Here is a 46430-nt window from a genome sequence, read left to right as displayed (position 1 = left end):
CAACCACCACCGGCCCCACTCAGCGATCGGCAAGGCGACACCCATCACCAGGTTGGACAACCTGGCTGGACATCACACCTAGTCGGCCCGCTCGACCTCGCTGCGCAGCTTGAGCACGACGGTGCCGTCCTCCTGCTCGATGACGTACGCCGGGTCGTCGTCGCTGCCGTGGCGGGTGATCTTCTCGCCCTTGGTGGTGCGCGAGACGTCGTCGTGGTGGACCTCGGTGACCTTGCCGGTCGCCGAGCCGTTGCCCCACGACCAGCGGACCTCGGTGCCCTGGCGGATCGACATCAGCGCACCCCCGCGTCGGCCTCGGCCGCGGCGGCCAGCTTGGGCAGCGTCGCCTCGATCGCGGCCTGGGTGCGCTTGGCGAACAGGGCGCGGAAGACCGCACGCACCGGCGCCGGGTAGCGGGTGATGTCCCAGGTCTCGGTGACCCGGGTGGCGCCCTCGCCGGCCGGCTCGAGCTCGTAGCGCCACCGGTGCAGACCCTTGTGGCGCCAGGCGATCAGCCGGTCCTCGTCGTACTCGACAACGGTGTTCTTGATCTTGTAGGGCGCGCCCTGCTTCATCGACATGCCGAACTCCGAGCCGAGCGTGAGCCGCTCGGGCCCCGAGACGGTGCCCTGCACGGTGCCGGAGCCGTCGATCCGCGGGTGCTGGCGCGGGTCGGCCAGGATCGCGAAGACGGCGGCCGGAGGGGCCTGCACGGTCAGGGAGCTGTGCACCGGTGTGGAGGACATGCCCCGACGGTAGCGGCTGGGCGGGCCCCGCGAGGGTGGGTGATTGGCGAGCCCCACGACACGCCGGGTAGGTTGAGCGCACTCGTGTGGTCCGGGTCACAGACCCCTGGCACGATGGCGCACCACCCCGCGCCGAGCCAGGCCCGGACCACGTGCGGCCAGCGGAGACCCCGTCCGGCCCGTGACTCGAAGGAGTGTGCCCCGTGCCCGATCCCGCCACCGAACGCGGCCAGAACCGCGACGGATTCGGCCCCGACCTCGCCGAGGTGTTCGGCCCCTCGCAGAACGACGGCGGCCCCGAGCTCGTGCAGCTGCTGACGCCCGAGGGCGAGCGGGTGCACCACCCCGAGTTCGACATGGACTTCAGCGCCGACCAGCTGCGCGGCTTCTACCGCGACATGGTGCTCACCCGGCGCATCGACACCGAGGCCACGGCCCTGCAGCGCCACGGCGAGCTCGGCATCTGGGCCCAGCTGCTGGGCCAGGAGGCCGCGCAGATCGGTGCCGGCCGCGCGCTGCGGCCCCAGGACTACGTCTTCCCGACCTACCGCGAGCACGGCGTCGCCTACTGCAAGGGCATCGACCCGCTCAAGCTGCTGGGCCTCTTCCGCGGCGTCGACCACGGCAACTGGGACCCGGCCGAGTTCAACTTCGGCCTCTACACGATCGTCATCGGCGCCCAGACCCTGCACGCCACCGGCTACGCCATGGGCATGCAGCGCGACGGCGTCGTCGGCACCGGCGACCCCGAGCGCGACGCGGCCGTCGTCGCGCACTTCGGTGACGGCGCCTCCAGCCAGGGCGACGTCAACGAGGCCTTCATCTTCGCCGCCTCCTACAACGCCCCGGTCGTGTTCTTCTGCCAGAACAACCAGTGGGCGATCTCCGAGCCGATCGAGCGCCAGACCCGCATCCCGCTCTACCAGCGGGCGCTGGGCTTCGGCTTCCCGGGCGTGCGCGTCGACGGCAACGACGTGATGGCGACGTACGCCGTGACGCAGGCGGCGCTGCAGCGCGCCCGCGACGGCCAGGGCCCCACCTTCGTCGAGGCCTACACCTACCGGATGGGTGCGCACACGACCACCGACGACCCGACCCGCTACCGCCTCAGCGACGACGTCGAGAGCTGGAAGCTCAAGGACCCGATCGCGCGCGTCGAGGCCTACCTGCGCCGCAACGGCCTCATCGACACCGACTTCATCGACGACCTCAAGAAGGAGGCCGACGAGCTCGGCGCCCACCTGCGCGAGGGCTGCAAGTCGATGCCCGACCCGACGGCGATGCAGATGTTCGACCACGTCTACGCCGACATGCCCGAGGAGCTGGTCACCCAGCGCGACGGGTTCGCCGCCTACCTCGAGACGTTCGAGGACGCCACGCACGGAGGAGGACGCTGATGTCCGGGCAGAAGATCACCCTGGCCAAGGGCCTCAACATGGGCCTGCGCAAGGCCATGGAGGACGACCCCAAGGTCCTGGTCATGGGCGAGGACGTCGGCAAGCTCGGCGGCGTCTTCCGCATCACCGACGGCCTGCAGAAGGACTTCGGCGAGGACCGTGTCATCGACTCGCCGCTGGCCGAGTCGGGCATCGTGGGCACCGCGGTCGGCATGGCGCTGCGCGGCTACCGCCCCGTCGTGGAGATCCAGTTCGACGGGTTCGTCTACCCGGCCTACGACCAGATCGTGTGCCAGGTGGCGAAGATGCACTACCGCTCCAAGGGCCGCTCGCCGATGCCGATGGTCATCCGCATCCCCTTCGGCGGCGGGATCGGCGCCGTCGAGCACCATAGCGAGTCGCCCGAGGCGCAGTTCGCGCACACGCCCGGCCTGAAGGTCGTGGCCTGCTCCAACCCGGTCGACGGCTACTGGATGATCCAGCAGGCCATCGCCTCCGACGACCCGGTCATCTTCCTCGAGCCCAAGCGGCAGTACCACGCCGAGAAGGCCGAGCTCGACGAGAGCGCCACCCCCGAGCCGCTCTTCACCTCGCGCGTCGTGCGCCGCGGCGAGGACGTCACCGTGCTGGCCTACGGGCCCACCGTGAAGACGGCCATGTCGGCCGCCGAGGCCGCCGCCACCGAGGGCCGATCGCTCGAGGTCATCGACCTGCGCACCCTCTCCCCGCTGGACATGGGCCCGGTCTACGAGTCGGTGCGCCGCACCGGCCGCGCCGTGATCACCCACGAGGCGCACGTGAACCTCGGCATCGGCGCCGAGGTGGCCGCCCGGGTCACCGAGGAGTGCTTCTACTCCCTGGAGTCGCCGGTGCTGCGCGTCGGCGGCTTCGACACGCCGTACCCCGCGTCGCGCATCGAGGAGGACTTCCTCCCCGACCTCGACCGGGTCCTCGACGCCGTCGACCGCACCCTGGCCTACTGAGAGCCTCGAAGGAGCCTGCTGCATGCCTGAGTACAAGCTGCCCGACGTCGGCGAAGGCCTCACCGAGGCCGAGATCGTGACCTGGAAGGTCAAGGTCGGCGACGTCATCGAGATCAACGACATCGTCGTCGAGATCGAGACCGCCAAGTCGCTGGTCGAGCTGCCCTCGCCGTACGCCGGCGAGGTCACCGCACTGCTCGTCCCCGAGGGCGAGATGATCCCGGTCGGCACCCCGATCATCCGCATCGGCGCCGAGGAGCCCGCGGCTGGCGGTGCCCCCGGGGCCAGCCCGGGCACGCCCGAGCCCGAGATGGAGATCGACCTGTCCAACCCCGCCGCCAGCGGTGGCGGGGAGGGCGAGAGCCTGGTCGGTCGCAACAAGGCCGACCGCGGCCCGGTCCGCCGGGTACGCCGCGCCGCCGGCGCTGTCGCGGCCAACCAGCAGGCGCAGGCCGCCTTCGAGCCGGGCGCCTCCCCGGTGGTGGAGGAGGAGACCGCCGACGAGCCCGTTCCCGCCACGTCGGTGGTCGCGCGCCCGGGGGTCGAGGAGGGCGCGCAGCAACCGTCTCGACACCCCCGCGCCCTCGCCAAGCCCCCCGTGCGCAAGATGGCCAAGGACCTCGGCGTCGACCTGACGACCCTGACCGGGTCGGGCCCCCAGGGCTCCATCACCCGTGACGACGTCCGGGCCGCCACCGCGCAGGCCGGGGAGGGTGCGCAGCAACCGCCTCGAGGCCCCGCCCCCAGCCCCCGCACCCCCGGCGAGCGCGAGACCCGCGAGCCCGTCAAGGGCGTGCGCAAGATGATGGCGCAGGCGATGAGCCAGTCGGCCTTCACCAGCCCGCACGTCACCGAGTGGGTCACCGTCGACGTCACCGCCACGATGCAGCTCGTCGAGCGGCTCAAGTCGCGGCGCGAGCTGCGCGACGTCCGGGTCAGCCCGCTGCTGGTCCTGGCGCGTGCGGTGGTGCTGGCGATGCGTCGTACGCCGGAGATCAACTCCTACTGGGACGAGGCGGCGCAGGAGGTCGTCTACAAGCACTACGTTAACCTCGGGATCGCCGCCGCGACCCCCCGCGGCCTCGTGGTGCCCAACGTGAAGGACGCCGACAGCCTCTCGCTCGTCGAGCTGGCGACCGCCCTGGGCGAGCTCACCGCGACCGCGCGCGAGGGCAAGACGCAGCCCGCCGACATGTCGGGCGGCACCTTCACGATCACCAACGTGGGCGTCTTCGGCGTCGACGCCGGCACCCCGATCATCAACCCGGGGGAGTCCGCGATCCTGTGCTTCGGCGCGATCAACAAGCGGCCCTGGGTCGACGAGGTCACCGGCGAGATCGTCGCGCGCGACGTCACCACGCTGGCGCTGTCCTTCGACCACCGCCACATCGACGGCGAGAAGGGTTCGCGCTTCCTCGCCGACGTCGCCGGCCTGCTCCAGGACCCCGCCTCCGCACTGCTCTTCTGAGCCTGCGCGCAGCACTCGACAAGGGAGGGTCTCCGGCACCAGGTGCCGGAGATCCTCCTTCGTCGTTGGCCCAAGTGCCACGACGGCATGACCCGTTGTGACTACCCGGCCCCGGCCCCTCCCGGCGGACAGCCATGGCCGGAGCGGCGGTGTGATCCGGGTCGCACTCGGTCAGGCTGTGCCGCGGAGGGGGGACGTGTGTCCCCGCTGAGGCTTGGGAGGGCCGATGAGGACATCGCTGAAGGCTGCGCTTGCGGGAGTTGCGGGTGCTGGTCTGCTGCTGGGGGGCGCCGGCTCGCTCGCGTTCTGGGACGACGAGGAGACCGTCGATGGCGGGACGATCGAGGCAGGCACGCTGAACTTACTCGACGCTGAATGCACTGGGTGGACGACTGGGGCTGCTGCTGACACGCCCTTCGACGTCGGCTACCTCATCGTGCCCGGGGATTCGTTCGAGCGAAGCTGTGACTTCACGCTGCGGGTCGAGGGCGACGTCACTGCTTCGCTCAGTGTTAACGACCAGGCGGTGGACGGCGGTGTGCTGGGCAGCGAGCTTGACGTCAAGACTGAGTACGCAGTCTTCGATGGGTTGACGGACTTGGAACAGACCATTACCGAGGCCACCGACTGGCCCTTTACTGAGGCTGATTCGGGTAAGACCCTTCGCGCCACTATCACCGTGGAGCTGCCCTGGGATGGGAACCCGGACGTTGCAAACGACCAGGTGAACAACGCCTCAAACTCTTTGCAGGGCGACCAGAGTGGTGACCCGCTGGCAGACAACAAGGCCCTGACGGCAGTCCTGGATGAGTTGACGGTGACCGTCACGCAGACCTCCTGATAGGAGCTGACATGCGCACTCGGTGGTGCGCGGTGCTCAGCATCTGCTCCTGGCTCCTGCTGGGCCTCGCGGTGGCGGTGGTCGGAGCCGCGGTACTCGTACCGCGGCTGACCGGCTCCACCCCGATGACGGTGCTCACGGGGTCGATGGCGCCCACCTACCCGCCGGGCGCCCTGGTCGTGGTGCGACCCGTGCCGGCCGAGGACATCGGGATCGGCACGCCGATCACCTACCAGCTGCGTTCGGGCGAGCCGACCGTCGTGACCCACCGCGTGATCGGGGTGGGTTACGACGGTGAGGGTGAGCGCGTCTTCACCACCCAGGGTGACGCCAACGAGGCGCCGGACCGCGAGCAGGTGCGAGCGGTGCAGGTGCGGGGCGAGGTCTGGTATGCCGTCCCGTGGATCGGCCGTCTCAACCTGCTCTTCACCCGCGACCAGCACGACCTGATCACGCGTGTGGTCGCCGGCGGGTGCTTCGTCTACGCAGCCGGCCTGATGGTCCGCAGCTGGCGTCGTCGCCCGGAGCCGGCTCCCGCCTCGGCGCACCGAGCAGCCTCATGAGCGGCGCGCACCGGGCGGAGAAGGTGCCGCGGCGGGGTCGACCCCTGTCGGGGCTGCTGGTGGCGGCCGCGGTCCTGCTGGGGGCGACCGGTGGGCTCGGCACCTTCGCCTACTGGAACGACGTCGAGACGGTGAGTGGGGGGACCGTCACCGCCGGCTCCCTCGACCTGACCGTGAATGGTGTGCAAGGGCCCTACGTCTGGAACGTCCTGCAGATGAATGACATGGCACCCGGGGAGAGCGTCGCTGCAAGCCTCGTCATTGAGAACGCGGGCTCGACCCCCTTCACCGTCACAGTGACCGGGGCTGCGGCAACGACAGGAGCAGTCTCGGTGCTGCCATACGTGACAGCGACGGTCCGGGTGGGAGGAACCGCATCCTCGGATGATGATTACCCGCGCACCGAGACCTGCAGTGGTGGCACCCTGGCATTCGAGTCAAAGCTGACCACTGCATCTCAGCCGTTGGCGACGACGACAGTGATCCCGCGGAGCCCTGGCAGCTCGACGTTGTGTGTGAGCCTGTCGCTGGCGGGGGCGGCTCCGATGGACGTCCAACGGTCGACCTTCACGCCTTCGTTCGAGCTCACGGCCACTCAGGTGCGGCCATGAGCCGCTTGACACGAGGTGTGCTGGCATCGATGGCGGGAGCCACGCTGATGCTGGTCCCGTCCACGAGCACCACGCGTGCCGAGTGGGTGGACAAGGCGGCTGTGGTCGGCACAGCCTCGAACGCGACCGCGGTGACGCTCGACCTCGACTGTACCCCGGGCCTTGGCGGGGCTCGGATCTCCTGGCCACGTGTGACCTCTCCGACGCCATTGGTCTACACAGCGACCCGGCACGACGGGACTGGTGTCCTCACGCCGAGCATCGGCTCCGACGGGCTCGGCCAGGTAGTCCTGACGAGTCTCTTCGACGGGGTGAGCGTCTCGAGGACGTACAACGTCGACGTCACTGCTTCGTTGCCCGGGACGAGCTGGAAGGTGACCAAGCGAAAGACAGTCACGGTCGTCGTGATCGGCCTGCTGGTGTCCTGTTGATTCAGACGCCTGAGCGATCCACGTCCCACCCCACCGGCACCTCCGGGTGCAGCATCGCGTCGGTGCCCCCGTCGACGTACAGCACGGACCCGACGACCAGCGAGGCCGCGTCGGAGAGCAGGAACGCGATGGCGGCGGCGACCTCGTCGGGCTGCCCGGGCCGGCCGATGGCGGTCGGGTAGGAGTCGGCGAAGGCGCCGAGCTCGGGGTCGGCCCGGAGCTGGTCGGTCATGGGGGTGGCGATGAGGCCGGGGGCGACGGCGTTGACGCGGATGCCGGCGCCGACCCAGTCGGCGGCGACGCCCTCGCGCCGCGCCCACCACGCGAGCGCGGCCTTGGTCGCGGGGTAGACCTGCACCGCCTCGGTCGCCGCGGCGGCCGCGCACGCGGCCCCCTCGTCGTCGGCCAGGCACAGCTCGGCCACGTCACCGGCCCAGCCGGGCTGGCAGGTGATCGAGTTCGAGGCCAGCAGCACCACCGCCGCCGAGCCCGCCGCGGCCATGGCCGGTCGCAGCCCGCGCACCAGGCCCAGTGCCCCGAAGTAGTTCACCGACACCACCAGCGCCGGGTCGACGCCGGTCAGCCCGGCCACCCCCGCGCACGGCACCACCCCGTGCACCACGTCGGTCAGCGCCATCACCCCGGCTACCGCTTCGGCCCGCCCCGCCGCGGTCGACAGGTCGGCGCTCACCTCGGCGTCCCGCAGGTCGACCCCGACCACCCGGTCACCCCGGTCCCGCAGCAGGGCGGCCGTGGCGGCCCCGATCCCGGAGGCGGACCCGGAGACGACGTACGTGCGCTGCATCGCAGAACTGTAACAAGTTCTAGCCTGGCTTCGAGGGGGGTGGCCGGGCCTACAGTGGTCGTGCTTGGTCATCTACTCGGGAGGTCCTCGTGAGAACTCGTTCGATCCGTCATGCGCGCGCGAGCGCCGTCGGCCTGGTGGTCGCCGCGCTGCTGGTGCCGCTGCACGCCTCGGTGGCGCAGCCCCCGCCTGAGCGGGGCGGTCCGCCGGAGAACCTGCGCATCGCCACCTTCAACGTCTCCATGTTCCGGACCACCGAGGGCGAGCTCGCCGCCGACCTCGCCGATGCCGACGACGAGGCGCAGGACGCCGAGGTCCGCAACGTGGCCGAGATCGTGCAGCGCCAGCGCCCCGAGGTGCTGCTGCTCAACGAGTTCGACCACGACGCCGGCGGTCTCGCGCTGCGGCGCTTCCAGGACAACTTCCTGGCCGTGGGCCAGGGTGGCGCCGACCCGATCGACTACCCCTACGCGATGGTGTTCGCCTCGAACACCGGCGTGGCGAGCGGCTTCGACCTCAACAACAACGGCGAGGTCGGGCAGTCGGGCCGTGCCTACGGCGACGACTCCTTCGGCTACGGCGAGTTCCCGGGCCAGTACGCCTTCGCGCTCCTCTCCCAGCACCCGATCGACACCGACGCGGTGCGGACCTTCCAGGAGTTCCGGTGGGCGGACATGCCGGGTGCGCTGTTGCCCGACGATCCCGAGACCCCCGAGCCGGCCGACTGGTACTCGCCGGAGGAGCTCGAGGTCTTCCGGCTCTCGAGCAAGAACCACGTCGACGTCCCCGTCGAAGTCGGCGGCCGTACGGTCCACGTGCTGGCCAGCCACCCGACGCCCCCCGGCTTCGACGGGCCTGAGGACCGCAACGGCACCCGCAACCACGACGAGATCCGCTTCTGGGCCGACTACGTCTCGCCCGGTCGCTCGGACTACATCTACGACGACGACGGTGAGCGCGGCGGGCTGCACCCCGGCTCGGCGTTCGTCGTGATGGGCGACCTGAACGCCGATCCCGCCGACGGCAGCGGCGTGGCCGGGGCCGCGGCACAGGTCGTGGAGCACCCCCTGGTCCGCGACCCCGCCCCCGCCAGCGACGGCGCCGCCGAGGCGACCGACCTGCAGGGCGGCGCCAACCGGACCCATGCCGGCGACCCCGCCCTGGACACCGCCGACTTCAGCGACGGCCCGGGCTCCGCCGGCAACCTGCGCGTCGACTACGTGCTGCCGTCGCGGCCCCTGCGTGTGCGGGACGCGGGTGTCTGTTGGCCGGTCCAGGAGGATCCGCTCTTCCGGCTGACCGGCGTCTACGACCCGTCGTACACCAACGGCTTCCCGAGCTCGGACCACCGGATGGTGTGGGTCGACCTCGCGGTCCCGCCGGGCGGGCCGCACTCCCGGTGACGCCGGTCCGGGCGCGCGCCCGGGCCGGCGCCAGCCGTCGGCGCTCGCCTCAGCCCTTCGTCCGCCCCTTGCCCTTCCCCTTGCCGTTGCCCTGGGTGGGCGCGGGGTCGACGGTCGTCGTCGCGGCACCGGGCTGCTGCACGGCGGCGGCGGCATCGACGATGCCCCAGCCGTAGACCGGCGAGTACAGCCCGGTGACGTCGGTCAGCGGCTGGCGTGCGGTGTCGAGCAGGGCCGCCTCGATGTTCTCGCGGGTGCGTCCCTGGGCCGCGAGCAGCGCGGCGACCCCCGCGACGTGCGGCGTGGCCATCGAGGTCCCGGCGTAGTAGTCGTAGTCGGACTCGCCGCAGGCCGCGCTGCCGGTGCCCAGGGGCACCGTCGAGACGATGTCGTCCTCGCAGGACGTCAGGCCGGCGCCGCCGGGGGCGGTCACCGCCTTGAGATCGAGCTTGTTGGGCAGCTCGGAGAACCAGCTCTTGACCTCGTTGCGGTCCGTGGAGGCCACGCAGATCGCGCCGGGCTCGAAGGCCGGCGTGTTGCACAGGGGGGTGGCCGTGTTGCCGGCGGCCGCCACGACGGTGACCTCGCGCTCGTTGGCGTAGGCGATGGCGTCGGTGACGTCGGACTCGATGCCGGTCAGGGTGAGCGCCTGCAGCCCGGGCAGGCCGCCGAGGCTCAGGTTGACGACGTCCGCGCCGTTGTCGGCCGACCAGCGGATGCCGGCGGCGATCTCGGCGAAGGAGCCGCTGCCGTCCTCGAGCACCTTGACGGGCAGGATCTTGGCGTCCGGCGCCGTGCCGGCCACGCCGACGCCGTTGCCGGTCACGGCCGCGACGATCCCGGCCACGTGGGTGCCGTGCTCGTCGGCGTTGTTCTCGCCGTCGGGGCCGCGGAAGTCGCCGTTGCCGCAGGGCGCCGCGCCTTCGCAGCCGGTGAAGGTCGCACCCTGGAGCAGGTTGGCCCTCAGATCGGGGTGCGAGAAGTCGACCCCGGTGTCGACGACGGCCACCACCGCGCCGGCACCCGTCGAGGTGGGCCAGGCCGCTTCGGCCCGGACCTGGTCGAGACCCCACTGCTGGCCCCGCAGGGGGTCGTCGGTGGCGGCGTGGGCAGGGGTGGTGGTGCTGGCCACCATCGCCGCGGCGGCGAACAGCGAACCGGCGGTACCGGCCTTCCGAGACAGGCGCATCGTCGTCCTTCCGTCCGTGGCCCAGGCGGTCTGGACCACTCCCGGTCAACGACCCGGCCCGGACGGGGCTACGCCCGCCCGCCGACGACCACCCGGCTCAGCTCAGCACGTCCTTGCGCCGGAACATCCAGAACGCCAGCCCCACGAAGACCAGCGTGTAGAGCACCGACCACAGCGTGCCCTGCACCAGGTCGTCCCAGACCACCTCGGGCCGCAGCAGCGCGAACCACGCCCCGGCGTCGTGCATCGGCAGCGCGTTGCGCAGCGACCCCAGGTTGTCGATCTGGTCGAGGATCGCGGCCACGATCGTCACCATCACCGCCCCGCCGACGGCGGCCAGCGGCGCGTCGGTGCGCACCCCGAGCGCGAAGGCGATCGCACCGACCGGCATCAGCACGACGACCAGGTACGCCGCGATGAGCGCCAGGCGCGGCCCGAACGTCGCCCAGTCGAGCGTGCCGCCGCTGGGGTTGCTGAAGCCGGCCGGGCCGTAGAAGACCAGCCCCACCAGCAGCGACCAGCCGATCAGCGCCAGCACCGCCACCGCGGTGCTGAGCAGCCCGATGACCAGCTTGCTCAGCAGCAGCCGGGAGCGGGGCACCGGCGCCAGCAGCAGGTAGCGCAGCGTCGACCACGACGCCTCCGAGGGCAGCGAGTCGCCGACGAAGAGCGCCGCCAGCACGATCAGCAGGAACGACGAGGACACCGCGGTGGTGAAGACGGTGAAGTTGGCCGCGCCGCCGGTGGCCAGGTCGACGAGGCTGCCCTCGCTGGGGTCGCCGTCGCCGAGCGCGAAGGCCGCCACGATCACCAGCGGCAGCGCGAGCAGCAGCACGAACGACCACGTCGTACGCCGCCGCGACAGCTGGCGGCGCAGCTCGGCGCGCAGCGACAGCGGCCGCCCGGGCAGCGTCTCGAGGGATGCGGTGGAGGAGCTCATCGCGAACGCACCTGCCTGAGGTCGGGGTCGGAGCCGGAGGCCGCGGCGATCACGCCGAGGAAGACCTCCTCGAGGTGCCGCCGGCTGCTGACGCCGACCACGTCGGCGCCGCTCGCGGCGGCCGCGCGCACCACCTCGGCGCGCGGGAGGTGCGCGACGACCACGACGTGGGGCTCGTCGACGTCGTCGACCACGTCGACCTCGCTGACGCCCTCGAGGTCGCGCAGCCGCTCGGCCAGCGACGACGGGTCGCTGCCCGGCGCGAGCGTCACCACCGTGGTGTCGGTGGAGTCGACCAGCTCGGCCACGGTGCCGGTCACCACGACCCGGCCCGCGTGCATCACCACGACGTGCGAGCAGGTCAGCTCGACCTCGGCCAGCAGGTGGCTGGAGACCACCACGGTCCGGCCCGCGGCGGCGTACCGGGCCAGCACCGGGCGCAGGCCCGCGATCTGCGGCGGGTCGAGCCCGTTCGTCGGCTCGTCGAGCACCAGCACCTCGGGCAGCCCGAGCATCGCCTGGGCGATGCCGAGCCGCTGGCGCATGCCGTGGCTGTAGGTGCGCACCGGCCGCTCGATCGCGCCACCGAGCGCCGCGATCTCGAGGACCTCCTCGTAGCCGGCCTCGGCCGGGTCGCGACCGGTGGCGGCCCAGTAGGCCTCGAGGTTCGCGCGCCCGCTGAGGTGCGGCAGGAAGCCCGGCCCCTCGATCAGGGCCCCGACCCGGGCCAGCACCGGCGTGCCCGGCCCGACCTGGCGCCCCAGCACGTGCACCCGCCCGGCGTCGGGCGCGATCAGGCCCATCACCATCCGCAGCGTCGTGGTCTTGCCGGCGCCGTTGGGGCCCAGCAGGCCCACGACCTGGCCGCGCTCGGCGCGCCAGGACACGTCGTCGACCGCGCGGTGGCCGTCGGCGTAGGTCTTGACCAGCCCGTCGACGACCAGCGGCACGTCAGCTAGCTCGGGGTCGACGGGTCCGTGGCTGCGGCGCCGGCCCACCAGCGCCGCGCCCAGCAGCCCAAGCAGCACCACGCCGATGGCCACGAGCAGCCCCACGACCTCGTCGTCGAGGCCCTCGCCGCCCTCGGTGGCCAGCACCGTCGCGCCCTCGACCGAGGGCAGCTGCAGGTCGCTGACCCGCACGACGTCGGCGCGGGCGGCCCGCGGGGCGGCGTACGTCTGGTCGGTCGAGGTCACCAGCACCCGGAGCCGGGAGCCGGCCGGCACCTGCCAGGTGCCGCCGGGCAGGTCGACCTCGACGCTGGTCTCCTCGCCGGGTGTCGTCGCGACCGTGACCGGCGCGACCAGGCGGCGCGTCAGCTCGGGCACCCCGTTGCTGACCTGCCACAGGCTCAGGAAGAGGGTGCTGCTGCGCCCGGTCGAGGTCACATCGAGGCGCACCCGGGGCGTGCCCACGACCGTGCGGGCCTCGTCGAGCTCGGCGGTGTCGAAGGCGGCCGACTGGCCCGGCAGCGCGGCGAGCGGGTAGGTCGACAGCACGTCGCTGAACTCGTCGACCACGTCACCGGTCGACGGCACGGCGGTCAGCGACTGCGGCTCACCGCCCGGCGGGTTGGCCAGCGGCTGCTCCTCGCCGCTCAGCGCGAGCGTCTCGTACGACGTCGCGTCGGTCTCGTCGCTGCTCTGCACCGTGGCGGTGTCCTGGCCGCGGGTGCGCGGCAGCGCCCAGCTGAGCTCGGGCAGCGGCAGGTCGTCGGCTCCCTCGGCTGCCTCGGCCCCGGCGCCGCGCAGGTAGTGGTCGAGCCACGGCTCGATCGTCGCGGTGTCAGCCTCGAGCGACCCGCCGAGGTCGTCGTGGCCGCCGTCGCTCCAGCGCACCGCGACCGGCGTGCCCTGCTTCTCGAGCGCGCGGGCGGTGGCCTCGGCCTGGTCGAGGCCGAAGAGCGTGTCGGCCATGCCCTGCACCAGGTAGGTCGGCGCGTCGAGGTCGTCGAGCAGCGGCGCGGGGCTGTGCGCGGCCAGCAGCTCGAGCAGCTCCTCGCTGGGCTCGCCGCTGTCGGCCGCCTCCAGGAGGGGCGCGCAGACCTCGGCGGCGAACCGGCCGCAGAGCGGGTCGCCGCCCTGCCCCTGTGCGGTGGAGGAGAGGAAGAACCGCGAGGCCCACAGCTGCTTGAAGGGCCCCGGCTCGTCGCTGCCGACCACCGACTGCGGGAAGAACGACTCGGCCAGGTCGTGCCAGGTGATGGCCGCGACCACGGTGTCGACGCGCGGGTCGGTGGCGGCGGTCATCAGCGACACCGCGCCGCCGTACGACGCCCCGACGAGGCCGACGCGGGGGTCGCCGTCGGCGTCGGTGACGACGTCGTCGCGCTCGGCCAGCAGGTCGACCAGCGCGCGGGCGTCGGCGATCTCGTAGTCGGGGTCGGCCAGGTGGATGCGCCCGCCGGAGGCGCCGAAGCCGCGCGCGGTGTAGGTCAGCACCAGGTAGCCGTCGCCGGCGAGGTCCTCGGCCTGGTCGACCAGGTCGGCCTTGCTGCCGCCGAAGCCGTGGGTCAGCAGCACCGCCGGGTGCGGCCCCTCCCCGTCGGGCACGAAGACGGACGTGTCGAGCTCGACCTCGGCGCCCCCGGGCTCGGGCCCCACCGCGACCATCGCCTCGGCGACCTCGCCCCCGGCCCCCGCCGCCGTCGCCGGGGCGAGCAGGGCCGCGGGCGCGACGAGGGCGAGGGCCAGGGCGCCCATGAGGGCGGCGGAGCGGGCGCGCATGCGCCCCAGTCAACAGGGTGCCCCGTCACCCCGTCCGTCGGTCGAGCAGTGACGAGCGCCAGCGAGGACCGCGCCGACCCGGTGTCGTTGGTCGAGCAGTGACGAGCGCCAGCGAGGAGCGTCGCCGAGACCCGGTGAGGGTCGCGCTCGCCGTACGCCGGCCGGTCACCGGGTTTCGAGACGGTTCCTGCGCAACCTCCTCAACCAACGTCCGCGTGGTCACTCGTAGCGGCGCACCCGCTCCGCGGGGCTGCCGGCGCCTCGGGTCAGCAGCCCGGCCAGCTCGTGGGCGAGCACCGCGCCGACCCGGTGGCAGAAGTCCTCGGGCTCCTCGGCGGCGTCGGGGCGCTCGCCCACGACCCGGTCGACGACGCCGGCGGCGTGCAGGTCGAGCGCGCGGACCCGCTGCTGACGGGCCATCTCGGGGGCGTGGTCGAGGTCGCGGTGCACGATCGCGCTGGCGCCCTCGGGCGGCAGCGGCGAGAGCCAGGCGTGCTGGGCGGCCACCACCCGGTCGGCCGGCAGCAGCGCCAGCGCCCCGCCGCCGTTGCCCTCACCCAGCATCAGGCTCAGCGTGGGCGCGTCGAGGGTGACCAGGTCGCCCAGGCAGCGGGCGATCTCGCCGGCCAGCCCGCCGTTCTCGGCGTTCACGCTCAGCGCCGCGCCCTGGGTGTCGATGACGGTGAGCAGCGGCAGCCGCAGCTCGGAGGCCAGCCGCATCCCGCGCCGCGCCTCGCGTAGCGCCTCCGGGCCGAGGGGGTGGGTCTTGGTCTGTCCACGGCGGTCCTGGCCGAGGAACACGCACGGCACGTCGCCGAAGCGCACCAGCGCGATCAGCAGCCCCGGGTCGGCCTCGCCCTGGCCGGTGCCGTTGAGCGGCACCACGTCGGCGGCGGCGTACCTCAGCAGCCGCCGTACGCCGGGCCGCTCGGGGTCGCGGGAGCGGGTGACGGCCTCCCAGGTGTCGACGTCGGGGATCTCGTCGTCGCCCGGGTCGGGCACCTGTGCCATCTGCTCGCGCGGGGGCAGCATGATCCGCAGGGCGCGGTGCAGGATGTCGGCGATGTCCTCGGGCGCCACGACGGCGTCGATGATGCCGCGGGCGTAGAGGTTCTCGGAGGTCTGCACGTCCTCGGGGAAGTCCTCGCCGTAGAGCGCCTGGTAGACCCGCGGCCCCAGGAACCCCACCAGCGCGCCCGGCTCCGCGACCGTCACGTGGCCCAGCGAGCCCCAGCTGGCCATCACGCCGCCGGTCGTGGGGTGGCGCAGGTAGACCAGGTAGGGCAGCCCCGAGGTCTTGTGCGCCATCACCGCCTGGGCGATGCGCACCATCTGCACGAAGGCCGGTGTGCCTTCCTGCATCCGGGTGCCGCCGCTGATCGGGGCCGCCAGCAGCGGCAGCCCCTCCGCGGTGGCGCGGGTGATCGTGGCGACCAGCCGGTCGGCGGTCGCGCGCCCGATCGAGCCGGCCAGGAAGCCGAACTCGCCCAGCACCACCGCCACCCGCCGCCCGCGCAGCAGCCCCTCGCCGGTCACCACCGCCTCGTCGGTGCCGGCCTTCTCGCGCGCCGCCGCGAGCTCGGCGGCGTACTGCTCGCTGATCTCGCCGTACGACGGCGCCTCGTCCCAGCTGCGCCACGACCCCTCGTCCAGCACGAGGTCGATGAGGTCGTGGGAGGTCAGCCTGGCCATGGCCGAAGACTAGGGGTGCGGCCACCCCGGTCCGACCCGAACTCCCGGGCTGGGACGATCCTCGTCGTGAGCGCTCACACCGTCGGGTCGGTACGCCGCCAGGTCCTGCGTCTGCCCGCCAGCCCGCGGTCCCTGCCACCGGTGCCGGTCGCCCGCGCGACCGGCACGCACCTGCTGATCGCGTTGGTCGTCACCCTGGCCGGCTTCGGCGTCGTGGTCTCGGCGACGGACGGCTGGGGCCTGGTGCTGGCGGCGGTGGCGGCGGCGCTCCTGCTCGGGGGGTGGCTGGTGGTCCTGCTGGGCACCGTGCTGCCCGCGACGGCGCGCCGCGGCCGGCTGGTGGTGCGCCGCCACCCCGACCGCCTGGAGCTGCCCGGCTCGCGGCTGCTCACCGGGTTGCTGGTCGCGCTGCTCGTCCTGAGCCTGCTGCTGCCGCTCACGCTGCTCGCCTCCTGGGCCGCCCGCGGGAGCCTGGAGGGCTCGACGGGCGCCACCGTCCTCGCGCTGGTGCTGCTGCCGCTCGGCCTCCCGCTGCTCGTGCAGGTGCTCCGCGGCCGGGTCCGGACCCCGGCGCTGGTGCTCGACGCCGGCGGCGTCACCTCGCGCGGCTGGCGGGGCGCGACGGCCGTGGCGTGGTCCGACCTCGCCGGGGTGCGCCTCGTCGCCGACCCCGGGCGGCGGCTGGTCCTGGGCGAGGAGGTGTCGGTGCCGGTCGCCTTCATGGGCTCCGACGCGACCCTGGTCGCCGACCTGCTCGAGGCCTGCCGCACCGACCCGACCCGATGGGCCGACGTCACGACAGGGCCCTGAGCACCTCCTGCTCCTCGGCCCGGGTCAGCCCGGTCACCACCGCGTCGGGGGTGGCCCGCAGCCACGCCAGCGTGTCGGCGGCGGTCTCACCGACCGGTCGCACCCGCAGCCCGGCGTCGCGCGAGGGTGTCCAGTCGTGGGCGAGGATGCCGTCGTACGCCGGGCGCGGCAGCCACAGCGGCAGCGAGCGCGGGCCCATCCACGGCGCCACCCCCGCGGCCGCGAGCGTCTCGTCGTCGGCCCACACCCAGCGCGGCGCGGCGCCGACCCCGGCGGCCACCTCGTCGAGCAGCCGGCCGATCGGCAGCGCGGGCCCGACCCCGTCGAGGACGCCGGTCAGGCCGCGCTCGGCGGCGTCGACGAGCCAGCGGGCCAGGTCGCGCACGTCGATCACCTGCACCAGGTCGTCGGGCGACCCACCGGCCAGCACCGGCTCCCCGTCGCCGGCTCCGTCGAGCCGCGCCGGCCAGTAGGTGAAGCGGCCGGTGGGGTCGCCGGGCCCCACGATCAGGCCGGGTCGCACGACCAGGGCCGCGGGGGCGCCGTCGAGCACCGCCTGCTCGCAGGCCACCTTCATCGGCCCGTACGCCTCCGGGTCCACGGCCAGGTCGGCGTCGTCGTGGCGGGGCTCGCGCAGCGGCAGGGTGCCGGGGCGTCCGCCGGGGGTGGAGTCGTCGGCGTAGACGTTGAGGGTCGAGACGAAGGTCCAGTGCGCCGCGGGCCAGGCGGCGACCGCGGCGCGGACCCACGACGGCGAGCGCGCCACCTCGACCACGGCGTCGTACGCCGTCGAGGTCAGCTCGTCGGGCAGCCCGGCGACCCGGTCGACGGGGACGTGGCGCACGCCCTCGGGCACCGAGCCGGACGCGCCGCGGCACGCGGCCGTGACGTCGTGGCCGCGCACGACCGCCTCCTGCGCCACCGCCCGCGAGAGGAAGACCGAGCCGCCCAGCACCAGGACCCGCATGCGGCCATCGCAGCGCATCGGGGTCGCCGACGCAACGGACTTGTCAGCCTTCTCCCGCAGGGCGCCACCGGGGCCTCAACCCCGCGCCGGCGTCGTCTCGCCCAGCAACCACGCGTCGAAGAACCCGCTGAGGTCGCGCCCGGCGCGCTCGGAGAACCACGCCGTGATCTCGTCGTACGACGACGTGGTGTTGGAGTGCTCGGCCGGCCAGGCCCGCACCAGCCCGAAGAACAGCTCGTCGCCGAGGTCGCGGCGCAGCTCGTGCCACATCAGCGCGGGGCCGTAGTAGACGTTGGACTCCCCGAAGGTCGCCGGGTCGTAGGCGGCGGGCGGGCCGGCGGCGGCGCGCTCCTCGTCCTCGAAGGAGGCCCAGTAGTCCATCAGCTGGTCGATCGTGTAGTCGTCCTGCGAGGCCCCCCACATGCCCTGCAGGTACATCGCCATGCCCTCGTTCATCCACATGTCGCGCCAGTCCGAGGGGCCCACCTCGTCGCCCCACCAGTGGTGCGCGAGCTCGTGCACGACCACCGCCGGCGAGGTCGTGTAGTCGGTCATCCCGAGCGTGATCATGGTCTGGGTCTCCATGCCGCTCTCGCTGTCGACGAGCAGGATGCCGAGGGTGTCGAAGGGGTAGGGCCCCAGGATCTCCTCGAGGAACGCCAGCCCCTCGGGGGTCGGGGCCAGGGCGCGGGCCAGGCGCTGGCGCTCGCGCGGCACCCAGTACTGGATCGGCACCCCGCTGGCCGACTCGTCCTCGGTCAGCACGTAGTCGCCCGTCGCGATCGTCATCAGGTACGACGCCGCGGGCTCGGCCAGGTGCCAGGTGGTGGTGCGCAGCCCGTCGGCCTCGGTGGTGTCGACGAGCTCGCCGTTGGCGACGCCGGTGAACGGCTCGGGCACGGTGACGCTGATGTCGTAGAGCGCCTTGTCGGAGGGGTGGTCGTTGACGGCGTACCAGGTGTAGGCGCCGTGCGGCTCCTGCATCGTCCACGTCGACCCGTCGGGCATGGTGGTCCAGCCGTTGGTGGCGAAGTCGCCGCGGGTGGTGGGCGCGGGGACCGGCAGCGGGGTGCCCTCGAAGTCGAGCGCGAGCTCGTAGCGGCCGTCGACGACGACGTCGGTGACCACGACGAGGTCCTTGCCCTCGTGGCGGAAGTCGACCTCCTCGCCGTCGACCCGCACCGCACCCACGCGCAGCTCGGGGCTCAGGTCGAGCTGCAGCTCGTCGTCGTCCTCGGTGGAGCGCAGCAGCAGGGTCTGGCGCCCGGTCAGCACCTCGGCGGCGGGGTCCCAGGCCAGGTCGAGGTCGTAGTGCAGCGCGTCGACGCCCGGGTCGCCGGTGCGCGGGTAGACGGAGTCCTCGACCGGCTCGCTGAGGGCCGCGTCGAGCGCCGGGTCGTCGGGGCCGTCGTACGCCGGCTGGGCGGCGACCGGGGCGACCTCGAGGGGCGCCTGGGCCCCGGCCGGCCGCTCGAGCAGCGGCTCCTCGGCGGCGCCGGAGCAGGCGGCGAGCGCCAGCAGGGGGAGCGCGAGCAGCGAGCGCCTCACTCGACGCCCCCGCGCAGCAGCTCGCGGGCCAGGCGGCGGCCGTGGTGGATCTGGGCCTTGATGGTGCCCAGCGGCGCCCCGACCAGCGCGGCGATCTCGTCGTAGGGCAGGCCGTAGACGTCGCGCAGCAGCAGCGGCTCGACGACCTGGGGGTGCTCGCGCTCGAGGGTCTCCATGGCCTCGAGCAGGTCCAGGCGGGTGCCGGCGATGACGCTGGTGGTGCGCGGGTCGGGCCGCTCCAGGCTGCCGCCGCCGGTCTCCTGCGGGTCGGCCGGGACGGCCTGGTTCTTCATCCGGCGGTAGGTGGTGCGGGCCGAGTTGACCGCCACGGCGTGCATCCAGGTGGTGAAGCGCCCGCGCCGGCCCCAGCCGCCGATCTTGCCGGCGATGTTGATCAGCGCCTCCTGGCAGGCGTCCTCGGCGTCGGCGGAGTGCGGCAGCACGCCCTGGCAGACCCGCAGCGCGCGCGGCCGGACGGCGGTCAGCAGCTCCTCGAGGGCGGGGCGGTCCCCGTCCTGCGCCCGTCGGGCCAGGTCGTCGATCTGGTCGGCGTCGTACGCCTCCGGTGCGCCCACTGGTCTCCCTTTACCTCGATGGCCCATCATGCCTGGGTGTCCACCGGTCAGCGCATCCCGCAGCGCCTGGGTCGCTACGCCGTGCGCCGGCGGATCGGCTCGGGCGGCTTCGCGACCGTGTGGCTGGCCTACGACGAGCACCTCGACTCGCCGGTCGCGGTGAAGGTGCTGGCCGACAACTGGACCGACGACGCCCAGGTGCGGCGCCGCTTCCTCGAGGAGGGACGCTACCTGCGCCGGGTCGAGTCGCCCCACGTCGTGGGCGTCTACGACGCCGGCGAGCTCGACGACGGCCGGCCCTACCTGGTGATGTCGTACGCCGACCAGGGCACCCTGGCCGACCGGCTCGAGATCGACGGGCTCACCCCGGCGCAGTCGCTGGAGATCGTGCGCCAGGTCGGGGCGGGCCTCACCGCGCTGCACGCCCGCGACATCCTGCACCGCGACGTCAAACCGGCCAACGTGCTGTTCCGCACCGTCGAGGGCGAGGTCCGCGCCATGCTCGGCGACCTGGGCCTGGGCAAGGCGCTCGACGTGTCGTCGCGGCTGACGATGGTCGCCGGCAGCCCCTCCTACGTCGCGCCCGAGCAGGCCCGCGCCGAGGCCCCCGACGCGCGCGCCGACCAGTACTCCCTGGGCGCGGTCGCCTACCTCCTGCTCGCCGGGCGACCGGCCTTCTCCCACGCCAGCCTGCGCGCCGCGGCCGACCCGCAGCCGCCCGCGCCGGTCGGCGGCGACCTGCCCGCCGCCGTCGACGACGTCGTACGCCGCGCGCTCGCGGTGGAGCGCGAGGAGCGCTGGCCCGACGTGGCGACGTTCGTGACCGAGCTGGGCGCGGCGCTCGAGCCGGTGGTGTCGGGGGCCGGCGAGCCGGCGACCGCGCCGTGGCTGCCGGTCGACCCCGAGCTGACCCAGCCCGGCAACCGGCCCTCGCTGCACACCCCGTCGGCCAGCCTCGGCGACCCCGAGCCCCCACGGCCCCCGCGGCGCCCGCGCCGCCGCCGGCTCGTGGCGCTGACCGCGGTGGCGGGCCTGCTGGCCGCGGCCGGGGGAGCGTGGGCCGGTGTGGCGATCGAGCAGGGCTCGCGCCCCGACCTGCGGGTGCTCAGCGACGAGGGCGGCACGCTCTCGGTCGAGGTGCCCGCCGACTGGGAGCGCAGCGTCGGCGGTGAGGGCTGGGCCGGGCCCGAGGGCGACGGGTCGTACGCCGCCCTCTCGGTCGGCACCGACGCCTCCTGGACCGACCCGGCCCGCGAGGCCGAGGGCGTCTTCCTGGGGCTGATGCCCGGCGGTGACCTGCCCGAGCTGGTGCCGACGCACCCGGAGTGCGAGGAGCAGCAGTCGCCGGTGGTCGAGGAGGGCGAGGTGCCGTCGGTGACGGTGCTGTCGACCGGCTGCGGCGGGGGCACGGGGGTCGTGGTCGAGCGGGTGCTCCAGGTCGCGGGCAACCGGCTGCTGTGGGTGCAGGTGCGCAGCCTCGACCGGCCCACCGCCAACCGGGTGCTCGACAGCGTCACGACCTCGGGGATCTGAACCCAGGACGGCGATGGCCTGAAATAACCAGGCGATTCTGACCGTTCGGCGGATGCGCAGCATTCCTTTACCTACCGTGGGAGCCGCTCACACGCTGCGGTGCACATCTCGGTGGCTGCGGGAGGGGGAGCAGCACTGAGGGGGGACACCCATGCCCAGCACAAGAATCTCCAGCCTGGCCGCAGCGGCACTCGTGACGGTGGTGGCCGCGGCCGCCCCGGCGAGCGCGGCCGAGCGCACCGTGATCGTGCCCGACGACTTCATCCCGACCCTGTCGGACACCCGGGCCGACGGCCACTACGAGGTGCGCGGCACCGGCCTGCGCATCTGGACCGACAACCCGGTCGCGAGCTCGTCCACCAACAAGGTCGCGGAGTACTGGGCGGCGCCGGCCGGCCCGCTGCCGACGTCGGCGGCGATGGTCTACGCAGCGACCACGGGAGGCGCCCCGGGCGCGCAGATCGTCTTCGACGTCGACTCCATCACCGGCAACGGCAACGACTACAACATCCTGGTCGGGGAGAGCGTGTACGGCGACAACTGGTGGTTGACCAGGTCCTCCTCCGCCGAGGCGAAGGCGGCCGACCCCTCGGGCGCGGACAACGGCGGTAACGGTTCGGAGTGGTTCGGGACCCTGGAGCAGTGGGAGGCCGCACTCGGCGGGGAGAACGTGCTGGCCTACGGCTTCTCGCTGGGGTCGGGGGTCAAGGGGGACGGTGTCATCGAGTCCATGACCTTCGGCGGGACGACGTACACGTTCGGGACCCACACCGTGCTGGCCAGCAAGGAGGAGTGCAAGAAGGGCGGCTGGGCGACCAGCACCAAGCCCGTGTTCAAGAACCAGGGCGACTGCGTGAGCTGGTTCTCCGCGGGTCGCTGAGCCGGCGCCGTCACCCTCCGGTGCGTGCCGCGCACCGGAGGGGGCGGCGTAGGTTCGGGAGATGGACACGGTGGTGGCGACCGACGCGACGAGCAGCAGGCCGCACGCGCCCTTCGGGATGGTCGGCCGCATCGTGACGGGGGCGTCGACCGTGTGGCGCCTGCCCGGCCAGGCCGTCGACGCGGGTCGGCGCCTGGTCGCCGACGCCACCGACGTGGTCGAGCAGGCCGCCGGCCTGGTGACCCGCGTCGTGGCTCTGGTCGGGACGATCGAGGTGCTGGTCGACGAGATCGCGGTGATCGCCGGGCGCGCCTCCCTGGTGGTCTCGCAAGCCGACGCGGTGGCCATCGACGCGGGCCGGACCGCCACCCTCGCCGACGTCCAGGTCCGCCGGCTGGCGGCGCTGATCGACGCGATCGAGCCCGCCGTCGCGCAGCTGCGGCCCACGCTGGAGCGTGGCGCGGAGGTGCTGGAGCCGCGGCACGCCGAGTCGGTCGCCACGCTGCTCGACCTCACGCCCGAGGTGATCGACCTGATCACCCCCGCGCTGCGCAACCTGGGCGCGCTGACACCCGAGCTGCACTCGCTCGCCGAGCGCTTCGAGGCGATGGGTCAGATCGTGGAGGGCATCCCCGGGGCCTCGATGTTCAAGCGGCGCGGTGCCGCGGACGACGAGGACGGCGAGTCGAAGTAGCGCGACGCGGCTCGGTGGTCGCCCCTAGGCGGTGGCCTCCACCGGGCAGTGCGACAGCCACTCCTCGGCCGAGTCGGGGGTGTGGGGCAGGAACGACGGGTCGTCGCAGTAGGAGCTGTCCGGTGCCGACGGCGGCGCGGGTGCCGACGAGGCGACACCGAGCACGCTGAGGAGCAGCAGCGGTGTCGCCAGCACCAGCACGGCTCTGCGGATAGGTCTCATGGCAGTTGCCTTTCGGTGAGCGTTCGGTGAGCGTTCGGTGAGCGTTCAAGGAGGAGGCCGTGGGTGCGGCCGTGACCGCGAGCATGCGCGCCGGCGCTCCTACGGGGCTCCTACGGAGCACCAGTGCCGCTGGAACGGCGCTGGAACGGCGCTGCACCGACCCGCGGTGGGTCGGGTGGACTTCACCAGAGTGAGAGATGCCGGTCTGGAGCCTCCCGTGCGACGGTGGCTCATTCGGGCGTGAGGTGGTGATGGACGGCCACGAGCTGCGCGTACGCGTGCTGGGACCGCTCGAGGTGCGGTTGGACCGCGACCTCGTGGGTCCGGCAGGCGCGCGCCGACGCGGGGTCCTGGCCGTCCTGGCCCTCCAGGCGAACACGGTGGTGTCCTCCGAGGCCCTGGTCGACCTGGTGTGGGGGGACCGCCCGCCGGGGTCGGCCAGGAACCTCGTGCAGACCTACGTGTCCACCTGGTGCAAGGCGCTGGGCGGGACGTCGGCGGACGCGAGCACCCGGCTGGCGACCGTCGGGGCGGGCTACCGGCTCGCCCTCGACGAGGACGAGTGCGACCTCCTGCGGCTGCGCCGTCTGGTCGACGCGGCACGGAGCGCGGCGGTGGCGGGGCGGTCCGGCGAGGCCGCGGCACTCTTCAGCTCGGCGCTGTCGCTCTTCCGGGCACCGACCCTGGTCGACCTGGTCACGCAGCCGTGGCACTCGACGCTCGCCACCCCGCTGGACGACGAGCGCGTCGACATCCTCATCGCCTGGGCCCGCAGCGCCCTGTGCGCCGGCCTCGACGTCAACGGCGTGGTGCGCGCGCTGGCCAACGCCCGCCTGCAGCACCCGTGGCGCGAGGAGCTGACCGAGGTGCTGATGTGGGCCCTCGCGGCGACCGGCCGACAGGCGGAGGCGCTCGAGGCGTTCGCCGCCACCCGGGCGATGCTCCGCGACGAGCTGGGCGCCGACCCGGGTCGGGCGCTGCTGGCCATGCACGCGCGGGTGCTCGCCGCCGACCCCGACCTCCGGGCGGGGCCCTCCGGACCCGCGTCGACGCCGGTGGTGACGGACGGGAACGACGGGATCATCGGTCGGGACGAGCTCATCGCATCCGTGGAGCGCCTGGCCGGGCAGCGTCGGCTGGTCACCTTGGTGGGCGCGGGAGGCAGCGGCAAGACACGCCTGGCCGCCGAGCTGCTGAACCGAGGGCGGCGTGGTGGCCGCCCGGCGTGGTGGATCGATCTCGCCCCCCTCAAGGACGTGACCGTCGTGCCGACGACCATCGCGACCGGCATCGGCCTGCAGGTCGCGGCGGCCGGCGACCCGCAGGAGGCGGTCTCGCTGCGGCTGGTGGACGTGCACGGACTGCTGGTGCTCGACAACGCGGAGCACCTGCCGGGGCTCGAGCTGGTCGTCCAGCGGCTGCTCGACACCACCACGCACCTGCGGGTGCTGGTCACCTCGCGCGAGCCGCTGGGCATCCCGGCGGAGCAGCAGGTGCTGGTCGCACCGCTCGACGTCCCTCCCGCCACGGAGCTCGACCCCGAGCGTCTGGTCCTGTCGCCGTCGGTCCGGCTCCTCCTCGAACGGGCCCGCGTGCACCATCCCGGCCTGGAGCTGGACGCCGACAACGCACCGGCGGTGGCGCGCATCGTGCGGCTCCTGGACGGCCTCCCGCTGGGTCTCGAGATCGCCGCCGCCTGGCTGCGGCTGATGCCGGTCGATGCGCTGGCCGAGCACCTGAGCACCTCCGTGCTCGACGTCGGCAGCCGACGGGCGCACAGTGCGTCGCGGCACCGGTCGCTGCGGGCCTCGATCGCGTGGAGCTACGACCTCCTCACCGTCTCCCAGCAGCGTCTGCTCTGCTGCCTGTCGGTCTTCGCAGGCGGGTTCACGCTCCCGGCCGCGCAGGCGGTCTGCAGCGACCGCACCGGCTCGGTGGTGGAGAACCTCTTCGACCTCGTCGAGCGCAGCATGGTGCACGCGACCCACGACGGACCGGACGCGCCGCGCTTCCGGATGCTGCAGACCGTCCACGACTTCGCGGCAGGGCAGGCCGTGCACCTGCTGGGCGACGACGTGGCCGCGCTGCGGTGCGCGCACGCGCAGTGGTACGCCGCGTGGGCCGTCGACCTCGCCTCGCACAGCGAGGGGCCGACCTCCCCGATCTGGCTGGCCCGTGCCGTCGCGGAGGCCGACAACATCCGCGCCGCCATCGACTGCTTCGACGACCGCGGTGACGACGGCCGGCTCCTCCAGCTGGTCGTCGACGCCATGGTCCTGTGGTTCGAGGCGGGCTGGGAGGGGGAGGGGCGCCAGCGGCTCGCCGGCGCGCTCGCCCGGGCGCCGGCCGATGCACCGGCTCGACCGGTCGGCCTCGCCTACTGGGCCTGGCTGCAGGCGGCGGGCAACCGTCGCGAGGCCGCCAGCGCCGCCTGGGAGGCGGTGCGCCTGGCCCGCCGGCAGGAGGATCCGCTCGTCGAGGCCTTCGCCCTGCAGACGCTCGGTGACGCGCTGGTCGACCGGAGCGAGGCGGTGGCGGCCAGCACGGCGGCTCTCGAGGTCGCCGATCGCTGCCACGGGCTGGCGGTGCGCTACGGCCCCACGGCGCCCAACGCCGTCCGGTGCGGCGCCGCCGGCAGTCTCGCCGCCCTGAACACGTGGCGGTCGCTGAGCACCGCGACGCGGTGGCAGGACGAGGCGCTGCACCGAGCCGAGCTCGAGGGGGACCCCCGCATCGTCGCCGTCAACTGCGCCCGCCTGGCAGCGATGCGGCTGCTGGCCGGTGACGTGGGGGCGGCTCGCCGCCTCGTGGACCGGTCGCGTCCGCGGATCTCCTCGATCGTCACGTCGCGGTGGGAGGACATCGTGCTGTTCACCGAGGCCATGCTGCTGCGCTACGAGGGCCACGTCGGCGAGGCGGAGACGCTCCTGCGACGGTTGTGGCGGACGGCCTCGGCGGGGGGCCGGGACCTGCACGCCGTCCTGAGCGCCGCCGGGTTGGCGGAGGTCTACGCGACCAGTGGCCGGCTCGGCGAGGCCGACGACGTGCTCGACCGGACGACGACCGCGCTGGGGTCGGGAGCGGACCCGGCCCACCACGCCCGCCTGCTGGTACGCCGGGCCCGGGTCCGCCGGCTGCAGGCCGCGCCGTCGGCCGCCCTCGCCCACCTCGACCTGGCGGCCGGGGCGCTGCCGCCGGGCGAGCTGCCGCCGGAGAAGGTGGTCTGGCTGCTCGAGCGCGCCCGCACCGCCTGTGCGGTCGGCGACCACGACCGGGCTTCGGTGCTCCTCGCCGAGCTCGCTGGCGACGCCGCCCGGGCCGGGTTGAGGCTGCCGCCGTGGGAGGAGCGGGAGCGCGACGAGGTGGGCGCCCTCATCGACCGGGTGCGGGGTCGACCGGCTCGTCGGTGGTGAGGCCTCAGCCCGACCACTGCTCCTCCACCAGCCTCGTCGCCTCGGCGCAGGTCAGCCCGCGAGCGCGGGCGCTGCTGACGTAGTCGGCGACCAGGTCGCGCAGGTCCGGGCCCGGCGTGCTGGCGGAGCGGACGAACGTCCCGCGCCGGCCGTGGGTGTCGATGACCCCGTCGGCCTCGAGCTCCCGGTAGGCCCGGGCCACGGTGTTGGGTGCGAGCCCCAGGTCGGCTGCCATCTGGCGCACCGTCGCCAGCCGGGTGCCGGCCGCCAGCGTCCCGCTGGCGACCATGCCCGCGATCTGGGCCCGCAGCTGTTCGTACGGCGGGACGCTCGAGGAGGTGTCGACGGCGAGGTTCACGGCGCGGAGCTCGGGTGGGCGATCGGGTCCGTCTGCCTCGGCCAATCCCGCCGAATGCCTATGACCATGACCACTACCGCGGCGGCACCGAGCACTGCGACACCGACACTGAGCAGCAGGATCGGCAACGACAGCTCGCGAACATGCACGACCGCTGCGTAGACCGCGACGACAGTGCTGAAGATCCCGGCGAAGATCGCCAGGTGTGGGATCGGCGCGATGGTCCTGGCCAGGACCGCCTTCTGCCACAACAGGCCCTCGGCGGTGCTGGTCACCAAGGGACGGGCCACGACGACGGCCACGACGCCGTGGTGGGCGCCGACGAGGACCAGTCCGATGGTGCACGCGATCAGCGCCCGGTCGGCGGTCGCCGTGCCGGTCCCTGCGACCAGTGCGGCCGCCAGGGCGAGGGCCGATCCCGCGGTGAGCACGGACAGGCGCAACCGCAGCACGTCGATGCGGCCGTAGTAGTCCGAGGCGCGACGACGCACCGGGTCGACGGCGCGTCGTGGTCCGTCGACCAGCGGCTTGGTGCGGACGCTGGCGAGGAGCGCGCCTATCGAGGAACCGACCCCAATGCCGATCACGAGGAGGAACCAGTGCCAGGGGAAGTCGTCCCACGCGGAGCTCGGAAGCAGGTAGACAGCGGTGATGCCCCACAGGAACCCCACGAACGGGTAGACCGTCCGGCGATGCAGCTGGGGCCCCAACCACTCTCGTACCTGGGGTGTCAGTGGAGCCGGCACGGTCTCCGCGAAAGTCATCAGCTCGGCAGCCGCCTTCCCACGCTGCGACCTCACGAAGAGGACGGTGGCAACGACGTTGATGACGACGAACCCGGAGAGGTAGATGACGACCAACGGAGGCCTCCAGCCTTTTGTGTCAGTGATTGACGCAAACGTAGCATTACAAAGTCGGGTCAGGCCAGCGTCAGGGTCGGCTCAGGGCGTACCCCGATGGTCCGCAGGCCGACGCCGGCGCATGCTGGAGTCATCAACCGCACCACTGGGAGGACCCCATGACCGACATCCGTGCCAGCCTCGGCAACCAAGGCCTCGTCCGGCCCCGCGACAGCAGGGTCCTGGGAGGTGTCTGCGCCGGTCTCGGACGCCGCTTCGGCCTCGGGCCGTGGGTCGCCCGGCTGCTGTTCGTCCTGATCCTGATGGTGGTGCCGGGCAGCCAGTTCCTCATCTACCCGGTGCTGTGGATCCTGATGCCCGACGAGGACAGCCTCGGCAGCCAGCCGCCGGCGCCGCGCGACCCCACGGGCTGACCCAGGCGCCCGAGGAGGCCCGAGGGGTGTAGTCGACGCGGCTACGTTGGCGAGATGGAGCACCACGAGGTCCTCGTCATCGGCGGCGGCAACGCCGGAGTCTCGCTGGCCGCGCGGCTGCTGCGCGACGGCGCCGAGGACGTCGCGGTGGTGGAGTCGCAGCCGACGCACCGCTACCGCCCGCTGCTCAACTACGTGGGCTCCGGCGAGGCGAGCATGTCGGCGCTGGAGCGACCCGCGGCGAAGGTGATGCCGCAGGGCGCCACGTGGATCGAGGGCCAGGTCGTCAGCGTCGACCCGGCCGCCCCGTCCGTGCGGCTGGCCGGCGGCCGCGAGGTCGGCTGCACGACGCTGGTCGTCTGCCCCGGCCTCGAGGAGGACTGGGCCGCCACCCCCGGCCTGCGGGAGGCGCAGACGGCCGGGTGGGCCGGCTCGACGTTCACCGTCGACACGGCCCGGCGGGTCTGGCCCGCGTTGCGCGACCTGACCCACGGCCGCGTCGTCTTCACGATGCCGCCCGAGCCGGCGCCGTGCGGTGCGACCGCGCTGAAGCCGCTGTTCATGGCCTGCGACCACTGGCGCCGACGCGGCGTGCTCGACGACGTCGAGGTGCACCTGGTGCTCCCCGGCGCCACGCCCCTGGGCCTGCCCGGCCCCGACGCGCGCCTCGAGCGGGTGCTCGCGTCGTACGGCGTCGAGGTGCACCGCGAGGCCCGCGTCGCCGGCCTCGCCGACCGGCGGGTCACGGTGACCACGCCCACCGGCGACGTCGAGCTCGACGACGTCGCCCACGCCCACGTCGTGCCGCACTACCGCGCGCCGCGCTGGGTCGCCGAGAGCGACCTGGCCGGCGCGACCGCCGCGGGTCTCGTCGACGTCGACCCGCAGACGATGCGCCACCGCCGCCACCCGGCGGTCTGGTCGCTCGGCGACGTCGCCGACCTCGGCACCCGACCCTCCGGCGGCGGCCTGCGCAAGCAGGTCGCGGTGCTCTCGCACAACATCACCACCGACGGCAGCGAGCCGCCCCAGCACTACGACGGCTACACCGTCATGCCGATCACGACCTCGCGGCGCCGGCTGATGCTCGTCGAGGTCGACCGCGACGGGCAGCCCTCACCCACCGTGCCGTTCCCCGACCTGACCAAGCCACGGGTGCTGACCTGGTACGCCGACCGGTACGGCCTGCCGCTGACCTACTTCACGCGGATCCTGCGCGGGAAGGTGTGACGACCTCAACGAGGGCACGCTAAGCCGTGAGAACCCGCCGCGACGACGTGCAAGGAAGGGATGGGTGAGTGCCCGCCGGGCATGCCCAGGTGCTGATGAGCGAGCAGGCATGGATCAACTCCGGCATCAACGTCGCCTGGGTGTCCCAGCACGTTCCCGCGGGCATCGAGGACACCTTCGACGCCGAATGGGACGAGCTGCAGCAGCGGCCCGCGTGGCGCGAGTGGATGACTCGGTACGAGGACGAGGTCCGGGGGCCCTTCAACTACCTGGAGGTCGCGGACAGGTCCACGAAGAAGGTCTCGCGCAAGAAGTCCGGCGACCTGGCCATCAAGCTGCCCGCCTCAGCCTTCGTCGACGCCCACGACGCCCGCCAGGTGTGCCGAGAGGTGATCCGTGAGGTCCTCGCCACGCGCGCCGAGATGGCCGGGATCTCCCCACCGCCTGACCTGGGCTCTCACTCATGATGCGGCGCGTCGCTCGTCAGTAGGAGGGCTCGCTGCTGGTGGGGCTGGCGCCGGGCTCGGGGGGCAGGAGGCCGCGCTCGCGCAGGTCCGCGTAGGCAGCCCTGTTCCTCGCGAAGTACCTCCGCTCGAGCTCAGCGTCCTCCACCGGATCGGCCGACGCAGCACGCATCGAGGCCGGGACCTCGATCGGCTCGGTGTCCCCGCTGGTGAAGTACCGGGTCGCCAGCATGCCGGGGTGGCGGTGGTCCGAGAGCAGGTCGAGGAAGTGCCGGCCCTGCCCGTCCTGGCCCCAGACCCAACCGATGTACATCCCTCGGTGCCGGCTCTGGCCCCGCTCGCGGCTCGCGACCTCCGTGCCGTCCACCTGTCGGTAGTCCTCGGGGACCGATCGGAGGGCCTGCTCGGCGCACCGCAGCCTGTCAGCGTCCATGGGGCGAGGTTACGTGCGCCGGGCTCCACCCCGACCAGCTTCCGCCAGCAGCGCGGCGGCCAGCGCCGAGTCGACGACCATCGAGGTGAAGGCCCCGCTCGCCGCGGCGGCGCGCACGGCGGCGGCCCGCTTCGGCCCGTGCGCGAAGCCCATCACGTGGTGCGCAGCGTGCAGTTGCGGCAGGCCGACGGCGATGACCCGGCCGTCGAGCGGCGTCGAGACCACCGCGCCACGGGCGTCGAGGAAGGTGCCGGCGATCTCCGCGACCGCGCCGGCCTGGGTGCAGGCGCGGCGTACGTCGGGCGACACCTTCTCCCACACCGCCGACTCGCCCTCCCGCCACGCGCCGACGGCGACGACGGCGAGGTCGAGCGACTCGGCCCGCGCGAGGGCGTCAGCGACCACGGGCTGGCGGCGTACGTCCTTGGCGGTGTCGCGCCGGTCGACCACGAGGGGCGCGTAGAGCGGGTGGGTCTCGACCCCTGCGCGGCGGTCGAGCTGCATCAGCATCCGGCTCAACGTGCCGTGGCCGGCGACCTCGTAGGCCCCGGTCAGCTGCACCAACGAGCAGGGCGGCAGGGCCGGGAGGAACCGGGCGGCCCGGTCGAGGGTGCGCGACCAGGAGATGCCGATCGTCATCCCGGGCCGCGCGAGGTCGCGCATCGCGGTCAGCACCGCCGCACCGAACTGCTCGGCGCGCAGGTCGGCGGCGTCCTCGTCGAGCACCACGATGTGCGCGGTGTCGATGCCGAGCGCCTCGGCCAGCGCCTGCTCGCGGGTGGAGCGGGGCAGGCGCGGGTCGTGCACCTCGATGGTGACCACGCCGGTCTCGCGAGCCTGGTCGAGCAGCCGGGCCACCCGGAAGCGGCTGATGCCGAAGGCCTTCGCGATGTCCACCTTCGAGACGTTGTCGAGGTGGTACGCCGTCGCCAGCTCCGCGAGCAGCGCCCGGTGCTGCAGGTCCGCGTCGTCCACCGCTGCTCCTCCGCTCATCTGAGCGCACCCCGTCCTCCGCGAGACGCCGCACAGTCACAGTCCGCTCAGATGAGCACCCTAGGTCACCTGTGCGGATCGGCCTAGGGTCGCCGCATGAGCGCAGCCTTGAGCACCGCCACGCTGGACGCGGTGAGCCGGGGAGTCCCGGTGCCCGACTACGACCGCACCGGGCTCGTCACGGGGATCGTGCACCTCGGCGTCGGCGGGTTCCACCGCTCCCACCAGGCGATGGTGGTCGACCGGCTGCTGCGCGAGGGCAAGGCCCGCGACTTCGCGATCTGCGGGGTCGGCGTCCTCGCACAGGACCGCCGGATGGCCGCGGTGATGGCCGAGCAGGACTGCCTCTACACCCTGGTCACCAAGCACCCCGACGGCTCGCGGGAGGCGCGGGTGGTCGGCAGCATCGTCGACTACCTCTTCGCGCCCGACGACCCCGCGCGGGTGGTGGAGCGGCTGGCCTCGCCGGAGACCCGGATCGTCTCGCTGACCATCTCCGAGGGCGGCTACCAGGCCGACCCCGCCGCGGAGGGCGCGCCGCTCACTGCGTTCGGGCTGGTCGTGGCGGCGCTGGCGCTGCGTCGCGAGCGCGGCACCGGCCCGTTCACCGTGATGTCCTGCGACAACCTCGCCCACAACGGCGCCGTCGCCCGCGCGGCCGTCACCTCCTTCGCCCGCCACCTCGACCCCGACCTCGGCGACTGGGTGGCCGAGCACGTGCGCTTCCCCAGCTCGATGGTCGACCGGATCACCCCGGTCACCAGCGACGCCGACCGCGCCGCCACCACCGAGGCCCTCGGCGTCGAGGACGGCTGGCCGGTGGTCGCCGAGCCGTACGTCGCCTGGGCGCTCGAGGACGACTTCGCGGCGGGCCGCCCCCCGTTCGAGGACGCCGGGGTCACCGTCGTGCCCGACGTCGGGCCCTGGGAGCGGATGAAGCTGCGGCTGGCCAACGGCGGCCACCAGGCGCTGTGCCACGTGGGGGTGCTGGCCGGGTTCCGCTACGCCCACGAGGCGGCCGCCGACCCCGGCGTCGCGGCGTACCTGACGGCGTACCTGGACCAGGAGGCCGCGCCCACGCTCGAGGCGCTGCCCGGCCTCGACGCCTTCAAGGACGCGCTGCTCGGCCGCTGGCGCAACCCCGCCGTCGCCGACACCCTCGACCGCATCCGCACCGACTCCAGCGACCGGCTGCCGGCCTGGCTGCTGCCCGTCGTGGTCGACAACCTCGCCGGGGGCGGGCCGCTGCGCGCCTCGGCGCTGGCCTGCACGGCCTGGGCCCGGGCCTGCGAGGGGCACGACGACCACGGGCGGCCGCTGCCGGTGCTCGACCGCGCCGCGGCCGAGCTGACGCGGGCGGCGGCCGCCCAGGCCGACGACCCGACCGGGTTCCTGGCCCAGCGCCACCTCTTCGGCGACCTCGTCGACGAGCCCCGCTTCCGCGAGGCCTTCCTCGAGGCCCGCGCCTCGCTGGTCGAGCACGGCGCCCTGGCGACCGCGGCGCGCTTCCTCGACGGGGGCGAGTGATGGGGCTCGTCGCGGGCGTGGACTCCTCCACGCAGTCGACCAAGGTGGTCCTCCACGACGAGGACGACCTCACCGTCGTCGGGCGGGGCGCGGCGCCGCACCCGCCGACGTACCCGCCGGTCAGCGAGCAGGACCCGGAGACGTGGTGGTCGGCACTCGGCCTGGCGCTCTCGGCCGCGCTCGCCGACGCCGAGGCCACCCCGGCCGACGTGCGCGCGATCAGCGTCGCCGCCCAGTGCCACGGCCTGGTGGCCCTCGACGCCCACGACGCGGTGGTGCGCCCGGCCAAGCTGTGGAACGACACCACCTCCGCCCCGCAGATGAGCCGGCTGCTGGAGCGGATGCCCACGCGGGAGTGGGCGCGGCGCACGGGCTCGGTGCCGACGGCGGCCTTCACGATCTCCAAGCTGGGGTGGCTGCGCGAGCACGAGCCGGAGGCCTTCGCGCGCACCGCCCGGGTGCTGCTGCCGCACGACTGGTTGACCTTCCGGCTGACCGGCGAGGCCGTGACCGACCGGTCCGAGGCCAGCGGCACCGGCTACTTCAACGCCGCCAGCGGCCGCTACGACCACGAGCTGCTGGGCCTGGTCGACGCCGACATCGACTGGGCGCCGATGCTGCCCACGGTGCTCGGGCCCTCCACCCCGGCCGGCACGGTCTCGGCCGCGGCGGCCGCCGCGCTGGGGCTGCGCCGCGACACCGTCGTCGGGCCCGGGGCGGGCGACCAGCACGCCAGCGCGCTGGGCCTCGGCACCCGCCCGGCCGACGTGGTCTACGTGCTGGGCACCTCGGGCGTCGTCTTCACCACCAGCGCCACCTCCACCCACGACGAGACCGGCACCGTCGACGGGGTCGCCGACGCGACCGGCGGCTACCTGCCGCTGGTCTCGACGCTGAACGCCGCCAAGGTCACCGACACCTTCGCGCGGCTGCTCGGGGTCGACCACGACGAGCTCGCCCGGCTCGCGCTGGCCGCCGACCCGGTCGGTACGCCGGTCCTGGCTGCCTTCCTCGACGGGGAGCGCAAGCCCGATCTGCCGGCCGCCACCGGCACCCTGGCCGGGCTCACCAACAGCACCACCCGCGAGCAGGTCGCCCGCGCCGCGGTCGACGGGGTCCTCTTCGGGCTCGTGCGGGGCGCGGGCGCCCTGGCCGCGGCCGGCGCCGACACGTCGGGCCGGGTGATCGTCACCGGCGGCGGCGCCCGGTCGGCGGCCTACCGCCAGCTGCTCGCCGACGCCACCGGCGCCACGGTCCACGTGTCGACCTCGGTCGAGGCGGTGGCCGACGGCGCCGCGCTGCAGGCGGCCGCCTGCCTGCACGGCGACGACGTACGCGACGTGCGCGACGCCCGGGCCGCGGAGCTGTTGCCCGACACGGAGCCCCGGCCGGGTGCCGCGTCGGAGGAGCTGTTCGCGCGCTACCTCGCCGCCGCCGAGTGGCGCGGAGGGGACCGGTCGTGACGCTGCTCGTGCACGCCGCGGCGCTCGACCTCACGCTGGCGGGCAGCGTCATCGCCGTCCCGGCCGCCGAGCGCCTGCGCCACGCGCGCTCGCTGACCGAGCAGGGCCACTGGGTGCACGCCGACCGCATCGAGGGCTCCTACCGCGGCCAGGCCGGGGTGGGCCTCGACGAGGTGCACGAGCTGGCGGGCCTCCCCGACGTCCGGCTCGACGTGCACCTGATGGTCGACGACCTCGAAGGCGACCTGGCCGCCCTGCCCGAGCGGGGCATCGCGAGGGTGACGCTGCAGTGCGACGGCCGCGACGACGTCGTCGACCTCGTACGCCGCAGCCGCCACCTGGCCCCCGAGGTCTGGTTGGCGGTCCACGACGAACCGCTGGCGCTCGCGCGGCTGCGGGAGGCCGACGCCGACGGAATGCTGGTGATGCTGACCCCACCCGGCCAACCCGGCCACTTGGCCGACCTCAGCAGGCTGCGGCTCGTCGAGTCCGCGCGCGGGCGCGGCTGGCCGGCCGGCGTCGACGGGGGCGTGACCGACGAGGGACTCGAGCGCATCTCGGCTGCCGGCGCCCGGTACGCCGTCGCGGGCCGGGCCCTGGCAGGGCCGGCGTCGTGAGCGCCATCGGTCATGTCGTCGACGAGGTCGCGGGGGTCCTGGCCGAGGTCGACCAGGACGCCTTCGACCGACTGGTCGCCGAGCTGCGGGAGCCGGGCCGGACGTGGTTCTGCACCGGCCAAGGCCGGTCGGGGCTGGTGGCGCGGATGGCGGCGATGCGACTGGTGCACCTGGGCCACCGCGCCCACGTCGTCGGCGAGGCGACGGCCCCGTCCATCAGCGCCGGGGACGCGCTGCTGGTGCTCTCTGCCTCGGGCACGACCGCGGTAAGCCGGCACCACGCTGAGACCGCCCGTGGGGTCGGTGCCGCCGTCGCGCTGGTGACCACGACCGGGCCGAGCCCGCTGCGCAGCCTGGCCGACGTCACGCTCGACGTACCGGTCTCGGCATCGGCACAGTTCGGCGGCAGCCTCTTCGAGCAGGCTGCGCTGCTCACGCTCGACGCGGCGGTGCTGGCGATCGACGGGGGCGACCCGGCGACTCGCGAGGAGATGCACCGGCGGCACGCGAACCTGCAGTGAGCCCCGGGCCATCGAGAAGAATGGAGCGGACGCGAGGATTTGAACCTCGACCTCTTCCCTGGAAGGGAAGCGCGCTGCAACTACACCACGTCCGCAGAGCCGGTCTCTGATGAGCGCGGCACGGAAGGAGTATGGACCATCTCTGCGCGAGTCCGGGGGCCAGGGTCTGGCTGAGCGACAAGAGGCGGCGGACAGAGGCAGGCTGGACGCGACGTGCGGCGCCTCCTCGGTGTCGGCGGTTCGGTGCATTCTCTGCTCATGGACTTCTTGACCGCAGTACTGCCGGGTCTGCTTTCGGGGTTGGTGGGTAGCTATGCCGGTTATCGATTGTCAGGTCGGGCTTCGCGCGCCGCCGAGACTCGATCGATCGGGCGCGAGGCAGCTGCCGACTTGTGCGCGCCTCTCCGAGACCTGCGCAGCATGTCTCGGAGGTGGGGTCGCGTCGAACTGGCGCAAGGTGAAGTCGGCTCTGCGGTCATTGCTTGGTCCGAGGCGTTCGATCGGCAAGGACATCGCCTGCCCACCGATTGGCGTCACGTCGGTCAAAGCGTTCGCGCCGCCGTGGGCGAAGTGTTTGGGGGTGTTGCGGTCGCGGACATTCGACCTGAGATGGCGGCCTACCCATTGGCAGATCCGGACTTCAAGTGGCAGGACTTCGCGGACGACTACCTCACATACGTGCTCGACGCGGTCGTTCGTTGGGGCGATGGCGACCGCTCAGCGCGGAAGCTTCGCAACTTCGACTCGTGGCTCGCGATCACGGGCCGCCACACTCGGTACCCCGCCTAGCGGCGGAATGTCGAAGCCAATGCACACCGACCAGCTAGCGGACTCGCGCGATCACGCCGCGCAGCACCGCGGACTTTCTCTCGATGGCATCATCCGTTTCATGCCCAAGCTGCCGCAGCCCCTCCTCGAAGTCGCATGGCGCCATCGTGGCGAGACCAGCAAAATTCATTACCGCGTGCGACGTCCCGACGGCTCGCCGCGCCACCTCATCACGCGTGAAGGCGATGCGTTGTACGAGGTGCTCGAGCAGCATCTCAATGCGATTGGCTACACCGGACCCAAGACATCCGACGAGGCTTCGGCCGAGCACTGATCGCATGTCGCCGACAGGCGGCGGTATACGCACTTGCCTGCCGCGCCCGAGCGGCGAGGACGCCAACAGCACGCAAGCTGCGCTTTCGAGCCGCATGGAGCACGAATGACTCGTCCGGTTGCGTGACAGAAGAGGCATCTGGCGGGCCCGAGTAAGTACCCTTGACGCCTGCCTCAAATGAGTTTGATAAGCGCCTTCCGAAGGCTGTTCTCAAGCGCGTCCTGCTGGGAAGCGGTCAGCTTGTCTGAAGTTCGGACAACGACGGTCCCGACAACCTTGTGCGAGCCCGAGGAAATGGGTCCGCCGTCAAAACTCGCCAAGTAACTGTTGCGGGCCTTTGCGTCCTTCACATTGCGATAAACCTCGATGGCACCGCCGCCCTCGGTGCCCTTGTCAACAATGTCGCGGCCGAAAACGCTTGCCTGGTTGACCAGGGTCGACGAGAAGTAGACCGTTGCCGTGTAACCGCCCTGCTTGTTGAGATTGCCGTTCGGATCGTTTCCTTCCGTGACGGCTTGGACGCCCGCAATACCTTGTAGGCTCCCGATCCGCTGGATGACAAATTGTTCGCTGGGATTCGTAATCTGCTGCATCTGTCGGATGCTCGCCTCGATAGCGGCCTTCGAATCTGCCAGTCGTGAGATCTGCTCCTCATAGTTGCCTAGGGCGTCGACGTCCGTGACTAGCGCTGGCAGTCGATCCAATTCGTGGCGGATCTTCTCGGTGCTTTCTGGCATTGGAGGGATAGGCGGTGCCGTCGCGATGTCGCCCTGGACCTCCCCGATTGTTGCGCCAGCTTTCACGAGCAACTTCGAGTTGAGGGGCGGCTGCTCAGAATCGATCGTCTTCTGGAGGTCTGAGATGGCTACGCCAAGTTCAGCGTTCCGGGCTTCCAGTTCAGACACGGCGCCCTCGTACTGCTGGGCGGCCTCCTCGAAAGCCGCAACGACCTCGTCGTGGGGAACCTTGACCTGGAAGTACCACGTCCCCGCAATTGCGGCCAACGCCAACATGAGCACGCCTGCCACAATCTTCGGCAGGAGGTGTCGAGTGCCTGACCGCTCTGCCTGTGCTGCGCTTTCCACGGAAACCCTTCGATCGAGTGGATGTGTCGGCGCGAAGGCTAGGGCAAGCTTCGCGCCGCCGCTTGGAGTCAAGGTGATGGCGGGCAGTGGTCTAGCTGTCGGTGCTGTTACTCGCACGAATGCGGGCGACCCTCGCTGTGGCGGCGGCGCGCCCGAGAAGATGACCCCGGTCGGTGAGGTCGGGTAAAGATGACCTTCGGCGCGACCGATACCTCCTACGTGACTCCCCCTGAGGACATGGGCGCGAAGGCTAGGCAGAACAACGCCGACAAGGTGTTCCGAGCGCTTGAGCGGATCGACGGCTTCCTGTACGCCAAAGACTTCAAGCGTGCCCGGTACGAGATCGAGTCGTTGGCCCAACTTCGGGACCGGAGCATGGGCCGGTTCAGAATCCAGCTCGCCGGCGTGGTTGACGCTCAGTGGGCGAGATATCGAACGGGCCGAGGGCTGCCCTCACGGGACCGGCCCACCTCCGTGAGGGCTGCCTCCGCGGGGCTGCCGACCCTGGGGAAGTAGGGCACCCCGAGCTCGTCTACGTCGTTAGAGATGGCGCATGGCATAGAGGCTGTCCGCTGACGAGACGACTCACAGTTCCAATTAGTCAGGCGTGCGCTCGCACCGGTCCTCGCCCGTGCTGCAACGTCGTGCTCCCCGCTACGGGGCGTTGCGACTGGTGCGACTAAGGGGTGCCGTCACGCCGAGTGGCGGCGGATTGCTGTACTCCTCGCTGTTCTACACAGTGCGAGTTCGCGCCCGACCACAGTGTCGGTGGCGGGTGATTGAGTGGGTGCATGCTCGGGAAGCCGGTGGTGGGGGAGATGTCGGAGGACGCTGTCCTCGACACTGCTGCCGCGCTCGCGACCACCGCGCAGCAGGCGGAGGTGCAGATGCTGGTGGTGGCGTATCGGTGGGCGGTGCTCAACGACCCGGACCGCACGCTGGACCCTGTTGAGGTGTCGAGGCCGGGGCGGGAGCAGGCCAAGCAGCTCGGTGGTGCGGCACGCGGCCGGTGAGCGAGTTCGCGGCGTCGCTGTTGGGGGCGCGGATCGGGCGCAGCACCTATGCGGCCGCGGCGTTGATCGCTGACGCGCAGGACCTGCAGGACCGCCACCCGGTGCTGTGGGGGCGGGTGCTGGCCGGGGAGGTCCGTGCCTCCTACGCCCGGTTCGTGGCGACCAAGACCCGCGAGCTCGACGCCCTCGAGGCCGGCTGGGTCGATGCGGAGGTCGCCGAATCCGCGGACGGTCGGATCACCTGGACCCGGTTCGAGGCACTCGTGGTCGGGAAGGTCGCGGCTGCGGCACCGGAGCTGGCGCGGGAGAAGGAGGAACGTGCCCGGCGGGCGACGTTCGCGAAGAAGGTCGGCACACCTGAGCACGGGATGGCCTCGTTCCTGATCCGCGCCCCCATCCCCGTCATCGAGCAGCTCGACACCGCCATCAGCACCCTCGCCGAGCGGCTGCGGGAACAGCTCCCCGACGACCCCCACGCCGCCGACGTCCTGCACCAGCCGGTGGGTGAGGAGCAGCCCGACCAGACCCCCACCGCGGTGAGCGCTGATGAGCGCCGCGTGCTGGCGGTGCTGATGCTCGCCAACCCCGACACCGCCCCCGAGGGCCTGGACATCCGGTCCCTGGCGCCCCGCGCCGAGATCGTGGTCCACCTCGACGGCCGCTCGATCGCCGATGCTGGCGAACCGCTGCCGCCGATCGGGCGCGTGGAGGGCCACGGCCCGGTGACCCGCGAATGGGTCCGCGACGTCCTCGGACCCCACGCGCGGTTCACGATCCGCCCGGTGCTGGACCCGTTGGGTCAGGTGCCGGTCGACGCCTACGAGATCCCGGCGCGACATAGGCGGGCCGTGCGGGTGATCTCGCCGGCCGACGTGTTCCCCTTCTCCTCCTGCACCAGCAACAGCATGCAGGTCGACCACACCGACCCCTGGGCACCCGGGGACGCCGGTGGCTCGAGCGAGGTCGGGAACTACGGGCCGATGACCACCCTCCACCACCGCGTCAAGACCCACGGGCACATGCGGGTCAAGCAGCCCTACCCCGGCGTGTTCGTGTGGCTCGACCCCTACGGCGCTCTCTACCTCGTCGACCACACCGGCACCCGCCGCATCGACCACGCCGCCTGAGCCTGGCGGACTACCCGACCCGGGCGCTCCCCGCGATCCGGTCCAGCAGCTCCACCATCGCGTCGCGGTCGACCCCGCGCCCGATCATGCCCAGGTAGTACTGCGCCGTCTCACCGGTGCCCGGCGTCGTCAGCCACCGCTCCAGCGAGTGCCGCCGGAAGCCCTCTGCGACGTAGGTGACCTCCAGCCCGTCGTAGGTCTCCTCGACGACCTCGAGCTCCTGCACCTCAGAGGCCGTCGCCAGCGCCCCCACCCGAGCAGCCCGCGCCGCCGGCACGCTCTGGAAGAGGTTGGCGACCTGGCGCACCCGCAGGAAGTAGAGGTTCTTCGCGTCGTCCGGCCCCGGCGGCGGGTAGAAGCGCCACTCGCCGCCCGCCGAGTCGCTGCGCACCCACCCCTTCGGCACCGACACCGACACCGTGAAGGGCGCCATGCCCAGCTCGACCCGCCGCAGTGGCAGGTCGCGGGCCAGGGCCGGGTCGTCGCGGTCCTCGCGCACCAGCACCGGCCGGTCCGTCGGGTACGCCGGGTCGACGGCCACCATCGGCCGCACCTCGCCCAGCGGGGCCGGCGTCTCGCGGTCGGCGCGCGCGACGGCGTACCCCGCCACCCCGCCCGTCAGGGCGAGCAGCACCACCAAGGCGGTGGCCGACCCGAGTCCGCGCACGCTCACGCGCTCACGGTAAACCCTCGGGGGCACGTCGGTGTGACGGGCGTCCCGGCCCTACCGTTGCGCCATGAGCAGCCTGATCATCCGCCACGCGCGCCTGGTCCCGGTGCACGCGGGCGACGTCGTGCCCCACGAGCCCGTCGACGTCCTGGTCACCGACGGCACCGTCACGGCCGTGGGCGAGAGCCTCGAGCGACCCGACGGTCTGCGCGAGGTCCAGGCCGACGGCCGCTGGGTCATCCCCGGCCTCTGGGACCAGCACGTGCACCTCGCCCAGTGGACGCTGAGCTCGGGCCGCCTCGACCTCGGCGGCGCCCGCAGCCCCGAGGCCGCGCTGGCGATGGTCGCCGAGCGTGTCGCGGAGTACCCCGACCTGCCCGTCATCGGCTGGGGCCACCGCTCCGCCGGCTGGGACCGCGACGTCACCGTGCACGAGCTCGACGCCGTCACCGGCGAGACCCCCGTCGTGCTGATCTCCGGCGACGGCCACCACGCCTGGCTCAACACCGTGGCCCTGCTCTTCCTCGCGATGCCGGTGCGCGACTCGGTCGTGCGCGAGGCCGAGTGGTTCGCCGCCTACCCGCGCCTGGCCAGCCTCGTCGGCAACGACGGCACCTCCCCCGAGGCCTACCGCCGCACCCTCGACCACGCCGCGTCCATGGGCGTGGCCGGGCTCGTCGACTTCGAGTTCAGCGGCGGCGCCGCCGAGTGGGCCGAGCGCTGGGTCGAGGGCTGCGACGTGCTGCGCGTGCGGATGGCGACGTACGCCGAGGGCCTCGACCCGGTCCTCGCCCACGGGCTGCGCAGCGGCGACCCGCTGCGCCTCGACCTGCTCGGCGCCGGCCCCGTCGACCCGCGCCTGACCATGGGCCCGCTCAAGATCATCAGCGACGGCTCCCTCAACACCCGCACCGCCTGGTGCTGCGAGCCGTACGGCGACGCGCACCGCCTCGAGTACCCCTCCGGCCAGCCCAACCTCTCCGGCGCCGAGCTGCGCGACCTGCTGCGCACCGCGCACGCCGCCGGGCTCGAGGTCGCCACCCACGCCATCGGCGACGCGGCCGTCGCCGAGGCGCTCGCGTCGTACGCCGAGACCGGCGCGCGCGGCTCGATCGAGCACGCCCAGATGGTCAACCGTGCCGACGTCCGCGAGATGGCGCGCCTAGGCATCCGGGCCAGCGTGCAGCCGGCGCACCTGCTCGACGACCGCGACCTGACCGAGCGGATCTGGGGCGAGCGCTCCGAGCGCTGCTTCGCCTTCCGCTGGATGCTCGAGGACGGGGTGCGGCTCGCGATGGGCTCCGACGCCCCGGTCTCCCCGCTCGACCCGTGGCTGGCGATGGCCGCCGCGGTGCACCGCAGCGGCGACGAGCGCGAGGCCTGGCACGGCGAGCACGCGCTGACCCCCCAGGAGGTGCTCTCCGCCTCCGTCGACGACCAGCCCACCGTGCGCGCCGGCAGCCGCGGCGACCTGGTGCTGCTCGACGCCGACCCGCTGCCCCACGGCTCCGCCGAGGAACAGGCCCGTCAGCTGCGCGACATGCAGGTGGCCGGGACCTGGGTGGCCGGCCGAGAGGTGTTCACCACCCTCGACTAGGCGTTCGGGACGGGCTCAGAGAGCAGCCGCAGCAGCTCGTCGGCGACCGCCTCCTGCCCCGCGGCGAAGGGGTGGAAGGCCAGCGCCCGCTCAGGGTCGTTCTCCTGGCCGTTGACCCACGGGTCGTCGGAGCAGATGTCGTGGCCCTGGCTCAGCGCGTAGAGGTCGACGTACTCGACCTCGGCGCGCTCAGCGGCGTTCTCGAGCGCGTCGGCCAGCCCGCGGTTGAGGGTGCGTGCCACCGGCAGCGCCTCGTCGTCGAGCGGCAGCGCGGAGCAGGTGCCCTGCGCCGGCACGAGCCGCGGGTAGCCCACCAGGATCACCCGCGCGTCGGGTGCCCGGTCGGCCACGCCGGCCAGCGCCGACGTGACCCGGTCGCTCACCTGGTCGAGCTGCTCGGTGATGTCGCCGACGACGTCGTCGGCCTCCACCTCGCCGACCGCCAGCCCGCCCGAGGCCAGCGTGCTGAAGAGCCCGAAGTCGTTGCCGCCGATGCCGAGGGTGACCAGGTCGGTGTCCTCGTCGAGCGCGTCGAACTGGGCGGGGCGGCTCTCGCCGTCGAAGGTGCGCTGCACCCCGACCAGCGACAGCGTCTGGGCGCCGGCGCAGCTGACGTCGGTGAGCTCGCTGCCGAGCTCGGCGGCCACGAGACTGGGGTAGTTGCCGCTCGAGCGCAGGCACCCGTCGTCGCGGTCGGTCTCGGGGACGAACGGCGCCGAGGTGTAGGAGTCGCCGAGGGCGACGTACGACGGGTAGTCGCTCCCGCGCGCACCCTGCCGGCTGCCCTGCTCGCCGCGCTCCTCGTCGCTCGAGGGCGTCGGTGCGGGCGCCGCCTCCTGCTCCTGGTCGTCGCCGCAGGCGAGGAGGCCGCCGGACAGCAGGGCGGCGGTGGCACCGGCGGCGAGCGCCCGGGTGAGACGAGAGGTCATGGCGGCCACCGTACGGCGCCCGCCCACACCCCCTCAGCCCAGCGCGACCACCAGCGCCAGCACCGTCTCGGGGTCCTCGAGGTCGTCGCCGAAGAGCTCGCGCAGCTGGCCCATCCGGTAGCGCACGGTCTGGGGGTGCACGAAGAGCTCGGCGGCGACCTCGTCGCGGCGGCCCTGGTGCAGCAGCCACGAGCGCAGCGTCTCGGTCAGCTTCTCGGCGGTGGCCGGGCGCAGGTCGGCCAGCGGTGCAAGCACCGCCTCGCGCAGGTCGGCGCGGGCGTCGGCGTCGGCGGCCAGCACCAGCGCCGGCAGGTGCTTCTCGGTGTCGGGGCCCAGCCCCAGCGCCCGGGCCCGCCGGGCCCGGTCGAGGGAGGCGCGGACCTCCAGCCAGGGGCGCGGCGGGCCGGCCACGGCGTCGCGGCCCTCGAGCGTGCGCAGCAGCGCCCCGCGGGCCCGGCCGTGCGCGTCGGGCACCAGCAGCAGCCCGCCCTCCTCGACCTCGGGGGCGTCGGCCACCGCGATCGTGGCGCCGGGCAGCGAGACCAGCACCGGGCGCACCTGCGAGTCGGGCATCACCACGGCGGTCAGGGTGGTCGGCGGCTCCCACTCGGCGCGGGCGGCGGTCTCGGCCACGCTCTCGGCGGGCGCCCCGGCCAGCAGCTGGCGCGCGAGCTTCTCCAGCAGGCGCTGGCGCACCCGGCCGGTGGTGGCCAGCTCGTCGGCGTGCCCGGCCACGCTGGCCGCCGACAGCTCGTCGATGTAGGCGAAGACCAGCTCGGCGAAGGCACCCAGGGTCGGCGCGTCCATGCCGGCGCGCACCGCGGTCGCCGACATCTCGCGCCACGACACCCGGGCGCCGATCCGGTAGGCCGACAGCAGCGCGTCGGTGCTGCGTCCGCTGCGGGCCTCGCCGCGGCCCAGCTGGTAGGCGCCCTCGACCGAGGGGGCGGTGGGGGTGCGGGGGTCGGCGCCGCGCCGGCCGCTGGCCAGCGACAGGAAGCCACCCAGTGCCAGCTGCACCGCGTTGCGGATGTTCTCGCCCATCGACCCGGTCAGCGCGTCGTCGTACGACGGCACCTCGGCGATGATCGCTGCCACGACCCGGTCGGCGACCGAGGCCAGGTCGGCGCGCATCTCGGTGACCGCCCGGGCGGGCAGCTGGAGCCCGTGGCCGGCGATGCGCCGGGGGATGCGTCGAGCCATGTTGTTCGCTCCGAACAAAAGGGAGGCAGAAGTCTGCGTCGTCTGCACAGGACTTTAGCGCCCTCGTCCAGCAGTGTGGAGTCATGACCAGCGTTGCCTTCCGTGCTCCCGCCACCAGCGGCCGTCCGTCGTGGTCGGCTGCCCTGCGCCGGCAGGCCCGGCGCGTGGCCGAGGCCGCCGTCACCCCCCTCGACGTCGACGACGTCCTCGACGTCTTCCACCCGCTGCGCCGCGGCGCCCCGCTGCGCGGCCGGATCGTCGCGGTGCGCCCCGAGACCGCCGACGCGGCCACCATCGAGATCAAGCCCGGCGCCGACTGGGCCGGCCACGTGCCCGGGCAGTACCTGCGCATCGGCATCGACGTCGACGGGGTGCGCCACTGGCGCGCCTACTCCCTGACCCACGGCCCGCGCCGCGACGGGCTGATCTCGATCACCGTCAAGGCCGTGCCCGACGGCAAGGTCAGCGACTTCCTGGTGCACCGCGCCACGGTCGGCACCACCGTGCACCTCGAGCAGGCCGCGGGCGAGTTCGTGCTGCCCGAGACCGCCGTGGGCCAGCCGACCAAGCTGCTGTTCGTCACCGCCGGCTCCGGCATCACGCCGGTGATCGGGATGCTGCGCAACCTGTTCCCGGCCACCGACACCGGCGTGCTGCGCCTGCGACGCAGCGACGACCTCGACATCGTGGTCGTCCACGTCGCCCCGACCGAGCCGAGCTCGATCTTCCGCGACGACCTCGCGGCGCTCGACGAGGCCGGCGCGATCCGGCTCGTGGCGCGCTACGACGACACCCACGGCGTGCTCGACGTCGCCGACCTCGACGACCTGGTGCCCGACCTGGCCGAGCGACGCACCTTCGCCTGCGGCCCCGCCGGTCTGCTCGACGCGCTCGAGGAGCACCACCGCGCCGCCGGGATCGACCTGTTCGTCGAGCAGTTCCGCACCGCTCGCGTCGAGGCCGGCGAGGGCGGCGCGGTCACCTTCTCCCAGGGCGGCACGGTCGTCGAGGCCGACGGCGCCACCCCGATCCTCGACGCGGCCGAGGAGGCCGGCGTCCTGATGCCCAGCGGCTGCCGGATGGGCATCTGCATGGGCTGCGTGCTGCCGCTGAAGGAGGGCTCGGTGCGCGACCTGCGCAACGGCGAGGTCACCACCGCCGTGCCCGGCGAGACCGACCCGCGAGGCGTCCTCGTCCAGACCTGCGTGAGCGCCGCGGCCGGCGCCTGCTCCATCGACCACTGACCCGCTCGACCACCCGTACCGCTCGACGCGAGGAGACCCCCATGACTGCCATCACCCGCAAGCCCGAGAACCCGATCGCCCACCTCAGCGACGCCGACATCGAGCAGATCGGCGCCGAGCTCGACGCGATCCGCCAGGAGGTCATCGACTCCCGCGGCGCCGACGACGCGGCGTACATCCGCAAGGTCATCGACGTGCAGCGCAAGCTCGAGCTCGGCTCGCGCGCGGTGCTGCTGGCCAGCGTCTTCCCGCCGGCCTGGGTGCTGGGCACCCTCGGGCTGAGCGTGGCCAAGATCCTCGACAACATGGAGATCGGCCACAACATCATGCACGGCCAGTGGGACTGGATGCGCGACCCCAAGATCCACTCCAGCACCTGGGAGTGGGACAACGCGACCCCGTCGGAGGCGTGGAAGCACAGCCACAACGAGGTCCACCACACGTACACGAACATCGTGGGCAAGGACAACGACCTCGGCTACGGCATCATGCGCGTCGACGAGGACCAGCGCTGGGTGCCGATGTACCTCGCGCAGCCGCTGTGGAACTTCATCAACGCCTGCTTCTTCGAGTACGGCATCGCCGCCTACGACCTCGAGCTCGGCAAGAACCTGCGCACCCCCAAGCACAAGCGCAGCGAGGCCTTCAAGGCCAACGTCAAGGGCACCCTGGGCAAGATCCGCAAGCAGGCGACCAAGGACTACGTCGTGCACCCGGCCCTGTCGATCCCGACCGGCTCGTTCCTGCCGACCCTGGCCGCCAACGCCACCGCCAACCTCGTGCGCAACCTGTGGACGCACTCGGTGATCATGTGCGGCCACTTCCCCGAGGGCGTCGAGACCTTCGAGAAGAAGGCGATCCCGGAGAAGGAGACCCGCGGCCAGTGGTACGTGCGCCAGATGCTGGGCTCGGCCAACATCTCCGGCTCCAAGGCGATGCACGTGATGACCGGCAACCTCTCGCACCAGATCGAGCACCACCTCTTCCCCGACCTGCCCTCCAACCGCTACGCGGAGGTCGCACCCAAGGTGAAGGCGCTGTTCGACAAGTACGGCCTGAACTACCACGAGGCGCCGCTGCCGGCGCAGGTCTACTCGGCCTGGCACAAGGTCGTGCGGCTCTCCCTGCCCAACGGCTGGATGGC

At 73.0% G+C, this 46430-nt stretch carries 47 protein-coding genes and 1 tRNA gene (1 of these 48 cut by a window edge); 28 read left to right on the top strand and 20 right to left on the bottom strand.

The window, feature by feature from the left end:
* Positions 1–78: 78 nt before the first annotated feature.
* Together OCU29_RS10550 and OCU29_RS10545 are read right to left on the bottom strand one after the other, a co-directional pair.
* Entirely contained in the window at positions 79–294 is a 216-nt protein-coding gene (locus tag OCU29_RS10550) for a DUF2945 domain-containing protein (protein WP_261819882.1), read from the bottom strand.
* Positions 294–746 carry an SRPBCC family protein gene (locus tag OCU29_RS10545; protein ID WP_179614678.1) on the bottom strand — a complete coding sequence of 151 codons (453 nt, stop codon included), beginning with the start codon at positions 744–746 and terminating at the stop codon, positions 294–296. The genes OCU29_RS10550 and OCU29_RS10545 overlap by 1 nt, the downstream gene beginning before the upstream one ends.
* 266 nt (positions 747–1012) lie before the next feature.
* On the opposite strand from OCU29_RS10545, the gene pdhA reads away from it, so the two are divergent.
* From pdhA to OCU29_RS10510, 7 genes are all read left to right on the top strand, one after another.
* Positions 1013–2143 (top strand): pyruvate dehydrogenase (acetyl-transferring) E1 component subunit alpha, encoded by a 1131-nt coding sequence (gene pdhA, locus OCU29_RS10540; RefSeq protein ID WP_219633666.1) that lies wholly within the window; start codon positions 1013–1015, stop codon positions 2141–2143.
* Positions 2143–3126, top strand: a complete 984-nt coding sequence (locus OCU29_RS10535; protein WP_179614676.1) for an alpha-ketoacid dehydrogenase subunit beta — start codon at positions 2143–2145, stop codon at positions 3124–3126. The genes pdhA and OCU29_RS10535 overlap by 1 nt, the downstream gene beginning before the upstream one ends.
* A gap of 22 nt (positions 3127–3148) precedes the next feature.
* Positions 3149–4594, top strand: a complete 1446-nt coding sequence (locus OCU29_RS10530) for a dihydrolipoamide acetyltransferase family protein (RefSeq protein WP_261819881.1) — start codon at positions 3149–3151, stop codon at positions 4592–4594.
* Positions 4595–4820: 226 nt separating this feature from the next.
* The gene (locus tag OCU29_RS10525) at positions 4821–5435 is read left to right on the top strand and encodes an alternate-type signal peptide domain-containing protein (RefSeq protein WP_261819880.1); all 615 of its coding nucleotides are present in this window, start codon (positions 4821–4823) and stop codon (positions 5433–5435) included.
* Between the two features lie 11 nt (positions 5436–5446).
* A complete protein-coding gene (locus OCU29_RS10520; RefSeq protein WP_261819879.1) occupies positions 5447–5998 on the top strand; it encodes a signal peptidase I in 552 nt (183 codons plus the stop codon).
* On the top strand, positions 5995–6609 hold the full coding sequence (locus OCU29_RS10515; RefSeq protein ID WP_261819878.1) for a TasA family protein: 615 nt from the start codon (positions 5995–5997) through the stop codon (positions 6607–6609). Before OCU29_RS10520 ends, OCU29_RS10515 begins: the two co-directional genes overlap by 4 nt.
* Positions 6606–7040 (top strand): hypothetical protein, encoded by a 435-nt coding sequence (locus OCU29_RS10510; protein ID WP_261819877.1) that lies wholly within the window; start codon positions 6606–6608, stop codon positions 7038–7040. The genes OCU29_RS10515 and OCU29_RS10510 overlap by 4 nt, the downstream gene beginning before the upstream one ends.
* A gap of 1 nt (position 7041) precedes the next feature.
* On the opposite strand, the gene OCU29_RS10505 is transcribed toward OCU29_RS10510, so the two are convergent.
* On the bottom strand, positions 7042–7845 hold the full coding sequence (locus tag OCU29_RS10505; protein ID WP_261819876.1) for an SDR family oxidoreductase: 804 nt from the start codon (positions 7843–7845) through the stop codon (positions 7042–7044).
* Between the two features lie 89 nt (positions 7846–7934).
* On the opposite strand from OCU29_RS10505, the gene OCU29_RS10500 reads away from it, so the two are divergent.
* Complete coding sequence (locus OCU29_RS10500; RefSeq protein WP_261819875.1) at positions 7935–9248, top strand: endonuclease/exonuclease/phosphatase family protein; 1314 nt, start codon at positions 7935–7937, stop codon at positions 9246–9248.
* A 49-nt stretch (positions 9249–9297) separates the two neighbouring features.
* On the opposite strand, the gene OCU29_RS10495 is transcribed toward OCU29_RS10500, so the two are convergent.
* From OCU29_RS10495 to OCU29_RS10480, 4 genes are all read right to left on the bottom strand, one after another.
* Positions 9298–10437, bottom strand: coding sequence for a S8 family serine peptidase (locus tag OCU29_RS10495; protein ID WP_261819874.1), 1140 nt, complete (start codon positions 10435–10437; stop codon positions 9298–9300).
* Positions 10438–10534: 97 nt separating this feature from the next.
* Positions 10535–11377 (bottom strand): ABC transporter permease, encoded by an 843-nt coding sequence (locus OCU29_RS10490; protein WP_261819873.1) that lies wholly within the window; start codon positions 11375–11377, stop codon positions 10535–10537.
* Complete coding sequence (locus OCU29_RS10485; RefSeq protein ID WP_261819872.1) at positions 11374–14103, bottom strand: alpha/beta fold hydrolase; 2730 nt, start codon at positions 14101–14103, stop codon at positions 11374–11376. Before OCU29_RS10485 ends, OCU29_RS10490 begins: the two co-directional genes overlap by 4 nt.
* A 219-nt stretch (positions 14104–14322) precedes the next feature.
* Complete coding sequence (locus OCU29_RS10480) at positions 14323–15795, bottom strand: acetyl-CoA carboxylase carboxyltransferase subunit alpha/beta (RefSeq protein WP_261819871.1); 1473 nt, start codon at positions 15793–15795, stop codon at positions 14323–14325.
* Positions 15796–15861: 66 nt separating this feature from the next.
* On the opposite strand from OCU29_RS10480, the gene OCU29_RS10475 reads away from it, so the two are divergent.
* Complete coding sequence (locus OCU29_RS10475) at positions 15862–16605, top strand: PH domain-containing protein (protein ID WP_261819870.1); 744 nt, start codon at positions 15862–15864, stop codon at positions 16603–16605.
* Here the strand turns inward: OCU29_RS10475 and OCU29_RS10470 are convergent.
* The 3 genes from OCU29_RS10470 to OCU29_RS10460 form a co-directional block, all read right to left on the bottom strand.
* On the bottom strand, positions 16589–17572 hold the full coding sequence (locus OCU29_RS10470) for an epimerase (protein WP_261819869.1): 984 nt from the start codon (positions 17570–17572) through the stop codon (positions 16589–16591). The two genes, OCU29_RS10475 and OCU29_RS10470, sit on opposite strands and share 17 nt — an antisense overlap.
* A 75-nt stretch (positions 17573–17647) precedes the next feature.
* Positions 17648–19120, bottom strand: coding sequence for a M1 family metallopeptidase (locus tag OCU29_RS10465; RefSeq protein ID WP_261819868.1), 1473 nt, complete (start codon positions 19118–19120; stop codon positions 17648–17650).
* Positions 19117–19695, bottom strand: a complete 579-nt coding sequence (locus tag OCU29_RS10460) for an RNA polymerase sigma factor (RefSeq protein WP_261819867.1) — start codon at positions 19693–19695, stop codon at positions 19117–19119. The genes OCU29_RS10465 and OCU29_RS10460 overlap by 4 nt, the downstream gene beginning before the upstream one ends.
* Before the next feature lie 36 nt (positions 19696–19731).
* Between OCU29_RS10460 and OCU29_RS10455 the strand changes: the two genes are divergently transcribed.
* The 3 genes from OCU29_RS10455 (at position 19732) to OCU29_RS10445 (ending at position 22802) form a co-directional block, all read left to right on the top strand.
* Positions 19732–21228 (top strand): serine/threonine-protein kinase, encoded by a 1497-nt coding sequence (locus OCU29_RS10455; RefSeq protein WP_261819866.1) that lies wholly within the window; start codon positions 19732–19734, stop codon positions 21226–21228.
* Between the two features lie 151 nt (positions 21229–21379).
* Entirely contained in the window at positions 21380–22108 is a 729-nt protein-coding gene (locus OCU29_RS10450; protein ID WP_261819865.1) for a hypothetical protein, read from the top strand.
* A 61-nt stretch (positions 22109–22169) separates the two neighbouring features.
* On the top strand, positions 22170–22802 hold the full coding sequence (locus OCU29_RS10445; protein ID WP_261819864.1) for a hypothetical protein: 633 nt from the start codon (positions 22170–22172) through the stop codon (positions 22800–22802).
* Between the two features lie 24 nt (positions 22803–22826).
* Here OCU29_RS10445 and OCU29_RS10440 read toward each other — a convergent pair whose 3' ends face one another.
* Positions 22827–23024, bottom strand: a complete 198-nt coding sequence (locus tag OCU29_RS10440) for a hypothetical protein (protein WP_261819863.1) — start codon at positions 23022–23024, stop codon at positions 22827–22829.
* Positions 23025–23275: 251 nt separating this feature from the next.
* Between OCU29_RS10440 and OCU29_RS10435 the strand changes: the two genes are divergently transcribed.
* Positions 23276–26437, top strand: coding sequence for a BTAD domain-containing putative transcriptional regulator (locus OCU29_RS10435; protein ID WP_261819862.1), 3162 nt, complete (start codon positions 23276–23278; stop codon positions 26435–26437).
* A gap of 4 nt (positions 26438–26441) precedes the next feature.
* On the opposite strand, the gene OCU29_RS10430 is transcribed toward OCU29_RS10435, so the two are convergent.
* Positions 26442–26795: a GntR family transcriptional regulator gene (locus OCU29_RS10430; protein WP_179614658.1), complete on the bottom strand. Its 354-nt coding sequence runs from the start codon at positions 26793–26795 to the stop codon at positions 26442–26444.
* Positions 26792–27655: a hypothetical protein gene (locus OCU29_RS10425; protein ID WP_261819861.1), complete on the bottom strand. Its 864-nt coding sequence runs from the start codon at positions 27653–27655 to the stop codon at positions 26792–26794. The genes OCU29_RS10430 and OCU29_RS10425 overlap by 4 nt, the downstream gene beginning before the upstream one ends.
* A gap of 158 nt (positions 27656–27813) precedes the next feature.
* Between OCU29_RS10425 and OCU29_RS10420 the strand changes: the two genes are divergently transcribed.
* From OCU29_RS10420 to OCU29_RS10410, 3 genes are all read left to right on the top strand, one after another.
* Entirely contained in the window at positions 27814–28068 is a 255-nt protein-coding gene (locus tag OCU29_RS10420) for a PspC domain-containing protein (protein ID WP_179614656.1), read from the top strand.
* A 54-nt stretch (positions 28069–28122) separates the two neighbouring features.
* Entirely contained in the window at positions 28123–29298 is a 1176-nt protein-coding gene (locus OCU29_RS10415) for an NAD(P)/FAD-dependent oxidoreductase (protein WP_261819860.1), read from the top strand.
* A gap of 68 nt (positions 29299–29366) precedes the next feature.
* Positions 29367–29765: a hypothetical protein gene (locus OCU29_RS10410; protein ID WP_261819859.1), complete on the top strand. Its 399-nt coding sequence runs from the start codon at positions 29367–29369 to the stop codon at positions 29763–29765.
* Positions 29766–29781: 16 nt separating this feature from the next.
* Here OCU29_RS10410 and OCU29_RS10405 read toward each other — a convergent pair whose 3' ends face one another.
* Together OCU29_RS10405 and OCU29_RS10400 are read right to left on the bottom strand one after the other, a co-directional pair.
* Positions 29782–30195 carry a hypothetical protein gene (locus tag OCU29_RS10405; RefSeq protein WP_261819858.1) on the bottom strand — a complete coding sequence of 138 codons (414 nt, stop codon included), beginning with the start codon at positions 30193–30195 and terminating at the stop codon, positions 29782–29784.
* Between the two features lie 9 nt (positions 30196–30204).
* Positions 30205–31170 carry a sugar-binding transcriptional regulator gene (locus tag OCU29_RS10400; protein WP_261819857.1) on the bottom strand — a complete coding sequence of 322 codons (966 nt, stop codon included), beginning with the start codon at positions 31168–31170 and terminating at the stop codon, positions 30205–30207.
* A gap of 114 nt (positions 31171–31284) precedes the next feature.
* Between OCU29_RS10400 and OCU29_RS10395 the strand changes: the two genes are divergently transcribed.
* The 4 genes from OCU29_RS10395 to hxlB are packed head-to-tail and all read left to right on the top strand — an operon-like array spanning position 31285 to position 35316.
* Positions 31285–32715, top strand: a complete 1431-nt coding sequence (locus OCU29_RS10395; protein ID WP_261819856.1) for a mannitol dehydrogenase family protein — start codon at positions 31285–31287, stop codon at positions 32713–32715.
* Entirely contained in the window at positions 32715–34178 is a 1464-nt protein-coding gene (gene xylB, locus OCU29_RS10390; RefSeq protein ID WP_261819855.1) for a xylulokinase, read from the top strand. The genes OCU29_RS10395 and xylB overlap by 1 nt, the downstream gene beginning before the upstream one ends.
* The gene (locus OCU29_RS10385) at positions 34175–34795 is read left to right on the top strand and encodes a hypothetical protein (protein WP_261819854.1); all 621 of its coding nucleotides are present in this window, start codon (positions 34175–34177) and stop codon (positions 34793–34795) included. Before xylB ends, OCU29_RS10385 begins: the two co-directional genes overlap by 4 nt.
* Entirely contained in the window at positions 34792–35316 is a 525-nt protein-coding gene (hxlB, locus tag OCU29_RS10380; RefSeq protein ID WP_261819853.1) for a 6-phospho-3-hexuloisomerase, read from the top strand. The genes OCU29_RS10385 and hxlB overlap by 4 nt, the downstream gene beginning before the upstream one ends.
* A 21-nt stretch (positions 35317–35337) precedes the next feature.
* On the opposite strand, the gene OCU29_RS10375 is transcribed toward hxlB, so the two are convergent.
* Positions 35338–35411: transfer RNA gene (locus OCU29_RS10375), tRNA-Gly, on the bottom strand.
* Positions 35412–35574: 163 nt separating this feature from the next.
* On the opposite strand from OCU29_RS10375, the gene OCU29_RS10370 reads away from it, so the two are divergent.
* Both OCU29_RS10370 and OCU29_RS10365 read left to right on the top strand, forming a co-directional pair.
* A complete protein-coding gene (locus OCU29_RS10370) occupies positions 35575–36105 on the top strand; it encodes a hypothetical protein (RefSeq protein ID WP_261819852.1) in 531 nt (176 codons plus the stop codon).
* A gap of 100 nt (positions 36106–36205) precedes the next feature.
* Positions 36206–36418 (top strand): hypothetical protein, encoded by a 213-nt coding sequence (locus OCU29_RS10365; protein WP_261819851.1) that lies wholly within the window; start codon positions 36206–36208, stop codon positions 36416–36418.
* A gap of 173 nt (positions 36419–36591) precedes the next feature.
* Here OCU29_RS10365 and OCU29_RS10360 read toward each other — a convergent pair whose 3' ends face one another.
* Positions 36592–37503, bottom strand: a complete 912-nt coding sequence (locus OCU29_RS10360) for a hypothetical protein (RefSeq protein ID WP_261819850.1) — start codon at positions 37501–37503, stop codon at positions 36592–36594.
* Between the two features lie 189 nt (positions 37504–37692).
* On the opposite strand from OCU29_RS10360, the gene OCU29_RS10355 reads away from it, so the two are divergent.
* The 3 genes from OCU29_RS10355 to OCU29_RS10345 all read left to right on the top strand — a co-directional run bounded on the left by OCU29_RS10355 (position 37693) and on the right by OCU29_RS10345 (position 39643).
* The gene (locus OCU29_RS10355) at positions 37693–38019 is read left to right on the top strand and encodes a hypothetical protein (RefSeq protein WP_261819849.1); all 327 of its coding nucleotides are present in this window, start codon (positions 37693–37695) and stop codon (positions 38017–38019) included.
* 275 nt (positions 38020–38294) lie between these two features.
* Complete coding sequence (locus tag OCU29_RS10350) at positions 38295–38516, top strand: hypothetical protein (protein WP_261819848.1); 222 nt, start codon at positions 38295–38297, stop codon at positions 38514–38516.
* Positions 38513–39643 carry a DUF222 domain-containing protein gene (locus OCU29_RS10345; RefSeq protein ID WP_261819847.1) on the top strand — a complete coding sequence of 377 codons (1131 nt, stop codon included), beginning with the start codon at positions 38513–38515 and terminating at the stop codon, positions 39641–39643. Before OCU29_RS10350 ends, OCU29_RS10345 begins: the two co-directional genes overlap by 4 nt.
* Positions 39644–39653: 10 nt before the next feature.
* On the opposite strand, the gene OCU29_RS10340 is transcribed toward OCU29_RS10345, so the two are convergent.
* Entirely contained in the window at positions 39654–40316 is a 663-nt protein-coding gene (locus OCU29_RS10340) for a hypothetical protein (protein ID WP_261819846.1), read from the bottom strand.
* Positions 40317–40380: 64 nt separating this feature from the next.
* On the opposite strand from OCU29_RS10340, the gene OCU29_RS10335 reads away from it, so the two are divergent.
* Positions 40381–41910 (top strand): amidohydrolase, encoded by a 1530-nt coding sequence (locus tag OCU29_RS10335; RefSeq protein WP_179614646.1) that lies wholly within the window; start codon positions 40381–40383, stop codon positions 41908–41910.
* Here OCU29_RS10335 and OCU29_RS10330 read toward each other — a convergent pair.
* Both OCU29_RS10330 and OCU29_RS10325 read right to left on the bottom strand, forming a co-directional pair.
* Positions 41907–42839, bottom strand: coding sequence for an SGNH/GDSL hydrolase family protein (locus OCU29_RS10330; RefSeq protein WP_261819845.1), 933 nt, complete (start codon positions 42837–42839; stop codon positions 41907–41909). The genes OCU29_RS10335 and OCU29_RS10330 overlap by 4 nt on opposite strands.
* Positions 42840–42872: 33 nt before the next feature.
* On the bottom strand, positions 42873–44042 hold the full coding sequence (locus OCU29_RS10325) for a CdaR family transcriptional regulator (protein ID WP_261819844.1): 1170 nt from the start codon (positions 44040–44042) through the stop codon (positions 42873–42875).
* 83 nt (positions 44043–44125) lie between these two features.
* Here OCU29_RS10325 and OCU29_RS10320 point away from each other — a divergent pair, with 83 nt between their 5' ends.
* Both OCU29_RS10320 and OCU29_RS10315 read left to right on the top strand, forming a co-directional pair.
* Positions 44126–45286: a ferredoxin reductase gene (locus tag OCU29_RS10320; protein ID WP_261819843.1), complete on the top strand. Its 1161-nt coding sequence runs from the start codon at positions 44126–44128 to the stop codon at positions 45284–45286.
* A gap of 41 nt (positions 45287–45327) precedes the next feature.
* A protein-coding gene (locus OCU29_RS10315; protein ID WP_261819842.1) for an acyl-CoA desaturase crosses the window boundary here: on the top strand, positions 45328–46430 show its 5' portion. The gene runs 133 nt beyond the window's last position; 1103 of the gene's 1236 nt are visible here — the first part of the coding sequence; the start codon lies at positions 45328–45330; its stop codon lies beyond the right edge, outside the window.

Origin of the sequence: Nocardioides sp. OK12, assembly GCF_024341885.1 — a bacterium.
In the GTDB taxonomy this organism is placed as follows: Bacteria; Actinomycetota; Actinomycetes; order Propionibacteriales; family Nocardioidaceae; genus Nocardioides; species Nocardioides marinisabuli.
This window is presented reverse-complemented; position numbering and strand designations above follow the sequence as displayed.

What these genes read in the sequence shown, in the direction of transcription:
- OCU29_RS10350 (WP_261819848.1), top strand. Translation starts at nt 38,295, where the DNA reads ATGCTCGGGAAGCCGGTGGTGGGGGAGATGTCGGAGGACGCTGTCCTC.
- OCU29_RS10510 (WP_261819877.1), top strand. Translation starts at nt 6,606, where the DNA reads ATGAGCCGCTTGACACGAGGTGTGCTGGCATCGATGGCGGGAGCCACG.
- OCU29_RS10320 (WP_261819843.1), top strand. Translation starts at nt 44,126, where the DNA reads ATGACCAGCGTTGCCTTCCGTGCTCCCGCCACCAGCGGCCGTCCGTCG.
- OCU29_RS10550 (WP_261819882.1), bottom strand. Translation starts at nt 294, where the DNA reads ATGTCGATCCGCCAGGGCACCGAGGTCCGCTGGTCGTGGGGCAACGGC.
- OCU29_RS10420 (WP_179614656.1), top strand. Translation starts at nt 27,814, where the DNA reads ATGACCGACATCCGTGCCAGCCTCGGCAACCAAGGCCTCGTCCGGCCC.
- OCU29_RS10515 (WP_261819878.1), top strand. Translation starts at nt 5,995, where the DNA reads ATGAGCGGCGCGCACCGGGCGGAGAAGGTGCCGCGGCGGGGTCGACCC.
- OCU29_RS10330 (WP_261819845.1), bottom strand. Translation starts at nt 42,839, where the DNA reads ATGACCTCTCGTCTCACCCGGGCGCTCGCCGCCGGTGCCACCGCCGCC.
- OCU29_RS10525 (WP_261819880.1), top strand. Translation starts at nt 4,821, where the DNA reads ATGAGGACATCGCTGAAGGCTGCGCTTGCGGGAGTTGCGGGTGCTGGT.
- OCU29_RS10545 (WP_179614678.1), bottom strand. Translation starts at nt 746, where the DNA reads ATGTCCTCCACACCGGTGCACAGCTCCCTGACCGTGCAGGCCCCTCCG.
- OCU29_RS10370 (WP_261819852.1), top strand. Translation starts at nt 35,575, where the DNA reads ATGGACTTCTTGACCGCAGTACTGCCGGGTCTGCTTTCGGGGTTGGTG.
- OCU29_RS10485 (WP_261819872.1), bottom strand. Translation starts at nt 14,103, where the DNA reads ATGCGCGCCCGCTCCGCCGCCCTCATGGGCGCCCTGGCCCTCGCCCTC.
- OCU29_RS10355 (WP_261819849.1), top strand. Translation starts at nt 37,693, where the DNA reads ATGACCTTCGGCGCGACCGATACCTCCTACGTGACTCCCCCTGAGGAC.
- OCU29_RS10495 (WP_261819874.1), bottom strand. Translation starts at nt 10,437, where the DNA reads ATGCGCCTGTCTCGGAAGGCCGGTACCGCCGGTTCGCTGTTCGCCGCC.
- OCU29_RS10415 (WP_261819860.1), top strand. Translation starts at nt 28,123, where the DNA reads ATGGAGCACCACGAGGTCCTCGTCATCGGCGGCGGCAACGCCGGAGTC.
- xylB (WP_261819855.1), top strand. Translation starts at nt 32,715, where the DNA reads ATGGGGCTCGTCGCGGGCGTGGACTCCTCCACGCAGTCGACCAAGGTG.
- OCU29_RS10325 (WP_261819844.1), bottom strand. Translation starts at nt 44,042, where the DNA reads ATGGCTCGACGCATCCCCCGGCGCATCGCCGGCCACGGGCTCCAGCTG.
- OCU29_RS10450 (WP_261819865.1), top strand. Translation starts at nt 21,380, where the DNA reads ATGCCCAGCACAAGAATCTCCAGCCTGGCCGCAGCGGCACTCGTGACG.
- OCU29_RS10335 (WP_179614646.1), top strand. Translation starts at nt 40,381, where the DNA reads ATGAGCAGCCTGATCATCCGCCACGCGCGCCTGGTCCCGGTGCACGCG.
- OCU29_RS10480 (WP_261819871.1), bottom strand. Translation starts at nt 15,795, where the DNA reads ATGGCCAGGCTGACCTCCCACGACCTCATCGACCTCGTGCTGGACGAG.
- OCU29_RS10520 (WP_261819879.1), top strand. Translation starts at nt 5,447, where the DNA reads ATGCGCACTCGGTGGTGCGCGGTGCTCAGCATCTGCTCCTGGCTCCTG.
- OCU29_RS10490 (WP_261819873.1), bottom strand. Translation starts at nt 11,377, where the DNA reads ATGAGCTCCTCCACCGCATCCCTCGAGACGCTGCCCGGGCGGCCGCTG.
- OCU29_RS10405 (WP_261819858.1), bottom strand. Translation starts at nt 30,195, where the DNA reads ATGGACGCTGACAGGCTGCGGTGCGCCGAGCAGGCCCTCCGATCGGTC.
- OCU29_RS10445 (WP_261819864.1), top strand. Translation starts at nt 22,170, where the DNA reads ATGGACACGGTGGTGGCGACCGACGCGACGAGCAGCAGGCCGCACGCG.
- OCU29_RS10435 (WP_261819862.1), top strand. Translation starts at nt 23,276, where the DNA reads ATGGACGGCCACGAGCTGCGCGTACGCGTGCTGGGACCGCTCGAGGTG.
- OCU29_RS10505 (WP_261819876.1), bottom strand. Translation starts at nt 7,845, where the DNA reads ATGCAGCGCACGTACGTCGTCTCCGGGTCCGCCTCCGGGATCGGGGCC.
- OCU29_RS10535 (WP_179614676.1), top strand. Translation starts at nt 2,143, where the DNA reads ATGTCCGGGCAGAAGATCACCCTGGCCAAGGGCCTCAACATGGGCCTG.
- OCU29_RS10530 (WP_261819881.1), top strand. Translation starts at nt 3,149, where the DNA reads ATGCCTGAGTACAAGCTGCCCGACGTCGGCGAAGGCCTCACCGAGGCC.
- OCU29_RS10395 (WP_261819856.1), top strand. Translation starts at nt 31,285, where the DNA reads ATGAGCGCAGCCTTGAGCACCGCCACGCTGGACGCGGTGAGCCGGGGA.
- OCU29_RS10440 (WP_261819863.1), bottom strand. Translation starts at nt 23,024, where the DNA reads ATGAGACCTATCCGCAGAGCCGTGCTGGTGCTGGCGACACCGCTGCTG.
- OCU29_RS10365 (WP_261819851.1), top strand. Translation starts at nt 36,206, where the DNA reads ATGCCCAAGCTGCCGCAGCCCCTCCTCGAAGTCGCATGGCGCCATCGT.
- OCU29_RS10470 (WP_261819869.1), bottom strand. Translation starts at nt 17,572, where the DNA reads ATGCGGGTCCTGGTGCTGGGCGGCTCGGTCTTCCTCTCGCGGGCGGTG.